We start from the raw sequence: 56,582 nt of genomic DNA on the forward strand, positions 1-56,582 counted from the left end.
GCGTTCGTTGCCGGATGAGCCCAGAAAGCTAGACGGGCCCAGTGTTCAAATACCCGACGCCGATAGCGGGGGTTTCGCGAACTGACTCATCTGATCACGCTGGCTCTGACGTGCCCGACTTCTAGTGCTGATTGTCGGCCAAGGCCTTTATTGCGGGAAATCGGGCACGTCGCGCGTGTGATTGAGCCTGGCAAAACCACGAGCAATCTCGACCACCGGCGGTGTGGCCAACCTGACATAAGCCCGTTCTCTCGGTGCGTGGGCTTGATGACGGATGTCTCAACACTGGTGCCACCGGATGTGCGGAGCGCATCGAGGCGTTTTACGCGGCGCTCTGGAACCGCAACGTGACGGTGGACTTCGCTCATCCCACCGGGGACCTCAGCAGCTATGACCTGGTGATCGCGCCCAGCCTTTACCTCGCCGGACAAGCCGCATCGAAGAACCTCACCGGGTACGTGCGAGACGGCGGCCACCTTGTGGTCTCCTACTTCTCCGGCATTGTCGACCTGAACGACACCGTTTATCCCGGCGCGGCGCCCGGCGCCCTCCGCGAGGTCCTCGGCCTCACCATCCCCGAGTTCCTGCCCTTGCACGAGAACGAGACCGTCACGCTCAGCGACTCCCGCACCGGTGCCGCGTGGACCGACGACATCGAGGTGACCACCGCCGAGGTTCTGGCCTGGTACGTCGACGGACCGGCGGCGGGCGGACCGGCCATCACCCGGAACGCGTTCGGTGCCGGGTCGGCATGGTATCTGTCCACCAAGCTCGTCGGCAGCGACCTGGGCTCACTCCTCATGGACGCGCTCAATGCGGCCGGCATCGACGCGGCCCACGGTATCGGCGGCGTCGAGGTGGTCACCCGCTCGACCGACACCGAGGACTTCCACATCAACCACACGGATGCGGACCACGCCGTGCCCGCAACCGGCACCGAGCTGCTCACCAACACTCCGGTCGACGGCACCCTGCTAGTGCCGGCCGGCCTCACCCGGGTGGTGCGCACCACTCGCTAGAGCCGACTCTGGGAAACTTCATCGACGGGAAGAGAGTCGGTGTGGGCGTTCCGAGTAACCAAAAGATGCTAGTAATGTGACGACGTTGCGCTGCTGAGTATCTCAGTTGGGCACCGAAGAGCGCCGGTTGCCCTGACGTCGAGAAGGGTAGCCCGTTCCCCCATAAGTATCCTCAGTTGCACGTGGCAGCGCTGCGTAAAGGAGCGGCCGTCGCCAGATCCGGAGGTTCCGATTTCACGTGGTGGCCCAGGCATTTTCGTGACGGGGCTACTGACCGGCAGGCCGGACTTATATGCAATACTCTGCGTATTAATGCAAACGCGAATGGTTGCACATTGGACCCCGATAGTGAATACGTCGAATTAGCCAGGGAGGTTTTCGCGATGTTCGTCGACGCCACGCGCATTCGGATTATCCTGGCTCTTCGCGATCAGGAACTCGCAGTCAACCAGCTCGCGGAAACGGTCAATAAGCCTCACCAGAACGATCTGGCTTCATGGGGCTCGATCCCGTGAAGTTTGGGGATTCCTGAATGCAGAATCCATTGCACTCCGGATCGGCGAGCACAACCCATGACTGCTCCTCTCGCACGGTATCCGTCCGTTTGGCCCCCCATGCCCAACAGGCGATCAATTTCTGCTTTTTGGTCGCTCGGGTGAAAGCCCAGGTGCAACCGACTCTTGCCGACCTTGACCTCAAGCATGGTCACGAACGTCAAGTCCGGCATTCGATCGGCAACGGGCCGGATCAAATATTTATCGCCACTTAGCAATCAACTCCACAGCATTCGGAGCGATGGGCACCTAGTCGCGTCTGCTGAACGTCCCTTTTACGGGATCAGGATCGGCCCGTGGAAGGACGTACACATGGCACGTGGAAGCGCTGGACATTTTGCGCCGACCAAGTCGGGGTTCCCTCGTGACACCCGCCATGGCAGGCCAGCATCGTTGAGTTCTGGATCCCTAGCCGCGGCGGTTCTGGTCTGCTGGTGACTCAGCGCTTGGGTTGCCGATGTGGTCCCTCAGCAGGCTTCTAGTAAGCGTCGGGTGCGACCGTCTTCGCGCCGACTTGCAGGGCCAGCGCCTCGAGTACGTGCGCGGGGGTCGTGGCGGCCTGGAGGGCGTCGCGGAAGGTGGGCTTTATCAGGGCGCGGGATAGCTGGGCGAGTACCTTCAGGTGCTCGGTTCCGGCCTTCGCCTCCGGGACGGCGATCATGAAGATCAGCGTGGCCTTGGAGCCGTCGGCTGAGTTCCAGTCGATGCCTTGCGTGCTGCGGGCGAAGGCGAGTAACGGGGCGGTTACACCGTCCGACTTGGCGTGGGGGATCGCGATGCCGTCGCCGATGCCCGTCGTGCCGTGCTTCTCACGGGCGAGGGCGGCCTGGGTCACCAGGGTCTCGTCGGTGACGCGGCCGGTCTTGCTCATCAGGCCGGCGAGGGTGCTGATCATCGCATCCCGGTCGGTCTCGTCGACGTCGAGCACGATCGTGCGTTCGTCGATATAGTCGAGCACCGTCTTCTTCGCCGGGGGCACAGGCGACGATTCGGACTCGGACGCGACCGAGCTGACCGTGCCGGCATCCGCGTCCGATGGGCCCGTGGGCGCGGGGACAGGACCGGAAGCCCCGGCGGCGGTGCCCGTGGCCGCACCCGTCGCTGCAGCGTGGCGGGTCGACTTGCGCGCGGAAATGCCGAGCAGCAGCACCGAAACGAGGGCGGTGACGACGGCGCCGGTGAGCAAGGCCGCGAAATACATCGGCACCCCGGAGACCGCACCGAAGACGGCGACGATTGGGCCGCCGTGCGGTACGGAGTTGGTGACCCCGAGCAGGGCGGCAATGCCTCCGGCCATGGCGCCACCGATCATGTTCGCCGGGATGACCTGCAACGGCTTGGCCGCGGCGAGCGGAATCGCGCCCTCGGTGATGCCGAAGAATCCCAGGAACAGTGCGGCGATGCCGGCTTCACGCTCTGGTTTGGAAAAGTAGCGGCCGCGGATCAGGGTGGCCAAGCCCATCCCGAGCGGCGGGACGGCGATCGCGGCGGCGACCATGCCCATCGGGGCTGAGTTCCCCTCCGCGATCAATGCTCCACCAAAGAGGAATGCGGTCTTGTTGATCGGGCCGCCCATGTCGAAGGCGACCATGGCGCCGAGGATCAGGCCAAGCACGATCGCGCTGCCACCCTGCAGGCCGGTGAGGAACGTGGTCATGGTGGAGAAGACCCAGCTGATCGGCTGGCCGAGGGCGAGCACGAAGGCGCCGCCGACGATCACGGTGGTGAGCACGGGGATCACGAGGATCGGCATGATCGGCTTGATAAAGCGGTGCACGGGGATTTTCTTGATGCCGAGGGCGACGAAGCCGACCAGGAAACCAGTGATGATGCCGCCAATAAAGCCGGCGCCTGATTCGGAATTGTAGAAGGCCCCGGTCGTGGCGATCCAGCCGCAGATCATGCCCGGTGCGAGCCCGGGCCGGTCGGCGATGGCGTAGGCGATGAAGCCAGAGAGGATCGGCACCATCAGGGTGAAACCGAGTCCGCCGATCTGGTTGAGCGTCAGCCAGAAACTGCCCTCCGGGATGACGAGCCCATTCGGGGTCGCCTCGCCGCCGAAGGAGAGCGAGATGGCGATCAGGAGCCCGCCGACCACAACGAACGGGATCATGTACGACACGCCGTTCATCAGTGCGCGGTACAGGGTGCTTCCGAAGTCGGCCTTACCGCTGCGCGAGGGCGTGGCGTCGCGGCTGGAACTGTCGCCGACGGTGGACGGCTCGGCGGCGAGGGCGTCCCGGATCAAGGCGGCGGGGCGGTGAATGCCGTCGGCGACCCCGACGGAGACGATCCGCTTGCCCGCGAAGCGCGAGCAATCGATCTTGGTGTCGGCCGCGATCACGATTGCGTCCGAACGGTCGATGTCGTCTTGGCTGAAGGTGCCTTCGACGCCGACCGAGCCGTGCGTCTCGACCTTCATCTCGTAGCCCAACTCAGCCGCTGCGCTCTCAAGCTTTTCGGCCGCCATGTAGGTGTGCGCGATGCCGGTGGGGCAGGCGGTGATCCCGAGGATCAGGAGTCTCGGTGGCACCGTGCTCGCTTCGAAGAGAGGTTGGGACATGGCTAAATAGTCCTTCCGGGGCGAGGCCGACCGGAACTTCCGCGGACACCACAGCCCAAGTTCATAAGTTTTGCGAAGTTTATCATTGCCCCGAAAGTGGGTGCGTGCCTTAGCCCTTTGACCTGATGGAGCCCCTGAGGGCGAGTGCGTCCGTCGCAATCCGGGTCGTCGACACGACGTCGCGCATCCATTGGCCATGACCCCGCTGGCAGGCTTCACGCCGGGGGCCAGGGTGGAGTAGTCAGGCGATTATCGATCGCGTGCGGGCGCCTCCAGCTCGGCCGGTTCCGGCGTTACCCTCAGGCCGCCCGGTGTGTTTGACAGGCGCACCAATTCTTCGACCCAAGCACGGTTTAGGAGGGGCTCCCTATTACCGAAGAAGTCGAATTGAAGCGGAATCGTTGGGTGGATCCAAATGGTGCTGTGACCGTGTCCTGATGCCGCCGAGTATTCCCACGAAAACGTGAAACTTTCCCCCCGGCGTACCTTGGACAGAATGACGACCTTGAGGTGCGCGAGCACCCGGTCGTCGAAATTGACGGTGATCGACGGAGTCCCGTAGATAAATTTACCCATGAGTGCTCCCAAGGCCATTGTCGATTTCGTTAGCGACAAAGTTAAAGTCTTTGGCTGTCCGACCAGCGTCGCCTGTGGTTTCGACGGTGCCGGTAATACCGATCATCGGCATTTCAGGTAACGGGAAACGCGTAGCTTCATCTTCCTCCGTAATCCCTTCGACGTCGACATCGACGACGTCGAACTGATTGGTTGGGCTGAGAATTAGCGTGTGTACGGATGTCTCGTCGTTCTCGTCGAGCGTGGTGACACCCACAGCCACACTGTTGTCGCTATCGGCCACAGAGGTGATGTAGTCGAGTAGCGCTGTCGTGATGCTGTTGCTCGTGACAATGGAACCGCCGTTGTACGTTATGCGCTTCATGCGGTGATGTTAGCTGATTGTTGTGGCTCGCGCACGGCGATGATCCACGTCGCGGGCCAGCGGGAGAAGGAGGGTCTCGCGAGAGGCTGCCCCGACGATGGCGGGTCGGTCGTCGAAAGGCAGCGGAGAGAACGGTTGCAGCCCTGCTCTAGTAACGTTTCCTCACTAGTTTCAACGCGAATAAGAGCCAACGAAACCAGGCGGCGATGCAAATGTCTCGCAACCTCAGGACGCGGCCAGCATTCGACTTCAGCGGCACTCCGAAGTGCGCTTCGATGCCGCCCGTATTCCCCGGGTGAGCTATTTCCTCGAGAGGCTTCGCCCCCTCAGACAGCGACTTCCCCGCAGGCTAAACATGTCGATACAACGTATGCGGATTGATTCCAAGTTCCTTGTGGAGGGTGCCCACCTTCATTTCTCTGCCCCGTCGCAGCCATGGCCGAGAGAATCTTGGTCCGGCGTCATCTTGAAATGGAGCCCACCGGTCCGGCCTCTCACCCTCGCCACTGCGAGCCCGGTAACGGTGCGCTCCGAAATGAGTGGCCGCTCCATTTCGGCAAGGCCGCGAAGATCCCGAATACGATCTTGCCGGGGTGACGTCCGTCTGATCTGACCGGTGTGTACCCGGCGCCCATGACTCGGTCAGGGGCAGTGATGGGGACGAAATTGTTGTTCTCACATGCGACGTTGACCTCGTCACTGGCGTGAATATGAGCCATCCGGGGACCGGGACTCATCCGAGAAGAGTGTTATCCGTTTCTCGGGCCAGGCACTCGGTCTGAGCGTGAAACTCGGCGTGGTGTTCCGCAGTCCTAATAATGATGGACCAAGGCGACCCGTCCAGCCCCGACAACATCGCCGCATTTTGCCAGACGTACAGCCACAGACCGAGCATGGCCTCGTCGACCGCTGCCGGGGTCTTCAGATGGTGATTGCAGATGTCAAAAGTCGTAACACTTAAGCGATCGTAGATCAGGCCGAACGCGGCCTGATTACCCGAAGCCATGCTGAGCATCAGCGTCTGCTGATCGGATGCCTCAGACAGCGGCGTCACCGCGCTGGTCCGCTTCGATAGCTGGCGTCCGTTGACATTCTTCTGCACATAGGATCTCCACTGCTGAAATGCCGAGGCTCATGCCAAGTGGTGAAAAATTTGCTGTGACCAGACAATCTACGTGCTTTGTACCGATTATGGGCATCGTGACAATAGCACTCGTTCCGGATTAGGGCGTGTCTCCTGACCGGTTGATGTGTGATTTGGGAGGATTTCGATGTGTCTCGAACCGATTCCTCAATCGATCCCGAGTGGACTTTGTTTGAGCCGTTACTGACGAGTGTGGTTACGTCCCTGTGAGTGGTGTGGTTTCCGGCTTCTGAGTGTTGCTTCGTCAACGTGAAGAGCCACCGTGGGATGGTCAGTGAGTACCGACTAAAGCAACTCACAAAGGACACCACACGATGGCTCTAGACCAGTTTGCCCTGCTTGACCTGCTGGGAGAACTCAAACTCACCGATGTCACCGACCGCATCCGCGTCGCGACCGAAACGTTGTATCAAGAACTGATCGATGCGGAAGCGACCGTATTCATCGGTGCCGCCCCGTTCGAACGCTCGGGCGACCGCACCACCCACCGCAACGGCACCCGGCCGCGGACGCTGAGCACCACGGCCGGGGACCTCGACCTGAAGATCCCGAAGCTGCGCGCCGGGTCGTTCTTCCCGGCGCTGCTGGAGCGGCGCCGCCGCGTTGATCAAGCCCTGTTCGCCGTCGTGATGGAGGCTTATGTCCACGGCGTCTCAACCCGCAAAGTCGACGACCTCGTCAAAGCTCTCGGCGCTGATACCGGGATCTCCAAGTCCGGAGTGTCCCGGATCTGCGCCGGCCTCGATGCGGAAGTGGCGGAGTTTCGGGATCGGACCCTCGCCGCACAAGACTTCCCCTACGTGTTCCTCGACGCGACCTACTGCAAAGCGCGCGTCGGGCACCGGATCGTGTCCCAGGCCATCGTCGTCGCGGTCGGCGTCGCGGCCGACGGACGCCGTGAAGTACTCGGTTTCGACGTTGGCGACAGCGAGAACGAGGGCTTCTGGACCAGCTTCCTGCGGTCGTTGAAGACTCGCGGTCTGGATGGGGTGAAGCTGGTCATGTCTGACGCTCACACCGGGCTGAAGAAAGCCATCGGGACCGTCTTTCAGGGCGCTGGCTGGCAGAGATGCCGGGTGCACTTCATGCGCAACGTCCTCGCGGTCGTGCCGAAGGGATCCCAGGAGATGGTCGCCTCGATCATCCGCACCATCTTCGCCCAACCGGACCGCGAACACATCGAGAAGCAGTTCCGTGAGGTCACCACCATGCTCGGCCGCTCGCACCCCAAAGTCGCTGCCATGCTCGTCGACGCGCAACCCGACCTCCTCGCGTTCGCCGGGTTTCCGCGGCGGCACTGGCGCCAGATCTGGTCCACCAACCCGCTAGAACGGGTCAACAAGGAGATCAAACGCCGCACCGACGTCGTCGGCGTTTTCCCCAACGCGGCGGCCCTGCTGCGCCTGGCCGGGTCAGTGTTGATCGAGCAACATGACGAGTGGGAGGCCGGCGAACGACGCTACTTCTCCGAAGCATCAATGCTCGAGCTGGCCACCATGAACAACCCCATCGAAGTCCTCGACGAGGCGGTGATCCTGCCCGAACTCGCTGCCGCCTAAACTAAACCAACTGACCCGCACGGTGACGAGGAATTACACCACCCAGCGGGACGTGACCCTTCTGGATCGACGAGGAGTGGTTGGACGATGCATTCGTCAAGCTGAACGAATCAATATCTGCGATGAATGACCGGCGACCACCGCTCAGCTTCAGCTGACCCGCACCTCGTGCGTCACGACTGCGCGTTCAGGGATCGCACAAGGAAGCCCATACCCAATCCCCTGCTCTGCTGCTTGCCGTCATCCATCTGCTGCTACTCGCAGTAGCCGGCCATGGGAACCAGGCACCGTTGGCTGGCAAACGCACCGCGGAACATGCCGTTACTGGTCACCGATTCCAGGCTCGCGTTGATGGGGGCCGGGCCACCCGGCTAATACAAGCCTGTTGCGGCTGGCGATGGCTTCGAAAGCGAGGCGCAGCGCTAGCTAGGGCTGTTGCGGTTCGCGGCAGCCGGCCAGTTTCGCTCGTCGGCGAGGATCGCGCGCACCGTGTCGAATCGTCGCGCCCAACTGAATAGATCGGCCAGCTGCATCAGGGTCTCTCCACGCTGGATTCGAATGAGCCGGTCATAGGTGAGGCCCGGCTGTAGCGAGGTCGCACTCTCGCTCAGAACGAACTGCTCGAGGGTCATCCCGCGGACGAGTACCCCTTCACGGACCGCGTTCGCAACTTGGTGCTGTAGCTGCGCGGCGAGAAATCGTGGGTCGTTCTCATCAACGCCCGGTGCGGGGTGAAGCGGCACAGATGACTTGCCGAACTGTTTGCGCACGCCCACTAAGGTCCGCGGTTCGAATTTGAAGCCTCCCGGAACAGCTTGTCTACGCATGCAATCAGGCTATCGAAGAACGCGAATTTGAACGATTTTGACGCTTATTTTGATAGGAAAGACACCAAAATAGCGTGTAATGTACTGTCTGGATGGTGACATTCCCTGTTGCGAAGCTACTTCTCATGAAAACTGAACGCACAGAGTAAGGGTGAATACACCTTCCAACCATTCCTCAGGCCGTCTCGCCCGCACGCGGGGGCCACAGCAAGAGGTGCAGCCCGATCTCGAGTTTTGCGAGCGTCACAATGTCCGGCCAGGACAGGCCATTGAGCACGGCAGCGATAGTGGCCCGGTCAACGCCGGTAACGCGGGCAACCTCTCTAATGCTTCGGTCACCGATGGCTTCCCGCAGGTTGAGCACCAACCGTCGCGCTATCTCGGCGACCGGGTCATCGCTCGGCATCGTCGGCCAGTCGACACACAACTCGTGTGGGGCGACACGAGCTGGGCGCGGACTCATATGCAGAGCCTATCCGCAGTCATCGGCGCGTTCTCGGATTCGCCCCTGTCGGAGGTAGCTGGTCTACTCTCTGGCTGTAGCTACAGCCAGATGAACGAGGGGGTGCGCGCAGTCATGACCAACTACAAACCACAGCGCAGCCACCCCGAATGGACGCGCATTGAAGCGTTCGTGAAGGACGCCTGTTTCCTCGCCGCTCCCAAGACCACGTACACCGCCTCGTTGCTCCTCACCGTCACCAGCGCGTTTGCGCTGTGGTGCGTGGCTGAGCAGGGCTGGCCGTTGCAGGCCGATGTCATTTTCAGCCGACAGGCCATCGACATGTACTGCAGCCAGGAGAACCCCGACCGTTCAGAGGGCACCCGCCGCAACTACCGTGCGATTCTGATGCGGGTCTCCAAGGTCGTCGCTCCCGAGGAACACCCCGAAACCATGACCCCGTTGTCCAAAAAGCGCATCGCCGCGCCTTATTCAAAGAAGGAAATGGAGGAGTTCTCGCTGTGGGCGGTCGGACAACCCAGTGCGGAGAAGCGACGGAGCGCAATGCTCATGCTTGTGTTCTGCGCGGGAGCTGGCCTCCGCTCCAGCGATGTCAGCACCATCTATCCCGACGACGTCCTCGTTGACGAGCTCGGCGTCACAATCACCGTCCGTGGCACCAACCCCCGACTTGTCCCCCTCGAGGGCCAGTGGGAGCCGTGGATGGTCGCGATACTGGCGCAGGTCCTTCGGGACATTCCCATCTGGGGCAAGCCGAACCGCACCCTCGATGGCAAACTCCTCTCCAGCTTCACTCAATACACAGTGGGCCAGAGGCCGCGGGGTGACCGACTACGGGCAACCTGGATTGTCGCCCATCTCCGCACCGGCACCCGAATCAAGGAGTTGATGCCTGGGCGTCGACAAGTTCGAAAATCTGCCCCGCTACCTGGAGTACGTCGATTTACTCGACGATGACAGCTACCGGGTACAGCTGCGCGGGGAGGTCACCCCGTGAGCACCATTTCCGACGCAGCGCTGCTCGAACAGCGGATGCAAGCAACATTTGGCATGACCCGCCATGAGTACAAGCGAGAGCGCGCCCGCGGCCCCGTATCGCGCGCCTACCTGACCAATGCCATCCGGATCGTCGACAACTCCGGAGTAGTCACGAAACTGCTCGAATGGCGAGCTATGCGACTGAAGTCGAATGCAGGAGTCAAGCCCACCATTCCGTTCCGGGCAGTTCTGGTCCTTTTTCTTCTTCACGTCCAACTCGGCTACGGCATCAACTACCATCGCATCGCTGAGACCCTTGACGTCCACTTCGGCGCCGAGGTATTCGTCCTCCTAGGCATCGAGGACCGGTCGGGCGACCACGACGACTGATATCAGCGCCTCTGGCGCTCAGCGAACCGCATGATGAACCTCATCGACCCGCATCCGGCCCCTCGGAACAAGCGACTTAAGCCCAAACCATTCGCCAAACTCCTCGCCAAGCAATCGACGCCGAAAGCCCTGCAGAAGTCCGAACGCAATCTGGCTCGCCTCGACTGGCTCTGTGAACAGCTCCTCCACACGAGCGTACGGATGCTCCCTGCAGATATCTGGGCCCGATACCACGGCAACATCGCCGCAGACGCCACCCTCATCCCAGGCACCGGGCGACCCAACCCAACAGATAAAGGAATGCGGCGAGGGAATGCCGACCCGCACTCGGGACGGTACCGCCGGGGCGGAAAACACGACGGGCAGGGCGCAAAAACCGACAAGGCGGGCTACGAGCTCGAAATCAGCGTCATGGTGTGGGACAAACCAGGCCAGAACACGGTCTTCCCTTCCCTGATCACCGCGGTTGGGTTCCATCGGCCGGGTGAAATCATCGGTTCTGGGGTCCGACTCCTGGACTCTCATCAGCGACTGGGGTTCACGAGCGGCCTCGTGATCGTGGACCGGGCCTACAACGGAGAGAAACCGCGCAACTTCCACATTCCCGTGCGACAGCGAGGCTGCGAACTCGTCATCGACTACAAGAAGCCAGACCTCGGACTACAAAACCAGTGGCGCGACCTCATCCTGGTCGACGGAAACTGGTACGTCACCTGGATGCCCCAGGATCTCATCGATGCCGCCAAGAACTACAACACCCGGGTGAGCGACCCCCTCAACCCCGAGAAGCCCAAGCGACAGCTCGACAAAATCACCTTCCAGGCCTACCTCGCCAGACGCGATGCCTACCGAATGAAGCCGAAAGGGCGCCCCGACAAAGACGGATTCCAGCGTTTCATGTATCCCACTCCCGGCACCTACATGGCAATCGACCGTGCCAACGGGAAGCGCGTCGCCAGACCCGTCACACCAGCGACCGTCACCATCCCGATGGATGCTGGAGCCCCAGCCGAACGGAATAAGAACCCCCGGTTGGCCGTGAAGCACCTCCAGAAGTTCGCCTTCAAATCCCCAGAGCACCGGAAATACTTCGGCATGCGCAGCCTCGTCGAGTCCGCCAACAAGACCCTGAAGTCAAAGAATTTCGAGGACCTCGCCAACGTCAGCAAACGGTCCGGTCGCGGGTTCGCCTTCAATTACCTCGCGGCAACCCTCGCCGCAGTCTCATCGAACCTGCGGAAGATATTCGACTTCTTCGTGAAGACCGCGGAACGTGACAGCGGCGAGAGTCTCTCCCGAGGACGCCGACGCAAAGAAGCCACCGGAACACCGCTGAATAAACACAGCGCACTTCCCGCCCTGGCACCGCCGCAGTAGCGGGAACCTCCGCCAATTCCGAACGTCACCCCGCGCACCGAACGCTTCAGCCTGCCTACCAGCAGGCTGGTTGGCGTTTAACCCGCAAAACCCCGAGCGGCGAGCATCGAAACCGCTCCTGACTTCGCTCGGACTCGTTAAATGCAGAAGGCCGGCTGAGCATTTCTGCTCAACCGGCCTGTTCGCTTGGATTTCCTGAAACACCCACTGTGCGCGAGGGGGGACTTGAACCCCCACGTCCTTTCGAACACTGGCACCTGAAGCCAGCGCGTCTGCCAATTCCGCCACTCGCGCGAACTTAGGCAGATTAGCACTTTCCGAGGGCACAACGCCATTCGAGGCAGGCAGGCCACGCGAACACAGGTCTGCGCGGCGTGGCGAACATCCTGAACACGCGCCCGATAGGGGCCCGACATGGCGACCCGGACTGGCTCCCGTAGGATGACAACCCTCACCGGGTATTGCCCGGCGGGTGAGTTAACACTTGGGACAAGTAACATGCTCATAGCCGAAAGGATCGGATCGGGAGACCTGTGGGCATTCTGGATAGTTTTGAAAAGGGTCTCGAACGCGCCGTCAACGGTGCGTTCGCCAAGACCTTCAGGTCGGGGCTGCAGCCGGTGGAAATCACCTCAGCGCTGCGTCGCGAACTCGACACAAAAGCAGCGGTCGTGTCCCGCGATCGCATTCTCGCGCCCAATCGCTTCACGGTGCGAATGAGCCATGCCGACTTCCAGCGCATGTCCGCCCTCGGCCAGACCCTCCTCGACGAGCTCACCGAACTCGTGCAGCTGCACGGCCGCGAGCAGCGTTACCAGTTCGCCGGCGGCGTCTCGATCACCCTGTCCGCGGATCGCGGCCTCAGTGAGGGCATGGTCCAAATCGACTCCAGCACGATCAAGGGCAGCGTCGCCTGGATCCCCGTGGTCGAGGTCAACGGCAAGCGCTACCCCCTGACGCAGTCGCACACCGTCATCGGCCGCGGCAGCGACGCCGACATCACCATCGACGACTCCGGCACCTCCCGCCGGCATGTCGAGATCCTCTGGGACGGCTCCCGTGCCCAGGTGCGCGACCTCGGCTCGACAAACGGCTCCCAGCTAAACGGTTCACCGGTCACGCAGGCCATCCTCGAGCCCGATTCCGTCGTCACCATCGGCCGCACCCGCATCGTCTTCCGGGTCATCGCGCAGGCATCCTCTTCCGAGCCGGTGACCGAGCGTCGCCGCGACGGCGGCCGCGAACGTCACGACATGGATGGATTCTGGGGACCCACCGCATGAGCGTCAGCGAGCTCACCCTGCTTGTGCTGCGCCTCGGCTTCCTGCTGGTGCTCTGGCTCTTCATCTTCGGCATCGTCTATGCCCTGCGCAGCGACCTGTTCGGCCAGCGCGCCCGCAAGATGCAGGCAGATGTCGCTGGCGCAGCCGGCGCGCCCGCCACGTTCCCGAGCGCCACGCCCGTGCCGAGCGCCACCCAGCCTCCCGCCACCGCGGCCTCTGCGCCGACGGAGCAGTTCACGGCTCGGCCGAGCCCGGCGTTCACCGCCGTGGACGACAAGGCCACCAGCCAGAACGCGACCCGCCTCGTGATCACCTCCGGCCCGAAGGCCGGCACCGAATTCCCGCTCACCGGCGACTCGATCACGATCGGGAGGTCGGGCGACTCGAGCCTCGTCATCCGTGACGACTACACGTCCACCCACCACGCGCGTCTGATGCTCTGGCACGACAAGTGGATGATCCAGGATCTCGATTCGACCAACGGCACCTTCCTGGACGGCAACCGCTTGGCCGTGCCGACTCCGGTCCCCCTGAACACCACCGTCAAGATCGGCGCAACCAGCTTCGAGCTTCGGCGGTAGCTGCATGGCGACAGTCAGTCACAGCGCGGCCACGTCCCACGTTGGAAAGATTCGGTCCAACAACCAGGACTCCGGATATTCCGGGCGCCATCTCTTCCTGGTTGCCGACGGCATGGGCGGGCACGCCGGCGGCGACGTCGCTTCGGCGATCGCCACCAAACGCATCATGGAAGCTGACCGGGACTTCCAGTCCCCGCAAGACGCCGAGTTCGCCCTGCAGGCGGCGTTGATCGCCGCGAATTCACAGCTCGCCGAGACCGTGTTCGAGCACGCCGAACTCACCGGCATGGGCACCACCGTCAGCGCGCTGATCGTGCTGGAAGACGAGGTGGCGATCGCGCACATCGGTGACTCGCGCATCTACCTGCTCCGCGAGGGCGAACTTTCCCAGATCACGATCGACCACACCTTCGTGCAGAGGCTCGTCGACAGCGGCCGCATCACCGAGGCGGAAGCCATGGTGCATCCGCGCCGCTCTGTGCTCATGCGCGTGCTGGGCGACGTCGAATCGGCGCCGGAGATCGACACCTCCATCCTTGCGACCTTCCCCGGTGACCGCTGGCTGATCTGCTCCGACGGGCTCAGCGGCGTGGTCTCTAATTCGGGCATCGCCGCGGCCCTGCTCACCCCTCTTGACGCCCAGGGCGTGGCCGATCGCCTGGTCAAGGAAAGCCTCGACGGCGGAGCCCCTGACAACGTCACCATCGTCGTCGTCGACATCGGCTCACCCGCCGAACGCATCGACATGCCCACCGTGGTCGGGTCGGCATCCGCTCCCCTCGCCTTCGGCGAGGAGCCCACCCGCGGCCGGGCGCTGCGCATGTCGAGCTTGCGCCTACACCCCGTGCGGGAGACGCACTTCGAGCCTGACTCCCAGGACTATCTCTCGGAGCTGATCGAGGAAGACAATCGCCGCGCCCGCCGCCGCAAGATCACCTGGCTGGTCGGCATCATCCTGCTGGTCCTGGCCATCGTCGGCGCCGGCTTCCTCGGCTACCGGTGGACCCAGTCCCGTTACTACGTGGGGGTGGAAGGCAGCACGGTCGCCATCTTCCAGGGCGTGCAGCAGGACCTCGGCCCTCTCTCCCTGTCCTCCGTCTTCGAGGACACCGACCTGGAGCTGTCCGAACTGCGGGTCTACGACCGGCAGCAGGTCGAAAAAACCATCAGCGCAACCTCCCTTGCGGATGCGTTGCTTATCGTCGAACGGCTCCAAGATGCCAGCGTCCAGTAACCGGTCCACGACGACGGATGCGCCCGCGCGCCCGCCCCGCACGGGTCGCGTGCGCCGACTGCACCTGCCCCAGAAGCTGCGCAACCTCGAGTTGGTCCTGCTGCTCATCGCCTGCGGCATCAACGCGGCCACCGTCGTGCTCGTGCAGCTCGGCGCGCTCGGCCGAATCGACACGACACTGGTGCTGCTCGGCGCCGGCCTGTCGGTGCTGGTTCTGGCCATGCACGTGGTGCTGCGCGTCGTGGCCCGGGAGGCCGACCCGTTCATCCTGCCCATCGCCACCCTGCTCAACGGCCTCGGCATCGCCATGATCTATCGCATCGACCTGGCCAACGACGAGTCCGGCTGGGCCAGCGCCTCCGTGCGCCAGACCGTGTGGAGCGCCCTGGCCATCGGCTGCGCGATCGCGGTCATCCTGATCATCCGCAACCACCGGGTGCTGTTCCGCTACACCTACATCGCCGGGTTCGTCGGTGTGGCACTGTTGCTGCTCCCACTCGTGCCCGGCCTCGGCCGCGAGGTCAGCGGGGCGCGCGTCTGGATCGGCGTCGGATCCTTCGCCACCTTCCAGCCGGGCGAGATTGCGAAGATCGCCCTGGCCGTCTTCTTCGCCGGCTACCTCGTGCGCAACCGCGACAGCCTCTCCATGGTGGGCAAGAAATTTCTTGGCATGCGTTTCCCGCGCCTGCGCGACCTCGGCCCGATCCTTGTCGTCTGGGCGCTGTCCATGTCCGTGATCATCTTCCAGCGCGACCTCGGAACCGCCCTGCTCTACTTCGGTCTATTCCTGGTCATGCTCTACCTGGCCACCGGGCGCCTCAGCTGGGTGCTGCTGGGCATGTCCCTCTTCCTCGGCGGTGCCCTCATCGCCAGCCAGACCTTGGACTACGTCAACGGCCGGTTCCAGAACTGGCTCGACGCCCTCAACCCGGATGTCTACGCGGCCGACGGCGGCAGCTACCAGCTGGTGCAGGGGCTCTTCGGTCTCGCCAAAGGCGGGCTCATCGGCACGGGCCTGGGCCAGGGCCGTCCAGAGATCACCCCCGTCCCCCAGAGCGACTACATCATCGCCAGCCTCGGTGAGGAACTCGGCTTGGCCGGCATCTTCGCGATCCTCGCGCTCTACCTGCTCCTCGTCGCGCGCGGCTTCCGCATCGGCTTCGCCGGCAATGACGACTTCGGCAAGCTGCTCGGCGTGGGTCTCTCCTTCGTCATCGCCCTGCAGTGCTTCATCGTGATCGGCGGCGTCACCCGCGTGATTCCCCTCACTGGTCTGACCACACCCTTCCTCGCCGCCGGCGGGTCCTCCCTCGTCGCCAACTGGATCATTGTGGCCCTGCTCCTGCGCCTGTCCGACACTGTGCGCAACCAACCCAGGCTGGTGGTCTGATGAATCGTGAACTCAAACGAGTGAGCATCGTGGTCCTGCTTATGTTCGTGGCCCTGCTCGTCTCCACGACGATCGTGCAGGTCTTCCAGGCAGACAGCCTGTCCGCGGATGCCCGCAACACCCGCACGCTCTACGACAGCTACTCCGTCGAACGCGGTCCGATCCTCGTCGCGGGCGAGCCGATCGCCCAGTCGATGCCCGCCGACGATGAATACAAGTTTCAGCGCACCTACAGCAATGGGCCGCTCTACGCCCCGATCACCGGGTTCATTCCGCTCAACGGTGCGCCCACCGGGCTGGAGCACTCCCTTAACGGCGAACTCAGCGGAACGTCGGACGCCCAGTTCTTCGACAAGATGAACGCCCTGATCACCGGCCAGAACCCCAAGGGGGCTTCTGTGGAGGTCACAATCGACCCGGTCGCGCAGCAGGCCGCCTGGGATGCCCTCGGCGACCTCACCGGCTCCGTCGTCGTCTCCGAGCCGGCGACCGGTCGCATCCTCGCCCTGGTCTCCAAGCCCAGCTACGATCCGAACCTGCTCACCGTGCACGACAACCAGCAGGTCACCGACAATTATCAGTCGCTGCTGAACGACGACGGTAACCCGCTGCTCAGCCGCGCCACCAAGACTCTCAACCCACCCGGCTCGGTGTTCAAGCTGGTCGTGATGACGGCCGCCCTGGAATCGGGCAAGTTCACCCCGGAGAGCACCTTCCCGAACCCGCCCACGTACCAGCTGCCCGGCTCGTCGGCGATCGTCATCAACTCCGGCGGCGGCACCTGCGGCGGAGGGGACACCGTCACCCTCGCCACCGCCCTGCGTCTCTCCTGCAACATTCCGCTGGCCGAACTGGGTCTGCAGCTGGGCAACAAGGCCATTCGCGACACGGCCGAGAAGTTCGGCTTCAACAGCGACTATCCGATCCCCCTCGACGTGTCTCAGAGCGTGTACCCCACGGTTCTCGACGACGCCCAGACCGCACTTTCGGCCTTCGGCCAGACGGATGTCCGTGCGACGGCCCTGCAGATGGCGATGGTTTCAGCTGCGATCGCCAACGGCGGCCAGCTGATGACGCCCAACCTCGTCGACAAGGTGACCGCCCCGGACCTGAGTCCGATTCAGGTCTTCGAGCCGGAAGCGATGAAACGGGTGATGAGCGCCGAAACGGCGGCAACACTGAACCAAATGATGGTCAACGGAGTCCAGGATGGCGCCGCCAGCAATGCAAGAATAGACGGGGTCAAGGTGGCAGGAAAAACGGGCACGGCGGAGAACGCCGAGGACGAGCCTTACACCCTGTGGTTCACCGGATTCGCTCCTGCAGAGGATCCGAAATATGCGATCACCGTTCTCGTTGAAAATGGCGGGGGACTTGGCCAGACAGGGTACGGCAATCTGCTTGCCGCACCTATTGCAAAGGAAGTACTAGAGGCGGTGCTGAACAAATGAGACCCACATCAGGGCTCACCTTCGGGGGACGATACGAGCTGCAGTCCCGGATCGCCATTGGCGGGATGGGCGAGGTTTGGAAGTCGATCGACCTCGTAATCGGTCGCACGGTCGCCATCAAGATTCTCAAGGACGAGTACCTCGGTGACCCTGGGTTCCTCGAGCGGTTCCGCGCCGAGGCCCGTCACGCCGCGCTCGTCAACCACGAAGGCATCGCCAACGTGTTCGACTACGGCGAAGAAGACGGTAGCGCCTTCCTTGTGATGGAACTCGTACCCGGGGAAGCACTGTCCACCATCCTCGAGCGCGAGCATGTCCTCCCAGCGGACAAGGTGCTGGACATCGTCTCCCAGACGGCCGCCGCGCTTCACGCCGCGCACGCCGCCGGACTCGTGCACCGCGACATCAAGCCGGGCAACCTGTTGATCACGCCCGAAGGCCGCGTCAAGATCACCGACTTCGGCATTGCCCGCATCGCCGACCAGGTGCCGCTCACCGCGACCGGCCAGGTCATGGGCACCGTGCAGTACCTCTCACCCGAGCAGGCGAGCGGCCGCTCCGCCTCGCCCACCACCGACATCTACTCGCTCGGCATCGTCGCTTACGAAAGCCTCGCCGGGCGCCGGCCGTTCACGGGCGAGTCCCAGGTCGCGATCGCAATGGCGCAGATCAATGAGACCGCCCCCGACCTGCCCGACACGGTGTCGGAGCCGGTGCGCAACCTGGTGATCTCCTGCCTGGCCAAGAACCCCGCGGACCGTCCGGCCTCGGCCGCGCACCTGTCCCGTGCCGCCGCAGCCCTCCGACGCGGCGACATCGCGGCCGCTGCGGCATCCGTGCCTGCCATCATGAACGGCGTCACGCCCACCTCCGCGACCATGTTGATGCCCGGCGCCGGCGGAATGCAGGCCACGACCGTGCTGCCCACCGGAGCGCCCGCGACGCGTGCCTCCGCGGCGGCGGAACCCGAAGAGAAGAAGCGCAGCCCGTGGACCTGGCCGCTGATCGGCCTGATCGCCCTGCTCGCGCTCGTACTCACCGGCACCCTGATCGCCCTGTTCACACAGGACAACACGACGCCGGTGGAGACGCCGACCACGTCGGCACCGGCATCGGTGACTCCGTCGCCGAGCAAAACGCCCACCCCTTCGGCGACCCCGGCGCCCACGCCGACCCCAACGAGCAACACCGTCGAGGTCAGTCTGGCCGACTACCAGGGACTGACCAGCACGGAGGCACGCGACAAGCTATCCGGGCTGGGCTTCGTAGCGGATGTCCAAACCGGCAACGCGGCCACCACCCCGGAGCAGATCGCCGACACCGTCTACGACGTGAACCCCACCGGCCCGGTGACGAAGGGTTCCACGATCACGGTCACGGTCTACGCCCCCGCCGTCACCCCCGACGACCCGACCGCGGCTCCCACCGTCGCCCCCGCCTCGGTCGCCGCCGGAGCAGAGGCCACGGTCACCTGGGCTGCACAGTCCTGCCCAAGCGGCCAGACCCTCTCCGGCTATGAGGTCGTGGCCGACGGCGACGCCGTCTCCCCCGGCCCGATCAGCCCGGACGCTACCTCTACGAAGATCACCGCGGGTCCCGACGCCGGCACCTTCACGGTCAAGTTCCGCTTCATCTGCGGCCAGGTCGCATCGGCCTACTCGGAGTCCAGTACACCCGTCACCGTCACCCCGGCGGCGTAGCGGAGGCTCAGGAAGGTACGGCTAAAATACGGTGTTCTGTGTGCGCGAGCTGGGAGTAATGCTTTGACTGATGAAGGCCGTCTGCTCGCTGGTCGTTACCGGGTGGGTGCGCTCCTCGGGCGAGGTGGAATGTCCGATGTGCACATCGGCACCGATTCCCGGCTCGGCCGCACGGTCGCGATCAAGCTGCTCAAGTCATCGCTTGCCGCCGACCCGGCATTCCGCACCCGCTTCCGCCAGGAGGCGCAGGCGGCCGCCCGTATGGCTCACCCCACCATCGTGCGCGTCTTCGACGCGGGCGAGGAGTCTGTCTCCGAGATCGGCGGCCACGAATCGCAGATCCCGTTCATCGTGATGGAGTACGTCGACGGTCGACTGCTCAAGGACATCATCCGCGAGGGCCCGGTTCAGTCCGACGAGGCCGTTCGCATCATCGTCGGCGTTCTGACAGCCCTCGAGTACTCTCATCGCGCGGGCGTCGTGCACCGCGATATCAAACCCGGCAACATCATGATCACCAAGACCGGTCAGGTCAAGGTGATGGACTTCGGCATTGCGCGGGCCATCTCCGACTCCTCGACGACCGTGGCGCAGACCACGGCCATCCTCGGCACGGCCTCCTATTTCTCCCCCGAGCAGGCCAAGGGTGAATCGGTGGATGCCCGCACCGACCTCTACTCCACGGGCGTGGTCCTGTTCGAGATGCTCGCCGGCCGCCCGCCATTCCGCGGAGACTCCGCCGTGGCTGTCGCCTACCAGCACGTCAGCGAGACCCCGGTCGAACCGAGCTCGATCAACTCCCGGGTGTCCCCCGCGCTCGACGCCGTCGTGCTGCATTCCCTGGCGAAGGACCGTTTCGCGCGCTACCAGAGTGCCGTGGAGTTCCGCACCGACGTCGAGCTGGCTGGGTCAGGGCAGATTCCGGAGTACCCCACGTCCGATGACTCCAGCGGCGGGCTGTTCGCTGCTGCCCCGCTGGCGGCTTCCGGCTCCGAGCTCGCGCTCAAGCAGCTCACCGAAGACGAATCCATGGTGCGTACGCAGCGCCGCCCACCCGTGATCTGGATCTGGGCCGGTATCCTCAGCGTCGTCGTCATCGTGCTCTCCGTCATGATCTGGGCCTTCAGCCTCACGCCAAGCGTTGATCTGCCCGACAACTCGCGCCGGGTGCCGTCGCTCACCGGATTCAGCTATGAGAACGCCCAGAATTCGCTTCTGGACCAGGACCTGGCCGCAATCCGGGCCGAGGAGGCCAGCGCCACGGTGCCCAAGGACCAGGTGATCCGCACAGACCCTCCGGCAGGCACGATTGCCCAGCCGACCGACCTGATCGAGGTTTATGTCTCCACCGGCGCCCAGCCGGTCGACGTTCCGGATGTCACCAACCTGCCCCTCGCCGACGCTCAGACCGCGGTAACGGACCTCGGCCTCACCGCGGGGTCGGTCACTCGCGAGAACTCTCCGACCATCGCCGCCGGTCTGGTGCTCCGAACCGACCCAGTCGCCGCGACGACGGAAAAAACCGGCGTCACGGTCGATTTCATCGTCTCCAGCGGCCTCGTAGCCCTCCCCGACCTCGAGGGTCAGCTCCTGAGCGCGGCGATCGATATGCTCGCCGCAGCCGACGTGCAGTTGTTCCCCATCCCCACACCCGATGAGACCTGTCCCCAGCAGGATGGCTCGCCGGTGACCCAGCAGTCCCTGGCTCCGGGCGACGTGCCCCAGAAGTCCGAGGTCACGCTGGTCTACTGCACCGGCCCGGCTGCCGACTGAGTCCCGGCCCGGCGGCTGACCGCCTCAGCTGAACTTCAGAAGGGGAGTGAGGCCCTGGGCCGTCGTCCGGGCGCCGGGCAGTCCGGCCAGAGCCAGCCAGTTCGCCACCATCAGGTAGCCGCCCTCGGTCAGCACCGACTCGGGGTGGAACTGCACACCCAGAATAGGGGCGCTCACGTGCCGGAGCCCCATGATCACGCCGCCCGCCGTGCGTGAGGTGACGATCAGGTCGCTCGGCACTGTGCCGTCGACGACGGCGAGCGAGTGATACCGCGTCGCCGTGAACGGCTGCGGCACCCCGGCGTAGAATTCGCTGCCGTCGTGCGTGATCAGGCTGGTCTTGCCGTGCATGAGTTCTTCGGCGTTGGTGACCGTGGCCCCGAAGGCCTCGGCAATCGCCTGGTGCCCCAGGCAGACGCCGAACAGGGGCTGGCCGGAATCGAGGGCGGCGCGCACGATCGGCACGGAGACGCCGGCGTCGGACGGCTTGCCGGGACCGGGTGAGATGAGCACGCCGTCAAATTCCGCGATGCGCGCCGCGGCCTCCTCCGGCGCGAAGGCATCGTTGCGCAGCACGACCGTTTCGGCTCCGAGCTCCATCAGGTAGCCGTTGAGCGTGTAGACGAAACTATCGTAGTTATCGATGACGAGGATGCGGGTCATGGGCTTCCCACCGTGACTTCCTGATTGTTGACAATGGAATCCACCCATGGGAACACCCAGGTGGCAAGGACGAATAACACGGCTGTGAGCAACACGAACACCAGCACGATCCGGAGCCAGACCGGTCCGGGCAGAACCCGCCAGAGAGCAGCGTACATTCGAGCCTCCTAGCCCTGGGCCTGGGCATTGATAACGGTCGCGACTTCGGCCGGCGGGCCGGCAGATGTCGGTTGCCACGCCTCGAAGACACCGTACGCGATGATGCGCTCGGCCGTGGAGAGCAGGGGATTGCAGCTCGTGAGAGTGATGAACCGATCGACGGGCGCCACATCCGGATTGTGCGGCACCGGCGCGATCACATCGACCGCGGTCGGGGCGACGTACTCGAGGTCGCGGAACCGGTAGGTGTAGTAGCCGTCGGCGGTCTGAACATAGATCGCATCGCCCAGCTGGAGTTCGTTGATCAGGTGCATGCCACCGCCGTTGGCACTGCGGTGCGCCGCCAGGGCGAAGTTGCCGACCTCACCGGGCATCTGGGTGTCGGGGTAGTGGCCGATCCCCGACCGGGAACTGTTGAGCACATTGTTGCCAATCCCCTCGGCGATGGACCGGTGATAGTTCGCCCCGAATCGCGGCACGTAAAGCACGGCGAAGGATTGGGCGCTGGGGGGAGCCTCACGGACGACCGGGTCGCCGAAGTCGGTCGGCGCCGACTCCCCCGGGGCGCTTGTCTGCGGGGAATCCGCGGCCTGATCGCGACTGGACCGCTCGTCGTCAATCCAGGTCTGGCTGATCTCGGCTGCCGCCTTCGACTGCTGACCGGCCATAATCATGTCATTCCACCAGAGTTGCCAGCCCAGGAATGCGAGCACCAGAATACCGGCCGTGGTGAGCAGCTCGCCGATGATTCCCACGGCACTGAGTCGCGGGCGACTCTTGTGGCGGGGGGCGTGGCGGGTCGCCTCTGCGGGAGGCTGATCTGCTCGCTCGGACATGGACTCAATTCTAATCGGGGAGGTGGGCCCTCTCTGCCGGGCGCCTGCCGGTCAATCCAGCCAAAGACGCTAGAATCGCAGGCATGTCACGCTCGAATCCCCGCAGCAAGCCCGCCCGCACCGAGGTCGCCCGCTCCGGCGAGGCCGGTCCGAACGCCGTGTGGTTCAAGCCGGTGATGTTCGGTTTCATGCTCATCGGGCTGGCCTGGATCATCGTCTTCTACGTGAGCCAGGGAACACTGCCCGTCGCTGGTTTCGGGTCGTGGAACATTCTGGTCGGTTTCGGGATCGCCTTCGTGGGCTTCCTGATGACCACCCGCTGGCGCTGATCCCGCCCTTATCCGGCCCGGTGGTCAAGCCTGTCGAGACCCCGTCCTGCACCCCCGCGGCGGGATAATGACAACGGTGTAATTATCCCCATGTGGACAAACCTGTGGATAACTTTCCCGGCAGTCAAAACCGCGGCCGCGCCGCCCGCTGAAACCCGGCGCTGTGACTCACATTGTGCACCTGCTAGGGTGCTGTGTGAAACCAAGCGGGGGCACCGGCCGAGACGCGGTCGAGACGTGTTTTCGCTGTGTGAGAAGAGGCGTAACTCATGAAAGCATCAGCAGAACTCGGCTCCAACCTGCAGTCCGTCCTCGTCGACCTGATCGAGTTGCACGTGCAGGGCAAGCAGGCGCACTGGAGCGTCGTGGGCAAGAACTTCCGGGACCTGCACCTCCAGCTCGACGAGATCATCGACGATGCCCGGCTATTCTCCGACCAGCTGGCCGAGCGGATGCGCGCGCTCGACGCCCTGCCGGACGGCCGAAGCGAGACGGTCACGGCGACCACCCACTTGCCCAAGTTCCCCGCCGGAGAGGTAGACACCTCGGAGACCGTCGGCCTGGTCACCGACCGCCTCGATGCGGCGGTCGACAACATCCGTGCCGTCCACGACGCGGTCGACGAGGAAGACCCGACGAGCGCCGACATCCTGCACGGCTTCATCGAGAAGCTGGAACAGTACGCCTGGATGGTCAGCGCCGAGAACCGCACCCCGCGCAAGGCGCCGGCCAAGGCCCCGACCAGGCCAGCCGGCAAGGCCTGAGTCGGAAGCTGCGGCTCCTGCTTCACGCACCTGCACACCGACCCTGGTGTGGTCGGTACCAAACCAGGAGGTCGGTTTGACGAGGATCGAAAGTCCGGGCCCGGCCTGGCTGACCGTGCCCGGGGAACGCACGGCGGAGTCCAGCCTGCGCGACGCCGCAACGGCTGCCTTCGCCGTGAACGGAGACGCGGGGCGGGCCCTGGAACTGGCCCGCGCGCTCGGCGGCTCCGTTCCCCGACCAGGTTCAGGGCAGACGCTACGCCTGCTTGAAACCCTGGCGTCCCTGGCCGCCGCGGACCTCACGGCCGCGCGGGTGGCCGAGGCGCATCTGGACGCCCTAGCCATCCTCGACCAGGCCGCCCTGGATCCGGCCGGGCTCGTCGCAGGGGGCAGCCCGGAGCCGAGCTGGGGCGTCTTCGCCGCCGAGGCCGCGGGGTCTCGTGTCGAGGCGAGACCGGTCGGCGGCGCACGGTGGCGTCTCGACGGCACGAAACCCTGGTGCTCGCTCGCCGGCTCGCTCAGCCACGCCCTGGTCACGGCGAATACCGCGGCCACCACCCGGCGGCTGTTCGTGGTCGACCTGGCCGACCCCGGAATCACCGTCCGCACGGACGCCTGGGTGAGCCGAGGGCTCCCCGCCGTGCCGAGCGGCCCGGTCGAGTTCCGATGCACTATGGCTCGGCCGGTCGGCGACGACGGCTGGTACCTCCGCAGACCGGGCTTCGCCTGGGGTGGGATCGGCGTCGCGGCCTGCTGGTGGGGTGGCGCCGTGGGTCTGGCCAGGCGGGTCTGGGAGTCCGTACTGGAGCGAGAGCCCGATCAGATCGCGCTCGCGTACCTGGGCGCCCTCGACCTCGCGCTGACCGCCGCCGGGACCACCCTGGCTGCCGCCGCGGCGGCGATCGACGCCGGGGACGCCGTCGGTGACCAGGGTGCACTCCTGGCAGCTCGGGTGCGCGGCCAGGTCGCGCGTACAGTCGACGAGGTGATCGCCCGCACGGGCCACGCGCTCGGCCCCGCGCCGCTCGCCTTCGACGCTCGGCACGCTGGGCGCATCGCCGATCTGCAGCTCTACGTTCGCCAGCACCACGCCGAACGGGACGACGCTGCGCTCGGCCGCCGACTACGGGACGCCGGGGTATCCCCGTGGTGAGCTTCAGTCACACGGATGCCGGCACGGCCGAAACCGTGTGGACGGCGGTACATGGTGATGCGGCCGGCGTGCAGGCACTGCGCATCGACGAATTGCGTCGACTCGTCGTGGTCGCGTCGCATCCCGACGACGAAACGCTCGGTGCCGGCGGGCTGATCGCCCGGGCCGGGCGGGCCGGAGTTCCGGTGACGGTTGTGGTGCTCACCAATGGTGAGGCCTCCCATCCCCGGTCGCGTACGCACGACCCCGGGCGGCTTGCGTCATTGCGCCGGGTTGAGGTGACGGCTGCCGTCACCGCCCTGGCGCCCACGGCCCTGGTGCGCCTGGTCGAGCTCCCCGATGGATCCCTCGCCGAGCGCCCGGAGGAGGTGTCCCGGGCGATTTCCGCCGAGCTCGGGGCTGGCGGGCCGGGAACCTGGTTGGTCGCCCCCTGGAGCCTGGACGGCCATCCTGACCATGCGGCGGCGGCCGAGGCCGCCCTCCGCGCGGCCCGCGGCCGAGGTGTCAGCCTCTTCGAATATCCGATTTGGGCCTGGCACTGGTCCACCCCGGGGGACCCGATCTGGTCGGATGGCGTGCTGCGGACCCTCGACCTGGCGCCCGAAGACCGTCGGCGCAAATCTACGGCAATGGCCTTGCACACCAGTCAGGTGCAGCCGTTGTCCGAGCTGCCCGGCGACGAAGCGATCATCCAGGCGGAATTCGGTGCGCACTTCGAACGCGCCTATGAGATTTTCGTCGAGATCGAAACTGAGAAGGAGTCGGGGAATAGAGCGAGTCTGGCCGGGAACTTCTTTGAGGAGTTCTACGCCGGGAACCGTGACCCGTGGGGTTTCGAAACTCGCTGGTACGAGGAGCGCAAGCGGTCACTGACCCTGTCGGCGCTGCCTCGGAAACGCTTCCGAGCGGCGCTGGAACTGGGCTGCTCGATCGGCATGCTGACGGCTGGTCTTGCCGACCGGTGCGACACTGTCGCCGCGGTCGACATCGCCGAGCAGCCGCTCCAGGTCGCCCGCGCCCGGCTGATGTCACGCTCCGGCGTCACTTTCGCACGGCGCACCCTGCCGACCGAGTGGCCGGAGGGCACCTTCGATCTCATTGTGTTCTCCGAGGTCGGGTACTACTTCTCGGCGGAGGAATTGCGAGCGGTTCTCGGGCGATGCCGCGACAGCCTTGCTGCCGGTGGTGTGCTCGTGGCCTGCCACTGGCGGCATCCGGTGCCGGAGTATCCACTGACCGGCGACCAGGTGCACGCAGAACTCGGCAGGCTGGCCGGGTTCGAGCGCACGGTGGAGCACCGAGAACGCGACTTCCTGCTCGAGGTGTTCGAAGCCGCGCCGGCGCGCTCGGTAGCACAACGCGAGGGTCTGGTTCCGTGAGCTGCCGCGGAGCGATCGACAGAATCATCGTCGTGGTACCGGCCCGCAATGAGGAGGAGCTCCTGCCGAGATGCCTGGCGGCGTTGGCCGTGGCCGTCGAAGAGGTCGGCGGGGTGGCCGGTCAGGCTCCGCCGGTCATCGACGTCGTGGTCGTGCTCGACCGGTGCAGTGATGGTACAGCCGACGTCGCCTCGGAGTGGCCGATATTCGCGAGCATCGAGACGAACGGTGGCGCTGTCGGCGTTGCCCGCCGCGCCGGGGTGCGGCACCTTGTGCCGACCTCTGACCAGTTCACCTCGGCCACGTGGATCGCGACGACGGATGCCGACTCCGCTGTGCCGCCGAACTGGCTGACCGTTCAGCTCGCATTCGCCCGCAACTCCATCGATCTCGTCCTGGGAACCGTGGTTCCCGACGACGGGTTGTCCGACGGAAGCAGGGAGAGGTGGGACGCCCAGCACCGCCTGGTCGAGGGCCACACCTATGTTCACGGTGCGAACCTCGGAGTGCGCGCCGACCGGTACCTGCACGCCGGAGAATTCGCGTGCGTCGACGGGCACGAGGACGTGCGGCTGGTCTCCGCCCTGCGCAGTCTCAGGGTGAGCGAGATTCGCACCGAACTGATCCCCGTGCTTACCTCCGGTCGCCTCGCCGGGCGCACTCCAGAAGGATTCGCCGGCTATCTGCGTGATCAGGCGGCCGAAGCCACGCCCTAGGGGTTTGAGTCCTCATCGTTTGGTTGTGTCGCTCCCGGAAGGACACGGGTTGACACCCGTTCCTCAGCCCAAACGGGCCGCTAGCGCAAAATCTCCGTCGACGCGTCGGCATCGGGAACACCCTCCTCGGCCACCCTCCGCGAACCCGCACTGCCCAGGGCAATCGGGGCTCACTCGGCGAGTTAGGTCATGAACATCGCACCGCTGAGCACCACCAGCAACGCCCCGAAAGCCGCTATCAGCACGGTCTGCAGCCGCTGCTGCTTGATGCGGCGGGTCTGCACGAAGATCAGCCCGACCACCGCCCCAGCGATCAGACCGCCCACGTGCGCCTGCCAGGCCACATTCAGCCCCGGTAGGAATCCGATCACCAGGTTGATGCCGACCAAGATCAAAAGCTGGGTCGCGTTGCCGCCCAGGCGCCGCTGGATGATCAGGAACGCGCCCATCAGGCCGAAGATGGCGCCGGAGGCGCCGACAACGGGAATCCGGGGGTCGGACAGGAACAGGACGCCCAGGGATCCGGCGAGGCCGCTCAGCACGTACAGGGCGAGGAAACGGCCACGACCGAGCATTCCCTCAAGGATCTGACCGAAGATCCAGAGCGTGTACATGTTCAGCAGTACGTGGAAGATGGAGCCGTGCACGAGCACGCTCGTCAATATGCGCCACGGCTCGAAGTTCCCGGGGGAGGAGTAGACGCCCGCGTACCAGAGAAGGCTGGTGAAACCATTACCCAGAATGAACTGCAGTAGGTACACCGCCAGTGTGACGCCGATGATCACTGTGGTCACCGGGTGCGAGGTGCTCTTCAGCCGGGTCAGGATGGCCGGCTTGGTGCGCGGGGCATTCCTGCGCTGCTCGTTCATGCACTCGGGGCAGATGACGCCGACGGCGCCCTGAGTTTGGCAGTCGGGGCAAATTGTGCGGCCGCAGCGCTGGCAAAGGATGTAACTCTGCCTGCCCGGATGCCGGTAGCAGAAGTTAGCGGCGGTTCCGGGCAGGCCTGTCATCGTAGGCGGAGCCTAGACCTGCTCGACGGTGACGCTCTCGATGACGACTTCGGTCTGCGGACGGTCGCGGCCGTCGGTGGGCACGGTCGCGAGCTTGGCGACGATTGCACGGGAGTCCTCGTCTTCGACGGCACCGAAGATGGTGTGCTTGCCCTGCAGCCAGGTCGTCGGAACGACGGTGATGAAGAACTGCGAGCCGTTGGTTCCGCGTCCGCCCTGGATACCGGCGTTCGCCATGGCGAGCACGTACGGCTGGGTGAAGTCGAGGTCCGGGTTGATTTCATCGTCGAACTGGTAGCCCGGTCCGCCGGTGCCCTGGCCGAGCGGGTCACCGGCCTGGATCATGAAGTCCTTGATGATGCGGTGGAAGACCGTACCGTCGTAGAGAGGTGCGTTGGAGGTTTGACCGGTGGCGGGGTGCTTCCACTCGATCTCGCCGGTTGCGAGACCGACGAAGTTCTTGACGGTCTTCGGCGCGTGATTGCCGAAGAGGTTGACCTTGATCGGTCCGAGGGTGGTATTGAGCGTTGCGACGGCAGTGTGCTTAGACATGAAGCCAATTCTTGCACAGCCGGATTGGTGGATTCCGATCGACACCGGCTCTACCCAGAGCCCTCCCAGACGATTGCGTGGCAAGATGGACAGTGTTCGCCACATGACATCGATGGAGGGTCCAGATGAGCCTGTCACGCAAGCGCCGCAAGGAACTTACTCGGCTGCGTAAGAGCGCAGACGAATTATGGAACAACCAGCAGGAAGTGCTCGAGCGTGCCAACGCCATTGCACGGGAGGCCAGCCGCCAGGCCGGCATCCTCACCCGTGAAGAAGTTGCTCCCCGCGTGCGTGAAAGCTACGAGCACCTTTTGCGCCCTGGAGTGCAGGCCACTCAGGATCTCGCTGAAGGCGTGCGCCATCAGGTCATCGACCGGGTGTTGCCCGGAATCGGCAGCGGAATCGGCACGGCCATCGGCTCGGTGATGAGCGTCGGAGACGTCGCCCGCGACGCCCGCGTTCGTGCGGCACTGAACCGCGTGCGGTTTCAGAAGCCTGTCGTGCTGGAGAACAAGGGTCCTGGCGCCGGCACCTACATCGCACTCGGGGTTGCCCTGGCCGCCGCCGCCGGCGTCGCCTACGCCGTCTGGCAGACCTTCCGCGCCGACGACGAGCTGTGGGTCGCAGAAGATGAGCCCGCCGTCGCCACGTCAGTCGAAGACTAGACCTCACCACTGCAACACCAAGGGAGGGCCCGCATCCAGTGGATGCGGGCCCTCCCCTTTTTCTTTCGGGTTACCGGGTCAGCCGATAAAAATCGTCGAGGCACCCTCGAGTTCTTCGAGCTGCGTCAAAAGCGACACGACGACACTCACGTCGATGACCACATTGAAGAGCGCGGCGACGATCGAGAGGATCAGCCCGATCTGCGCCAGCTCCCGGCGATTCGAGCGCCGCAGCGCGATAATGCCGAGCACAATCCCTACGCTGGCGAGCAATAGCCCGAGGACCGGGAGCCAGCAGGCGACGAAGGCCACAATGCCCATCCAGAGGGCCGTGATCGCGAGCCTGTCGGCCGTGGGCCGGGAGGGTAGCATTGCGGCCGCTAGTGCTGGGCGGTTGTTGGCTGACATGCGCCTCACCGTACCAAATCGCAGGCTGAAGCGGTGCGAAGGCGACTGAGGGTCAATAAATGAGGAACGCCCGGCCCCTCCAAAAAGGGGCCGAGCGTTCTTCTGTTGTGGAGCCACGGGGAATCGAACCCCGGACCTCCTGCTTGCAAAGCAGGCGCTCTACCAATTGAGCTATGGCCCCGCATGATCACGGGGATTGTATGCCGCAGTGTCGAAACTGTTCGTGCGTGGGGATACCGGGATTTGAACCTGGGACCTCTTCGTTATCAGCGAAGCGCTCTAACCAACTGAGCTATATCCCCCCAATGGGCAGGTTTGAGACTACCCGATGCAGCGGGATTCTCCCAATCGAGCCGCAAAGCGACCCGACCGGCAACATCCGACGACTAGTTGTTGGTGAATCCGACGAGCAAACCGCCGGTGATCTTCACGCTCAGGTTGTACAGAACCGCGTAGACGGCTCCCAGCGCGGTGATAACGACCGTGTTCAAGATGGCCACGACGAAGGCGAAGCCCATAACGTTCCCGATGGACAGAATGCTGGCCAGATCGGACGAAGCGCCGGCGATATCGGTGTACAGGTCGTCGACCTTGCCGAAGATGCCCGTTCCGTTCAAGATTGTGAAGATCAGGAACGTGGCCACGATCGTGACGATGCCCAGGCACAGAGCGATCAGGAAAGACAGTTTGACGGCCGACCAGAAATCCACGTAGACGAGCTTGAGCCGCACCTGCTTGGTCGCGGCCGGCTTGTGGCTGGATTTCTTGGCGAGCTTTTCAGCGACGCTACTCATTTACAGGTTCTTCCTCTCCCAAGGCGTTTTCCGGTTCGGCCGCAAGGATCTCGGCCACCAGATTGCGCTCGGTGTTTTTCGCTATGGCGATGATTCTGTCTTCATCCGCAAACTTAGCGAAAACAACGCCCATCGTGTCCCGTCCCTTGGCCGGGACTTCGGAGACGTCAGAGCGTACCACCTTGCCGCTGGCAAGTACCACGAGCACCTCGTCTTCCTCGTCGACGATCAGTGAACCCACCAGGTCGCCACGGTCGTCGTTGAGCTTGGCCACCTTGATGCCCAGGCCGCCTCGGTTTTGGAGGCGGTACTGGTCGGCCGCGGTGCGTTTGGCGTAGCCGCCCTCGGTCACGACGAACACATAGCCGTCGTCCGAGACCACGGATGCGTCCAGCAGGCTGTCCTCGCCGCGGAAGTGCATTCCGATGACGCCGGAGGTGCTGCGTCCCATCGGGCGCAACGCCTCATCCGACGCCGTGAACCGGATCGACATTCCCTTTTTGGAGACGAGCAGCAGGTCGGAGTCATTTTCGACCAGCAGGGCCGAGACGAGTTCGTCGCCCTCGCGCAGCTTGATCGCGATGATGCCGCCCGTGCGGTTCGTGTCGTATTCGCTCAGCTCGGTCTTCTTGATCAGGCCGTCGCGGGTCGCAAGCGTCAGGTACTGGGCCACGCCGTAGTCGCGAATGTCCAGGATCTGCGCGATCTCCTCACCCGGCTGCAGCGCGAGCAGGTTGGCGACGTGCTGGCCCTTCGCGTCCCGGCCGGATTCCTGCGCTTCGTAGGCCTTGGCCCGGTAGACGCGCCCGGTGTTCGTGAAGAACAGCAGCCAGTGGTGCGTGGTGGTGACGAAGAAGTGCTCGACCACGTCGTCCGCCCGCAGCTGGGCTCCCTTGACACCCTTGCCGCCGCGGTGCTGATTGCGGTAATTGTCACTGCGCGTGCGCTTGATATAGCCGCCGCGGGTAACCGTGACCACCATCTCCTCTTCGGGGATGAGGTCCTCGATCGACATATCACCGTCGAAGCCGAACATGATCTCGGTGCGCCGGTCGTCACCGAATTTGTCGGTGATCTCGGTGAGCTCATCGCTGATGATGGTGCGCTGACGCTCCGGGCTGGCCAAGATCGACTGGAACTCCACGATCTGCAGTTCCAATTCGGCAGCCTGATCGATGATCTTCTGTCGTTCCAGAGCAGCCAGGCGTCGCAGCTGCATGGTCAGGATCGCATCGGCCTGGAGCTTGTCCACGTCGAGCAGGTCCATCAGGCCGGTACGAGCGTCGTCGACGGTGGGGGAGCGACGGATGAGTGCGATCACCTCGTCGAGGGCGTCGAGGGCCTTGAGATAGCCGCGCAGGATGTGCGCATCCGCTTCGGCTTTCTTCAGGCGGAACTGGGTGCGCCGCACGATGACCTCGACCTGGTGCGCGACCCATGCGGAAATGAAGCCGTCGAGGGACAGGGTGCGCGGCACCCCGTCGACGATGGCCAACATGTTCGCGCCGAAGTTCTCCTGCAGCTGGGTGTGCTTGTAGAGGTTGTTCAGCACGACCTTCGCCACCGCGTCGCGCTTGAGAACGATCACAAGGCGCTGACCCGTGCGGCCACTGGTCTCGTCACGGATGTCGGCGATGCCGCCGATCTTGCCGTCCTTCACCAGATCGGCGATCTTGATCGCGAGGTTGTCCGGGTTGACCTGGTACGGCAGCTCGGTGATCACCAGACAGGTGCGACCCTGGAGCTCCTCGATGCTCACCACGGCACGCATGGTGATGGAACCACGGCCGGTGCGATAGGCATCCTGGATGCCCTTGATGCCAAGGATCTGAGCGCCGGTGGGGAAGTCGGGGCCCTTGATGCGCTGGATCAGCGCTTCGAGCAGTTCGTCGCGGGTCGCATCGGGGTTCTGCAGGTACCACAGGGCGCCGGCCGCCACCTCGCGCAGGTTGTGCGGCGGGATATTCGTGGCCATACCCACGGCGATGCCGACCGAGCCGTTGACCAGCAGGTTCGGGAAGCGGGAAGGCAGCACGGTGGGCTCGAGTGTGCGGCCGTCGTAGTTGTCCTGGAAGTCGACGGTGTCCTCGTCGATGTCGCGCACCATTTCGAGTGCGAGCGGGGCCATCTTCGTCTCGGTGTACCGTGGGGCTGCGGCGCCGTCGTTGCCGGGGGAGCCGAAGTTGCCCTGCCCGAGAGCCAGCGGATAACGAAGACTCCAAGGCTGCACGAGGCGCACGAGCGCGTCGTAGATCGAAGAGTCACCGTGGGGGTGAAACTGCCCCATCACGTCGCCCACCACGCGGGCGCACTTGGAGAACGCCTTGTCCGGACGGTAGCCGCCGTCGAACATGGCGTAGATGACGCGACGGTGCACGGGCTTCATGCCGTCGCGCACGTCGGGCAGCGCGCGTCCGACGATGACGCTCATCGCGTAGTCGAGGTAGGAGCGTTGCATTTCCAGCTGCAGGTCGACCTGATCGATCTTGCCGTGCTGCACGAGGTGCGCAGCCTTGGCCGCGGTGTCTGCCGCCAGGGACGCGGCGTCCGTGTCGGTCCCGTCGGGGCCCTCGCCCGAGATGCCGCCGGTGTTGGAGTGGTCAGATGTCAAGGAAACGCACGTCCTTCGCGTTTTTCTGGATGAAGTTACGGCGGGACTCGACGTCCTCGCCCATCAGGGTGGAGAAGATTTCGTCGGCGGCGGCAGCATCGTCGAGGGTGACCTGCAGCAGAGTGCGGGACTCGGGTGCCATCGTGGTTTCCCACAGCTCCTTGTAGTCCATCTCGCCCAGACCCTTGTAGCGCTGGATCCCGTTGTCCTTCGGAATGCGCTTGCCGGCCGCGGCGCCGTCTTCGAGGAGCGCGTCGCGCTCTCGGTCGGAGTAGACGTACTCGTGTGCCGAGTTCGCCCATTTGAGGCGGTACAACGGCGGCTGGGCCAGGTAGACATATCCGAGATCGATAAGGGGCCGCATATACCGGAAGAGCAATGTGAGCAGCAGGGTCGTGATGTGCTGGCCGTCAACGTCGGCGTCGGCCATCAAAACGATCTTGTGGTACCGCACCTTGTCGGGGTTGAATTCTTCGCCCATGCCGGCGCCGAAGGCCGTGATCATGGCCTGAACCTCGGCGTTGCCGAGGGCACGGTCGAGCCGGGCCTTCTCCACGTTCAGGATCTTGCCCCGCAGCGGAAGAATCGCCTGGAACTCGGGGTTGCGGCCCTGCACGGCGGATCCGCCGGCCGAGTCACCCTCCACGATGAAGATTTCAGAAAGCGATGGGTCCTTGCTCTGGCAATCCTTGAGCTTGCCGGGCATGCCGCCACCCTCGAGGAGGCCCTTGCGCCGGGCGGTCTCTCGCGCTTTACGGGCGGCCATCCGTGCGTTCGATGCTTGAAGCGCCTTGCGGATGATTTCCCGCGCCGGGTTGGGGTTGCGGTTGAACCAGTCGGACAGCTGGTCGTTGGCGACCTTCTGCACGAAGGACTTCGCCTCGGTGTTGCCCAGCTTGGTCTTCGTCTGTCCCTCGAACTGCGGTTCGGCGAGCTTGATCGAGACCACGGCGGTCAGGCCCTCGCGCACGTCGTCACCGGTGAGGTTGTCGTCTTTTTCCTTGAGGATGCCCTTTTCCCGGGCGTATTTGTTGACGAGGGTGGTGAGCGCGGCGCGGAAGCCCTCCTCGTGGGTACCGCCCTCGTGGGTGTTGATCGTGTTCGCGTAGGTGTGCACGCTCTCGGTGTACGCGGTCGTCCACTGCATGGCCACTTCAAGCGCCATCTTGCGTTCGTGATCTTCCCACTCGAACGAGATGATCTCGTCGTTGACCAGGTCGGCTTTCTTGGCCCGGTTAAGGTATTCGACGTAGTCGACAAGGCCGTTCTCGTACAGGAAGGTCTTGGTGACCGGCGTGCCCTCGTCGTCGAGGTTCTCCGGCCGCTCGTCGGTGAGCGTGAGGCTGAGTCCCTTATTCAGGAAGCCCATCTGCTGGAAGCGGGCCCGCAGGGTCTCAAAGTCGAAGACCGTGGTCTCAAAGGTCTCCGAACTCGGCCAGAACGTGATGGTGGTGCCGGTTGCCTCCGACGGCTCGTCCATGGTGAGGGGAGCGTTGGGCACGCCGTCGTGGAAGCTCTGGCGCCAGACGTGACCCTGGCGGCGTACCTCCACCTCGAGGCGGCTGGACAGCGCGTTGACAACCGAGCTGCCCACGCCGTGCAGACCGCCGGACACCGAGTACCCTCCGCCGCCGAACTTGCCTCCGGCGTGCAGAACGGTGAGCACGACCTCGACGGTCGATCGGCCCTCCGCCTTGTGAATGTCGACCGGGATTCCGCGGCCGTTGTCGGCGACGCGAACCGCGCCATCCGCCAGGATCTTAATGTCGATGGTGTCGCAATGACCAGCGAGGGCCTCGTCGACGGAGTTGTCCACGATCTCGTAGACGAGGTGGTGCAGGCCGCGAGGTCCAGTGGACCCGATATACATTCCGGGTCGTTTACGAACGGCTTCAAGCCCCTCGAGAACTTGGATATCGTCTGCGCCGTATCCGTGCTCCGGCTCGATCTGTGGGTCAACTGACATCTGTAATGGGGCTCCTGACCGTCGCGCGGGCGACCCTTTAGCCTACCAAACGTGCCAAGCACTGCGGGCCAAATCGGGCATCTGCGGCGTTTAATGCACCGGGTTGACCTGTTTTGGACAGCTACCCGTAGGTATCGCGTGGACCGCGCCCTGGAATTGATCTGGGACCCTTTTTCCAGGAGGGGGCGTTAGGCCCTTGAAAACGGATCGACTCGATGCCTGCGTCCGGATACTTCACGGCGATATGCGTCATAATCTCCACCCGCATCATGCGCAGCTGCGTCGCCCAGGCCGTCGACTCACACTGCACCGTCAGAACGCCCTCGTCGATTCCAACCGGGGTCGAGTGTTTCGACGTCTCCTCGCCGGCCAGCAGGGTCCAGGAGGCAAGCAGCTCCGATTGGGCCAGTGGTGAATTCCAGCCCAGCTGCAGAGTGAGCAAATTGATCGTATCGCTCAGTCCCCGAGGATCCCGGCCCGCGCCAAACGGAACGCTCGAGCCGATTTCGGTTCCAGGGCGCCGTCGGGCGCGGTTGCGCTTGGCGTTTGGGTCACCGAATACGTCCTTGAAGCGCAGGTAGACCCGGGAGGCCTCGCTCGGCTCAGCCATCGACGACCGCCCCGGCATGGATGTGGATGGTGTGCGCGGTGAGTTCTTCCGGCACGTCTTCGAGCACCGCCGCGGTGATCAGGACCTGTTCGAAACCGGTGACGGCGGCGGATAGACGTTTCCGGCGGCTCAGATCCAGTTCGGCGAAGACGTCGTCCAGGATCAGGACCGGGTCGCCCGTCGTGGAATCCCGGCGCAGCAGCTCCGCCGAGGCGAGTTTCAGGGAGAGGGCGAACGACCACGACTCACCATGGCTGGCATAGCCCTTGGCGGGCAGTGCATTGAGCACGAAGACCAGGTCGTCCCGATGCGGTCCGACCAGGGTCATACCCCGGTCGAGCTCCTTGCGACGAAGGGCGGCCAGTGCCGTGCGAAACGAGTCCCCGGTGGTCGATCCTGACGAAACCGAGGCTGACGAAACCGAACCGGGGGGAACCGAGCCCGTCGAGGCCATCGCTTCCATCGCTGCATCCTCGTCTGCACCCAGGATGCTGAGCGAGGGAACCAGCATCGGCCCATGGTCTTCCCCCGCGACCGCCCGGTACGCGGCGCCCAGAGGTGGCCCGAGCAGGCGAACGAGTTCGGCCCGCTCATCGATGATTTCGGAGCCGAGAGCAACGAGGCGATCGTCCCAGATTTCGAGTGTTCCAAGCTGGGTTGTGCGCACGCCCGAGGCCCGCGCCGACTTCAGCAGCGTATTCCGCTGGCGCAGCACCCGGTCGTAGTCGGCCAGAACCCCGCTGAGCCGGGGGGTGCGAAGCACGAGCAATTGGTCGAGGAATCGTCGGCGTCCGGACGGGTCACCCCGAACCAGTGCCAGATCTTCAGGGGCGAAGAGCACGCTGGAGAAAAAACGTGGGAGTTCTCGAGTCTTGATCACCGACCGGTTGACCTGGGCTCGGTTCAGGCCCGAGCGGTTGATCTGCACCTCGGTCAGGATCTCGCGGCCGTTGAACTCGAGCTTGGCCCGGATGATGCCCGCGTCGCGACCGGCCCTGATCATGGCGGAGGTGTTGGAGACCCGGTGCGAACTGAGGGTACTGAGAAATCCCAGGGCCTCGACGAGATTGGTCTTTCCCTGCCCATTCCGGCCCACGAGCAGATTGGGTCCCGGCGCGAACGGCACCTCGACCTGCGCATAGTTACGAAAGTCGGTCAGCGAAAGGTGTTGGACCCGCACTCGGGTCAGTCGGCCGTTTTGACGGCGTGGCCGCCGAACTGATTGCGCAGGGCCGCGACCGCCTTCATCGCGGGGGAGTCGTCCTGCCGGGACACGAACCGCGCGAAAATGGCCGCGCTGATCGTCGGTACGGGAACCGCGTTATTGATGGCCTCTTCGATGGTCCAGCGGCCCTCACCGGATTCCTCGACGAAACCCTCGATGTTCTGAAGTTCCGGGTCGTCGTCCAAAGCTCGCACGAGAAGTTCAAGCAGCCAGGACCGCACCACGGTGCCGCGCTGCCAGGCCTTGAACACGCCGGGAACGTCGGTGATCAGGTCGCTACGCTTCTCCAGCAGTTCATAGCCCTCGGCGTATGACTGCATGAGGGCATATTCGATTCCGTTGTGCACCATCTTCGCGTAATGCCCGGCGCCGACCGCGCCGGCATGCACGAAACTCTCGTCGCGTGGACCCTCGGGGCGCAGGGCGTCAAAGACGGGCATGGCGCGCTCCACCTGTTCGGCGGCGCCACCGACCATCAGCCCGAATCCGTTGGTCAGGCCCCACACGCCCCCGGACACTCCGGCGTCGACGTAATGCACGCCCGACGCCGCCAGTAGAGCGGCATGGGCGAAGTCATCGGTGAAGCGCGAGTTTCCGCCGTCGATGACGAGGTCGCCGGCACACAGCTCAGTGGCCAATTCGGCGATCACGGCATCCGTCGCGGCACCGGCCGGGACCATTACCCAAACAAGCCGCGGAGCCGGCAGACCGGCAATCAGCTCGGCGATGCCGGCAACGTCCGAGATCTCGGGGTTCCGGTCGAAACCAGTGACCTCGACGCCATTGGCCCGCAGACGGTCGCGCATATTCGCGCCCATTTTTCCCAGGCCGATGATGCCGATGTGCATGGCTGTTCCTTCCGAGATTGTTCTAGCGCAACAGTAGGTTGGGCTGGAGCAGATACTTGTAGCTGTCGGCGCCCGGCTGATCCCGAGAGGTCTGGCTGGTGATCAGAACCGGGCCCGGCTTGTTGGGATTCTCGGTCTTCGTGAAGGAGATTCGCACAAATTCAGAGTGCACCGCGCCCAGCCCGTCCAGCAAAAACTGGGGTTTCAACGAAACGACCGTGTCCGTTCCGGACAGGATCGCGTCGATCGTCTCCGATGCCTGAGCCTGCTCGGATCCAACCGCCTCGAGGGTGAGACCGTCGGCGGTGAAGGTGAACCGCAGTGCTGCCTCGCGCTCGAGGACGAGCTGCACTCGACGAGTCGCCTCGATCAGGTCCGCCGTATTCATCACCGCGTAGTTGTCCACGTTATCGGGGAACAGGCGCCGCACGGGTGGATAGTTTCCCTTGATCAAAAGGGAGGTGACGGTTTTCTTATCGGCGGTGAACGCGATGAGCTCTCGGTCGTCGGTGTGGGTGATCGCGATGGAAATCGTGCCGCTGTGACCGAACGTCTTGCCGACCTCCTGCAGGGTGCGGGCCGGAACGAGGGCCGTGACGGTGTCGGTGGTCGTGGTGCTGCCTTTATCCCAGTCGATCTCGCGCACGGCAACGCGGTACCGGTCCGTGGCCACGAGGCTGAGGCTGTTTTCCGTGATTTGCAGCTGTACACCGGTGATCACGGGGGTGACATCGTCACGGGAGGCGGCCACAGCCACCTGGGCGACAGCGGCCGAGAACTCTTCGGCGGGCACGAGGCCGGACTGCGCGCTGACCTGCGGAATGCTCGGGTATTCCTCAACCGGCATGGAGAGCAACGTGAAGCTCGCACTGCCACAACTGACCGTGATCCGGGATTCGTTGGTCGAGAACCGCACCGGTGCGTTGGGCATCCGGCTGGCGATGTCGGCGAGGAGTCGTCCGGAGACGAGAACTTTGCCGACTTCTTCGACGTCGGCGGCGATTTCGGTTTGCGCGGAGACCTCGTAGTCGAACGAGGAGAGGATCAGCCCGGTTGCCGTCGCCTCGATCAGCACACCGCTCAAAATCGGCAGCGTCGTGCGCTGGGGAAGGAGCTTGACAGCGAAAGAGACGGCTTCACTGAAGACGTCCCGGTTGGCCTGAAATCTCACGAAGTCACTCCTGTTCGGTTAGAGACCTGGATACGGCCTCAATGGTAGCCGTGTTTCACGGAGCAAATTTTTGCAACCGCCGAGCACTCAAGGTTGTTGGATGGAGAGAAAGAGAAGTTAATTGTTAATCTTCTTAACCGGTGTGGAAACTGTGGATAACTCGTGGGATGCCGCCTGCCGACTGGGAACTACAAACTTGTAACTTGTTGGCAGCCTGTGAGTGCCCAGCACACTTCGGTGTCGTGCCGGTTTGGCAAGGAGGGGAGTTTGCACAACCACGTGCTGAGTTTCTACAGGTTGTGCCCAGTTGTGTAAACAATTTCCACAGGGTTATCCACAGGTGTGAAAACTGAAGAAATACCGCTATTTGTAACGGTGGTTTTGCTTGATGCGGTTCGTAAGCTCGGTCACCTGGTTGTAGATCGACCGGCGTTCCTTCATCAGCTCGCTGATCTTCTTATTCGCGTACATCACCGTGGTGTGGTCGCGGTTGCCGAATAATTGGCCGATCTTGGGCAGGGAGAGGTTGGTCAGCTCACGGCAGAGGTACATTGCGATCTGGCGCGCCGTGGCGATCGCCTGCGACCGGGATGACCCGTAGAGGTCATCGACGGAGAGCTTGAAGTAGTCGGCGGTGTTGGTGATGATATCGACGGGCGCGATCACGTTGTCCTCATCGAGGGTAATCAGGTCCTTCAACACCGTCTGCACCAGGTCCATGTCGACCGGGGTGCGGTTGAGGCTCGCGAAGGCCGTTACCCGGATCAGGGTTCCCTCGAGTTCACGGATGTTCGAGGAGACCTTTGAGGCCATGAACTCGAGAATGTCGTGTGGGACCTGGAGTTTCTCGCTCTGTGCCTTCTTGCGTAGGATCGCGATGCGCGTTTCCAGGTCGGGGGCCTGGACATCCGTGATCAGGCCCCACTCGAAGCGTGACCGCATTCGGTCCTCAAAACCGGTGAGGTGCTTGGGCGGGAGGTCGCTCGTGATCACCACCTGCTTGTTGTGATCGTGCAGGGTGTTGAAGGTGTGGAAGAAGGCTTCCTGCGTTTCCGCCTTACCCTGCAGAAATTGGATGTCGTCGATCATCAGGATGTCGATGTTGCGGTAACGCGACTGGAACGCGGAACCACGGTTGTTGGCGATCGAGTTGATGAAGTCGTTGGTGAATTCCTCGGAGCTGACATAACGCACCCGGATGCCGGGGTACAGGCTCATCGCGTAGTGGCCGATGGCGTGCAGGAGGTGGGTTTTGCCGAGGCCGGACGACCCATAGACGAAAAGGGGGTTGTAGGCCTTCGCCGGCGCCTCCGCTACCGCTACCGCCGCGGCGTGTGCGAAGCGGTTGGACTGGCCGATCACGAAGTTGTCGAAGCTGTACTTCGAGTTCAACCGGGTGTCATGGGGCCGCTCGGGTGAACTGCTCTCGAATACCGATTGCGGTGCGGCTGGGGTTTCCACATCGGGGGGAGAACTTGATTCGTGCACCGGCCGGATGGATTCCTTTTCCAGCTCGGGATTGACGACCACATAAAAAGTGGACACCGCGGACGCCTCATCCAGGTGGCCCATCGCCGTCAGGAGCGGCACCCGCATGCGTTGATTGAGCATGCTGGCCGTGAACTCGTTGGGCACCTCGAGGTAGAACGTGCCGGCGGCGATACCCTTGGGTTCGACCAGGTTGAGAAAGCCGTACAGCATCGGCGTGATGCTGTCGTCGGATTCCAGGCTGGTCAGGACAGACCGCCAGGTCTCCGTGATGGGCTGTTCTTCGGTGGCCATGGTTTTCTCCGCTTTTCTCTCATTGTTGCCTTCTACAACGACGGAGATCGAGGACTGGGCTCGTCTCTGAACGCGTAATCCAGCCAAAGCATCCACAAGGTTATCCACCGCCTGTGGGCAAATAAGCCCCAATTCACAGGGTTTGTTGAAAACCTGTGGATAACTTGTCCTCACGGTAGTCAATCACCGCCAGTCCGGACAAATTCGTTCGCATTTCGTGCGCGTGTCGATGCTCGAAATGGGCGCAATTGTGTGTACAACCGATGATTTCGGGAGGTCGAGTTTGACCATCACCGGCCAAAGCCGTAGTTTTAATCAGTTGACCCCAGCCCGAGGGCTACCTCACTCTTTCCCGGCCGCTCAGTTTGGCCTACGGAGATTTAACACGTGGAGACAAGACAATGAGCAAGAGAACGTTTCAGCCGAACAATCGCCGTCGCGCCAAGGTGCACGGCTTCCGCCTTCGCATGAAGACCCGTGCCGGCCGTGCGATTCTGGGTGCTCGCCGTCGCAAGGGTCGCATCGAACTCTCCGCTTAAGCACTCTCGTGCTTGCGGGGGCCAATCGCATCACCGCCGGTGACGACTACAAGTCGGTCGTGCGCAGGGGTGTGCGCATCGTCGGCCCGCACCTGGTGACGTATCTGCGCCGGAATCCCGACGGGGCTCCGGCACGGTTTGGTTTCATTGTGGCGAAAAACGTGGGTGTCGCCGTGCGGCGCAATCAAGTCCGACGTCGTTTGAAGGCGGCGAGCTACGCGGTGCTGCTCTCTACGCGGCCCGGCACGGATGTTGTCATCCGCGCTCTGCCGTCGGCAGCGGATGCGCCGTGGTCGTCCCTGCACGCGGAACTATCCGTGGCCCTGGAGAAGTTTCAGCGCACCGCGGTCACATCCGTCGCCGGTAAGGCCCCGGCAGCGATCCGATCGGATCGCTGACTGATGAACAGGTTCTTGATCACGCTCGTACTCCTCCCACGCAACGCGGGGGTTCTCGTACTGCGTGCGTACAGAGCCGTGATTTCCCCGCTCTACGGCGATGTTTGCCGGTACTACCCCTCCTGTTCGGCGTATGCACTCGGCGCCGTTCAGGAATACGGACTCGTCATGGGATCAGCCCGAGCCGCACTGCGGCTGGGCCGATGCCATCCGTGGGCCGAAGGCGGGATCGATGACGTTCCCCTCAGGCGGAAGCGTCGCTTCATCGTGACGTCGTTTGGTTTTGTTATCGCAGCGAGCCACGGAAAGGGCTGACGCAAAGATGGACCTCCTAGGTACGATTCTCTGGCCGCTGAAATGGGTCGTCGAGGCTCTGCTCGTCGCATTCCACTCCCTCTTCTCCGTCATGGGGATGAACTACGACGACGGCCTCACATGGGTGCTCTCGATCGTTGGTCTCGTGATCGTTGTCAGGGCCGCCCTGATTCCCATCTTCGTGCGGCAGATCAAGAGCCAGCGCAAGATGCTGGAGGTCGCGCCGCAACTCAAGAAGATCCAGGACAAGTACAAGGGCAAGAAAGACCAATTTTCGCGCGAGGCCATGTCCCGTGAGACCATGGAGCTCTACAAGCGCACAGGCACCAACCCGCTGAGCTCCTGCCTGCCTCTGTTGCTGCAGATGCCGATCTTCTTCGCCCTGTTCTCAGTATTGAATGACGCGCAACGCAGTCAGGCTGGGGTCGGCCCGCTCAACGATGATCTCGCGAAGAGTTTTGGAAACGCCACCCTCTTCGGCGACGCGCCGCTGCATGACTCGTTCGCGTCTCAGTGGACGAAAATGGTAGCTGGTCAGGACTTCAATGCGGTCGTCATGTGGATCGCGGCCATCATGGTGGTCCTGATGACCGCCTCGCAGTTCATCACCCAGCTACAGATCGTCTCCAAGAATATGTCGCCGGAGACCAAGGCGAGCCCCATGTTCAAGCAGCAGCGCATCATGCTCTACCTGCTTCCCCTTGTCTTTGCCTTCTCCGGTGTCGCCTTCCCCCTCGGCGTCATGTTCTACTGGCTCACCTCGAACATCTGGACAATGATCCAGCAGTTCCTGGTCATCCGGAATATGCCCACGCCCGGCAGTGAGGCCGCCAAGGCGCGCGAAGAGCGACTGGCCCGAAAGGGTAAACTCATCGCCACGGATGGTGACGTCATTGTGGTCGAAGAACCCAAGAAGCCTCAGCGTCAGCAGCCGATCGCAAAGAATCGTGCCAAGAAGCAATCCGGCCCAAAAAAATAAGAAGAGACCCAACGTGACTGAGAACACTGACGTTATCGCCGCACCTGGACCGGCGGACGATTCCCCCACGCTCGGCCAGCTCGAGCAGGAGGGGGATATCGCCGCGGACTATATCGAGGAATTCCTCGATATCTGCGACCTCGACGGGGACATCGACATTGACGCGCGGAATGGGCGGGCATACCTGTCCGTCAATTCCGCGGATGTCGCGAACCTGCGTCTGCTCTCCAAGCCGGAAACCGTCAATGCCCTGCAGGAGTTGACGCGACTGGCCGTACAGAACAAGACCGGAGCTTTCTCGCGATTGATCCTGGATATCGGCGGCTCGCGCGATGCCCGGCAGGCCGAATTGGCTTCGCTGGTGTCCCACGCCGTGGAACGCATCCAGGCGGGTGCCGCCGAGGCATCACTGCCGCCGATGTCTTCCTACGAGCGCAAGCTCGTGCATGACCTGGTGTCGGAAGCGGGTTTCGTCTCTGAGTCCAAGGGCGAGGGCCGGGACCGCCATACGGTCATCTCCGCTGCGTAGTACATCGAAATATCGTGACTCACACTCTTGAGGCGGAGCCGGCCGTTGCCGCGGATCTCTTCGGTGACCAGATCGAGGTTGCCCGCGCCTTCGTGGCCCACCTGGCTGCGCAGGGCGAGGAACTCGGCCTGATCGGCCCGGTGGAAGTACCACGCCTGTGGAGTCGACATATCCTCAACTGTGCGATCGTGGCGCCGCTGCTTCGACCCGGTCTCGTCGGCGATGTCGGTTCGGGGGCCGGGTTACCCGGCTTGGTGCTGGCGATCGCCCGGCCGGATGTGACGTTCGTACTCATCGAGCCCATGGAGCGCCGGGTCGCGTGGTTGACCGGCCAAGTGACCGCGCTCGGCCTGACCAATGCGACCGTGCTCCGGGCTCGGGCGGAAGACGTTCGGCTGCCTGGGCGGCTTGACCAGGTGACCGCCCGTGCGGTCAGTGCCTTCCGCACCCTGATTCCTCTCACGGCCCCCCTTCTGAATCCCGGCGGCGAGTTGGTGCTGATGAAGGGCGCGGGCGCCGCGGCTGAGGTCGAAGCCGCGGCGAAAGCCATCCGTAAGTTCCGGCTCAGCAATGTCGAGGTGATCACTCTCGGCGAGGGCGTGCTGCAGGATGTGACCCGAGTCATAAGGGCTACAGTGGATTAGTCCTTGGTGTCTGCTCTTGTCAGGGCTGAGGCACAACCGGAGTCCCTGCGGGGGTGGCTCATCAATCGTCGAACGCGAAGGTTTCACGTGAAACAACCTGGCGAAGACCAGCAATCAAACAAAGCGGCCGCGGTGTTTGACGATACGACCCCGCTTGCGCGTGAGATTTCTGACCTGACGCGGCGCCGACAGCGGATTGCCTCTGAGAGACTGCCGAAGCCGGAGAAGACGCGCGTCATCACCATCTCGAACCAGAAGGGTGGCGTCGGCAAGACCACGACCGCGGTCAACTTGTCGGCGGCTCTGGCCCGTCAGGGCGCGCGCGTTCTGGTGATCGACTTGGACCCCCAGGGCAACGCGTCCACAGCCCTGGGCGTCGAACATCGCGCGGAGACCCCCAGCGTTTACGACGTCATCGTCAACGACGAGGACATGGCTGCGGTCGTTCAGACCAGCCCGGAGTTCGGCTCGCTGTTCTGTGTGCCGGCCACCATCCACCTCGCGGGTGCAGAAATAGAGCTCGTCTCCCTGGTCGCCCGTGAGCAGCGTCTCAACCGTGCTCTCGAATCGCACCTGAAAACAATGGATGACCCCTACGATTACGTTTTCATCGACTGCCCCCCGTCTCTGGGACTCTTGACGATCAACGCCTTCGTCGCGGCCCGCGAGGTGCTGATCCCGATTCAGTGTGAGTACTACGCGCTCGAAGGTCTCAGCCAGCTGCTCAAAAATATTGAATTGATCGAGAAGCACTTGAACCCGGACCTCGGGGTGTCCACGATTCTGCTCACGATGTACGACAGCCGCACCAACCTGGCGAACCACGTGGCCCAGGATGTGCGTGAACACTTCCCCAAGCAGGTTCTGAACACCCTTATACCGCGTTCCGTGCGTGTCTCTGAGGCGCCGAGCTACGGTCAGAGCGTTATCAGTTACGACCTCAACTCTGCCGGATCACTCTCATACCTCGAAGCAGCAGCAGAGATCGCCCATCGGGGCGCCCCCAAGACAGGAGTCGCACTCTAATGGCTAAACGGACTGGGCTTGGCCGGGGGATCGGTGCACTTATCCCCATTCAGGACGATCCGACGCAGGCGCGTCCAGTCGATGTGTTCTTCCCATACGCCAATGCGGTGCGCCCGAACGAGACCGAGGGGCTCCTCCCGGTTCCGGGTGCGCGGCTCGCTCACCTCAATCCCAGCGACATCGTGCCGAACCACGTCCAGCCGCGGAGCACCTTCGATGAGGCCGACCTGGCCGAGCTGGTACACAGCATCCAGGAAGTCGGCGTGCTTCAGCCCATCGTGGTTCGTTCCATTGTGGAGCAGCCCGGCAAATACGAATTGGTGATGGGGGAGCGTCGGCTTCGCGCGACGAAGGTGGCCGGGCTGACCACCATTCCGGCTATCATCCGTGAGACGGCGGATGTCGACATGCTGCGTGACGCGCTGCTGGAGAACCTGCATCGCGCACAGCTGAACCCGCTTGAGGAGGCCTCCGCCTACCAGCAACTGCTGGCCGATTTCGGCATCACCCAGGAAGAGCTGGCACAGAAGATCGGTCGGTCGCGGCCTCAGATCACCAACACCATCCGTTTGCTGAAGCTTCCCGAGGCCGTGCAGATGCGCGTTGCCGCCGGTGTTCTGTCTGCCGGGCACGCGCGAGCGATCCTCTCCGTCGGGGATCAGGCGGGCATGGTCAAGCTGGCCGACAAGATCGTTAACGAGGATCTTTCCGTGCGGGCAGCGGAGGCTGCGGCCGCGATGCAGCCACGTGTCGATTCTGTCAAGCCCATGGGCGGACGTCGTCAGGGACACCTCGACGAGATCGCGGAACGCCTCGGTGACCGACTCGACACCCGCGTTAAGATCCACTTGGGCGCACGAAAAGGCCAGATCACAGTTGATTTCGCCACGATCGGTGATCTCAATCGCATTCTCGACGTCCTCGGTGAACCCGGTTTCGGAGCCAGCTAGCCTCACCCCACAGTGACGAGCGCCCCGTTGTTTGACCGCTCGGTGGGCGACCAGCCGGTGGCTGACCATCCGGAGGTCAATTACCCCGTGTTCGAGTGAGGCGACACCCGCCCTGCCCATCTCGCTCCGAGCCGACCGTGTTTCACGTGAAACATGAGCATCGACCATCACCCGCGCGTCGAACCCGGCCGCGGTGTTCAAGCCAGTCCAGAGTCTGCCCCTTCACCCTTTCCGGTGGTGGGGCCTGTCGACACCCGACACCCGACACCTCGTCTGCACGTCCATCCAGATACGCTGGACCGTCCGCTCAGGCCGGCCTGCACATCGTCAGACCGACCCGCGGTCATCGCCAGCGGAGTCTCCGGGTCGATCAAATCGGTCATCAACTGCACATTAGACGTCACCAGGAAGCAACCTAAGCACGACCGAGACAAAACAAAAATCCGCATCACGGCCCCTATGGGGCCTAAATCCTGCGCTTCAGAAACCGTGCACTCAAGAAGCGGACCGACCAGCCCACCCTGGATGCACGGTTCGACTCATGGTGCTCACTTCGAGTGAGCAGCCGGCCTGCGCCGAAAAAGACTTGCCTGCAGAGAGTGCAGCGATCCAGTGCTCACAGGTTGTGACAGGCTTGGCCACCGTCCCGTCCCGGTGGTGCACCGTGCCCAAGATTGATTCGCGTCGATCCGTTTCGGTGGTCGACGTCGTCACGCGTCGGGCACCGCGGGTCCTTCCAGGTGACCGTGCATGACGCGGACCAACTCGGTGGATCATAAGTGTTTCGCGGGTAAGGTTCATCGGTGAAGCCACCCTTGGCTCCCCTCAACCGAGGACTTGTTCCCCACGGCTCGTGTGGTTGGCCCCGCCGTTTATGAAACACGAAGGAGAGGCGCCTGCACCGAGTGCTGCGCAAACTCACCAGGACCCGCGGAAGGCCGTATCGGCAGCGCGTTTTTGTCCCTGATCCAGAATGCCGGGAACCAACCGCGGCGAGCTCAAGAATCCCGACAGGAAGACCCACAGATATGACGTTCAGACCGGGTGGGCCTCCATGCGCACGGGATACAGCGCGCTGCGTAGGCGAGAAGTATCGTCTCCCCGTCCCGTCCCGTCCCGACACGGTCATGTTTCACGTGAAACACACTTCGAGTTCGGATCCGGGCCCAAAAAGCTCGACACTGGTGCAGCTTCGCAGCGTCGCCACCTCCGCGCACCTGTGCTGGTGCCCATTCCGGTCTCGACAGTCGACCAACGATTTGAGTGTGTTCGTGAGATCGGGGATTGTCAGCGGATGCAACCGCCCACGGCCTGGCTGGCGTCTGTCACAGTCGCATTTCGATCCGCCACTCGCGCCGACCTGATTAATGTCTCCGGTGTGTATCGCGAGTGATCCTGGGCACACGGTGCGGCGGAACGGTGAGAATGTCCTACCGCGCTTTGGCGCTGTGTGCCGACTCCGTGGAGGCACAATAGGTCGTCTGTGGTCGGGTCTCATTCCACCGGCTCGGGTCACGGCGGCCGAATTCGCGAAGGAGGAACGCTGCCACAGGGGTGGGTAGGGTAGGGGTCAGTCACACCGAGCCTGCTCGCCCCGTGGATGTCCTCGGGCCGGTTCGTACGTGGAGACTCGGTTGCTTGGTACCTGGTGCGGTCAGCGAGTGCAGGTGTCGTGGGCGTTTCACGTGAAACGTTGAATTCCGCAGAACAGGGTCTCGGTCAGCGGACGGTGGCGAGTGTGGCCGGGGCTGTCCCTCGCGGGCATTGTTGATCCATTAATGCTTCTCGACGCAGGAAGACTTCGGCGACGTCGTCGGCAGCACCTGGAAGTGAGGTCGCGGACTCTTTCACTACACTGGCGGAAGGGGTGACGCGCACACACACCCGGCGCCGGCGTCCGGGCATTCGTCGGGCAGACACAGGGATTGCAGGGCGTCCATGCCGGCAGGGCGGGCAGTGTGGGCGGTGTGGGCGGTGTGGGCGCCGGGGTGGGTGCTCGACAACCACCACCAGCGTGAGGGGGGGGGTGGCGCGCCCTCGAAGAGCTTGTCCACCGACGGGCATCAGTAGCGCCAGAACCATGTTTCACGTGAAACACGGTCCTTGGCGCGTACTACGAGCCGGCGATGGCGGCTCGGGCGAGGGCGTCGTAGACGGCCCCGAGAGACTGACCGGAAGCCTCGATGCACATGGGTACCAGGGACGTCTCGGTCAGACCCGGAAGCACGTTCGCTTCCAAGAACCAGGGAACGCCATCCGAGTCCACGATCAGGTCGATGCGGGAGATGTGGCGCAGGCCGAGCAGTTCATGGATGGCGACCGCGGTTTGGGCCACCAGTTCCGCAAGCTCCGCGTGGATTCGGGCCGGTGTGTAGAACAGCGTCTCTCCCGCGTTGTAGCGGGCTTCGAAGCTGTAGACGCCGTCAATGGGCACGATCTCCACGGCGGGCAGTGCAACGGGGCCGTCTCCGATGTCGATGACCGTGACCGCGAGTTCGGTACCCTCGACCTTCTCCTCCACTAGGGCGACCGTGGCATAGGTGTAGGCGTCCACCATGGCACGCGGCAGTCCGGCGGGGGAGTCGATGATGTTGACCCCCTGGGCCGAGCCGCCCTCGGCCGGTTTCACCACGAGCGGCGTGGACAGGGCCGTCAGAAGGTGCTCGAGGACGCTGGCGGCACCGAGATCGCGGAACGTCTCGGAGGACAGGGCGATTGCGTCGGGGGTGGCGTAGCCGGCCCGGCGCACGAGCTCCTTGGCGATCGGCTTCGACCAGGCCAGACGGGCCGGTCCACCCAGGGAGCCCACATGCGGTATCCCGGTGGTCTCCAGCAGGGCCAGGAGTGCCCCGTCCTCACCAGTGGCTCCGTGCACAACCGGCCAGATCACATCGGGTTTCCGCATGGTCAGATCGGCGAGCAGGCCGGCCTGCGGGTCCAGAACGGTGACGGTGTGGCCCAGGCTCGTCAGTGCATCCGCGACCCGGCGACCCGAACGCAGTGAGATGTCCCGCTCGTGCGAGATCCCGCCCGCGAGGACAACGATGTCAAGTGGCAAAAAATCGCTCATGGTCAGGGTTTTCCTTGCTTTGGCTGGTGTGGATACCGAGGAAGACGAACTACGAAATGTCGGGGGGCGGGGACTTGAAGCGGCCTTCTGCGCGCAGCGGGTTCAGGGAACCGGTGCCGGCGAAGGTCTCGAGCAGGTCGAGTTCATCACGGAGGACGGATGCGAGGCGACGGATTCCGACCCGGATGTGATCCGGCGTCGGGTAGCAGAACGAAAGGCGCATGTTGCGCCGCCCGTCGCCGTCGGCGAAGAACGCGGTGCCGGGCGTGTACGCCACGAGTTCCTTGACCGCCCGCGGCAGCATGGCCTTGGAGTCCAGTCCCTCTGGGAGAGTGACCCAGACGTAGAACCCTCCGTTCGGATTGGTCCAGGTGAGGCCGGGCAGGTACTCTTCCAGGGCGTCCAGCAGTGCGTTCTTGCGCTCGTGGTAGACCCCGCGGAAGGTGTTGATCTGGCCCTTCCAATCAGACGTCGCCAGGTACTCGGAAATCACCAGCTGGCTGAACGAGCTGGGGGAGAGCACCGCGGCCTCGTTGGCAAGCACCAACTTCTCCCGGATGGCGTGCGGGGCCAGCGCCCAACCGACCCGGAAGCCCGGGGCGAGGGTCTTGGAAAACGTGCCCAGGTAGACGACTCCGTCCTCCTCGAGCGAGCGCATCGCATCCGGTGCCGGCTGGTCGAAGTAGAGCAGGCCGTAGGGGTTGTCTTCCAACACCAGGATGTCGTTCGCCCGGGCGATCTCGAGGATCTCGAGGCGACGGGCCCAGCTGAGGGTCACTCCGGCCGGGTTGTGGAAATTCGGGATCGTATACAGGAACTTGATGGTCTTGCCGGCTGCCTTGAGGCGCTGGATGTGCTGGCGGAGCGCTTCGGGAATGAGGCCGTGCTCGTCCATAGGAACGTGCTCGACCTCGGCCTGATAGGACTTGAAGATGACCATGGCCGTGACGTAGCTGGGGCCCTCCGAGAGCACCACGTCGCCTGGGTCGAGAAAAAGCTTACTGACCAATTCGAGGGCATGCTGGGACCCTGTCGTCACGACGACATCGTCTGCGTGCGCACGGATGCCTTCAAGCCCCATCACCTCGAGTATCTGCTCCCTCAGAACGGGAACACCCTGACCAGAGCCGTATTGGAGAGCCACGGGGCCCTGCTGGCGCATGACCCGGTCCATGGCGTTGATGACCAGGTCGGGCGGTAGGGCGGCCACGAAGGGCATGCCGCCGGCCAGTGAGACGACCTCGGGGCGGGAGGCGACCGCGAAGAGAGCCCTGACCTCGGAGGCGCGCAACCCCGCGGCTCGCTCGGCGTAGTGGTGGTACCACGGGTCGAGGTTGTTGCCGGTCTGGGGGGAGCGCTTCGCTGTCACGTCACTTCCGATCTGGAGAGGTTTCAATCGTATGCGGTCGGTACCATCCGGCCCGAATCCCAAAAAACCCGCCCGACGTGAGCCGGACGGGTCGGGGCCTCGGAAGAGGCAGGGACGGTTAGGCCAGGTAGGCGGCCAAATCCTTCTCGAGGGCGACCTTCGGCTTGGCGCCGATGACGGTCTTGACGACCTCGCCCTTCTGGAACACCTTCATCGCCGGGATGGAGGTGATCTGGTACTTGGCGGCCAGCGCCGGGAAGTCGTCGACGTTCAGCTTGACGATGTCGAGCTTGTCAGCGTTCTCGCTGGCAATCTGATCGAGGATCGGGCTGACGGCGCGACACGGGCCACACCATTCCGCCCAGAAGTCCACCAGAACGGTCTTTTCGTTGTTGATGACTTCCTGGTCGAAGGTGACGTCGGTGACGGCGCGTGCAGACATGTGGTTACTCCTTAGTTGAGGGTTAGGTGACTTCGGTGAGGGGTTATGCGAGTGCGGGTTCGCCGGCGCTGGCCAGCAGGTCCTCGGGAAGCGAGGCCAGGTAGTGCTCCGCGTCGAGTGCGGCGACGGTTCCGGAGGCCGCTGCGGTTACCGCTTGGCGATAGGTCGGGTCGATCACGTCCCCGGCGGCGAAAACACCGGTCTGGCTGGTTTTCGAGCTGCGACCGGCGACGGCGATGGTGCCTTCGGGGGTCAAGTCGAGCTTGGTGTGCACGAGGTGCGTGCGCGGGTCGTTGCCGATGGCCACGAAGATTCCGCCGAGAGGGAGCATGGTTTCGTCACCCGAGACGGTGTTGCGCAGAACCAGGCCGTCGACGGCATCCGTGCCGGTGATGCCGACGACCTGGGAATTCCAGAGGAATTCAATCTTGGGATTGGCGAACGCACGGTCCTGCATGATTTTGGAGGCCCGCAGGGTGTCCTTGCGGTGCACGACGTAGACCTTGCTGGCGAAGCGGGTGAGGAAGGTGGCCTCTTCCATCGCGGAGTCGCCGCCTCCGATCACGGCGATCGTCTTCTCCTTGAAGAAGAAGCCGTCGCAGGTGGCGCACCAGGAAACGCCGCGGCCGGATAGGCGCTCTTCGTCGTCCAGGCCCAGCTTGCGGTAGGCGGAACCCGTGGCGAAAATCACGGCGAGGGCTTCGTGCTTCTCGCCGCTGCCCAGAGTGATGGTCTTGGTGTCGCCGGAAAGCTCGAGCTCGGTGACATCGTCATAGACGACCTCGGTGCCGAACCGCTCGGCCTGCTCCTGCATCTTGGACATCAGTTCCGGTCCCTGGATGCCGTCGGGGAAGCCCGGGTAGTTCTCCACCTCGGTTGTGTTCATCAGTTCGCCGCCGGCCTCGACCGAACTTGCGATCAAAAGCGGCTTCAGGTTCGCCCGGGCGGCATAGATCGCGGCCGTGAAACCGGCCGGTCCGGAGCCGATGATGATGATCTGACGCACGCGTAGACTCCTTCAGATTATGGGGGAAGCGATCTCGATTGCCTCGCTGCCGGATACAACACATCCTAATCGGATGCTATTCCACGCCGGCTGGGGACCGGTCAGCGACGACGGATGCGGTCGATCAGCGGGTCGATGAAGCCGCGCAGCTCAGCGGTGCGCATGAGGAGCAGCAGGCCGAAGTAGACGCCTGACATGGCGAGGCCGATGACGATCATGGTGAGAACGGCCTGGAACTTCCCGGACAGGGCGAATCCGGCCTCCTGGGTGCCGCCAAGCACGAGCAGGAGGAGAACGCCGGCCGTGATCGCGGGCACAGCCGCGACGAAGTACTTCACGAGGCTGCGCAGGATGCGCCGGCCGTCGATGCCGCCGAGGCGCACACGGAGCAGCCCTGCCGCCAGCAGGGCCTGCGCGATGCCGGACACGGTGACCGTGAGTGCGACGCCCGCTGCGATCCAGGCGCTGGGCAGGAGCGAGCAGGCAAGGACGCCGATGATGACCAGCGTCACCTGGAACAGGGTGAAGTAGAACGGCGTACGGGTGTCGCCGAGCGCGTAGAAGGTGCGTTGTACGACGAACAGGACGCAGAACGCGACGAGGCCGAGCACGTAGGCGACGATGACGTTGCCGATGCTCTGTACCTGGTCGTAGGGGGCGACGAAGACCCGGGCGAACGGGTAGGCGCAGACCGCGATGACGGCGGAGGCGAGCACGATGATCAGGGTGGTGCCGCGGATGGCGGAGGAGGCATCCGTTCTGACCAGGGCCAGCTTGCCCACCGAGGCGTGCTCGCTCATCCGGGTGAAGTAGGCGGTGGCGACCGAGACGGTGATCACCGAATGCGGGAGCATGAAGATGAGCCAGGCCGTGTTGAGTGCGGCGACCGAGGCGTCGGAGTCGCCGGCGAGGGTGACCACCCGGGTCTCGACGACGCCGGCCAGGGTGGTCAGCAGGAGCATCCCAAAGGTCCAGCTCGCCATCCGGCCGGCCACGCCGAGACCGACGCCGCGGAAGCGGAAGTCGGGGCGGAAGCGCAGACCGATGCGGTGCCAGAAATAGAACAGGACGACCGCCTGCAGCACGACGCCGAGCGTGGCGCTCCCGGCGAGGACGGCGATCATCGCGGGCGTGAACTCGGTGGCCAGCCGGGTCCCGTTCGGGTCGGCTCCGTAGAGCGCCGAAAAGGTGAGCAGGCCCGCGATTGCCACGACGTTGTTGAGTACGGGAACCCAGGTGAACGGGCCGAAGGACTTGCGGGCGTTCAAGACCTCTCCGAGGACCGTATACAGGCCGTAGAAAAAGATTTGTGGCAGGCACCAGAAGGCGAACGCCGTGGCGAGGGCCAGCGAATCCGGCTTCATGTTGGACCCGTAGAGCAGGGTCAACAGTGGAGCAAGCGCGGTGGCTGCGATGGTGGTCGCGGCGAGGATGACCAGGGCCAGCGTGAGGAGTTTGTTGATGTACGCCGTGCCACCGTCGGCGTGCAGGCTGGCGCGCACGATCTGCGGCACCAGGACGGCCGTCAGCACCCCACCGGCCACGATGACGTAGACCGTGTTCGGAAGCTGATTCGCCACGGCGAAGGCGTTGGTGCTCTGACCGACCTGGCCGATCACCCCCGCCAGCACGATCAGCTTCACGAAGCCGAGGATGCGAGAAACAATGGTTCCGGAGGCGAGGAACGCGCTCGCCCGGCCGATGCTGTCGGTCTTAGGCACGGGGCTCCGTTGGGGCATCGGCCGTGCTGTCGGGGGTCAGCGGGCCGGGCGCAGCGTCGGCGGCCCCGGATTCGGGCTCTTCTCCTGGGTGTGCACCGGTGTCAGGGACTGTGGCCGGTTCTGCCTCTGGCTCAGGGGCGTCCGCAGTCTCAGTTTCGGCACGTTCCCGTCGGCGGCGCAGAATGTTGCGCCACACCCCGAACCCGAAGAACAGCACCACGAACGCGGCGAACAGGAGGGATCCGAGGCCTTCCCAGTCCGCGCGCACGTTGATCGGGATGAGTGCGGGTTGCGAGATGACCGTTCCCGCCGGAGTGAGCAGGGTCACGCGCAGGGTGACGGCGCCGTTTCCCACTGCGGCCGTCACCGGGATGGTCACGGTGCGGGCGGATTGGGCTTCGATGGTGGACTCCACCGCCTCGCCGACCAGGAGGCGCCCGTTGGAGGGAACGACCTGAACCATCACCGTCACGGCCTGGCTCAGGGCATTGTCCAGGGTCACCGGTATGTCGACCTGGCTGCCGACCACGTTGATGGGGCCCTTGGTCGCGACCGTGATCGAGCCCACGAGCGCCGCGGAGTTCGCGAGGCTGGTGCCGACGGCATCCGCCCAACTGGCCTCCTGGGATGCCCAGGAATTGGACAGCAGGGCCATCAGGTCCAGGCGCTGCGTGCCTGTGACGATCGCCGGGTCGGACAGTACGGAGGAAAAGTCGGCGACCGTCTTATCGGCCTCGAAGAGCTCGGCGGCCAGGGCCACGCGATCCTCCGGCTCGGCCTGGCTGTCAAACTCGACCTCTTCGGCTGGGACGGATGCCCGCACCTCCGGCAGGGTGGACGGCGCGTACCACCGCAAGCCGGCCAGCGCGTCGATGGTCTCGGTGAGTCGGTCCGCGCTGGGCGGCCACCCGCGGTCGAAAGTGGCCAGAAGGGTGCGCGCGGTTCCGGGGCGCTCGGCCGAGACGACCGCCAGCTGCGAGCTGACCTGGGACATGGCTTCGCGCCACGCGACATCCGTCGTCGCCGCCGCGGCAGTGCGCAGGGCGGCGGCCAGCGGGTCGTCGACGACCAGACCCGAACCGTGGCCGGTGCCGAGATCAAGGGTTGCATTCGGGGTGAAGTCGCCGGCGGCCCCGGATGCGTTCGATCCGCCCAAAATAGTTGTGTTGAGGCCACTGGCCGCGAAAACGTCCAGGTCTGCACTCGCAACGTCACCCTCGGCCGGCCAGCCGATGTCAGTGGCGCTATATTCCCAAGCAAGCAACTCTTTCGTGGTGGGTGGTGTGCCATCGCTGGGGGGTGCGGGCTGGTCCGTTGTCGGCGCCGGTGTCTCGGTGCCTGGCGGGAGGGCAGGGTCGGAGTTCGGCGGCACGGGCTGGTCGGTCGCGGCGAACAAGGCAGGGTCGATCGCCTGGTCGAACGTGGTGGGCGTCAGCAGCGGCCCGGTGCCGGCTTGAGCCTGCAGGGCAAGGTCGGCATCTGCATAGCTGAGCGGGAATATATCGTTCGGAGCCTCGTCCAGCCGGTTCAGCCACGCGATTGCGCCGGGCGGTGCCGCCGAACCGAGGATTCGGATGGAAACAAGGATCAGCGGGTCAATGGCAATGGTGACCGGGCGTCCGACCACGCCGTCGAGCTGGCGGCTCAGAACACCGGTCGGCGCCGTGAAGGTTTCCAGTGCTTTTGACGTAATCAGGCCCGTCGATTGCGCGGGGACGGTGATCGGCATGATCACCGACATGTTGACGGGGGTGACCTCTTCGTCGGAATACCAGACGAAGGTGCCTCGGCCCTCGGCCCGCACCCTGTCGTCTGTGCTCAGGGTGGCGGCAATGCCGCGGGCACCCCAGGCGTTGCCGCTGGTGAGGCCCACGGAGCCGGCCGGCACGGTCAAGGTGAAGATCTCGGTGCTGTCCGGCTGAATGGACGCCGTCGTGGGCTCGCTCAGCATGAGATCGCCGGGTTTGCTGTTCTTCTCCGGATCCAGCCAGCTGTTGAGGGCGTTGCGGCTGATCAGGGCCCGTTCCGCGAGGAAGAGGTTGATGGTGCCCGGAGAGATGGTGTCAGGGGTCGCGTTCTCGACGGTGACGGTGACGGTGAGGTCCTGGCCGGCCTGGAGGGGCGCCAGTGTGGCGGGTGCCACGCTCAGGTTCACCGCATTGGCCCTTACGGCGGCGGGGGTCTTCGCCGTCGGGGCAGATGCCGATGTGGTTTCAGACGTGGTCGCGGATGCGGGCAGACCGGCGGAGGCGACCGGCAGAACTCCGGCCAGCAGGCCGATCAGAACGGCGCCGATCGGCCTCTTCGTGCGTGACCAGAGGCCGCGCATCGCTCCAGGGAGCGCGGGCCGACGCTTGAGAACAGACTCGGCCACCATGTACGGGATTCTACGGCTTCGACGCGGGGGTAACGCCGCACGGGGGCAGCCGGCGTAGCTTCACCAACTAACATGGGGGTCATGCAGAGCGTTGCGACAGCCCTCAAGCGGCTGGGCGACCTGGCTGCCACCCCGACCGTTTCCCGATTGGCGACCGCGTTCCAGACGGCTGGACACGAATTGGCCCTCGTCGGCGGACCGGTCCGCGACGCCTTCCTCGACCGGCCGTTCAACGACCTCGATTTCACGACGGATGCCACGCCGGACCAGATCCTGCACCTCGTGAAGCCGATCTCGGATGCCCACTGGGATATCGGCCGCGCCTTCGGAACGATCGGCGCCCAAAT

54 protein-coding genes, 3 tRNA genes and 1 pseudogene (1 of these 58 running past the window's edge) are annotated in these 56,582 nt (G+C 64.0%); 28 read left to right on the forward strand and 30 right to left on the reverse strand.

Annotation, left to right across the window (positions count from 1 at the left end):
• Positions 1-254: 254 nt before the first annotated feature.
• Together E3O22_RS02300 and E3O22_RS16070 are read left to right on the forward strand one after the other, a co-directional pair.
• Positions 255-1,019: a beta-galactosidase trimerization domain-containing protein gene (locus E3O22_RS02300; protein WP_134394329.1), complete on the forward strand. Its 765-nt coding sequence runs from the start codon at positions 255-257 to the stop codon at positions 1,017-1,019.
• Positions 1,020-1,309: 290 nt separating this feature from the next.
• Positions 1,310-1,492, forward strand: a pseudogene (locus E3O22_RS16070) (transcriptional regulator); the annotation flags it as partial.
• A gap of 559 nt (positions 1,493-2,051) precedes the next feature.
• On the opposite strand, the gene E3O22_RS02310 reads toward E3O22_RS16070, so the two are convergent.
• The 4 genes from E3O22_RS02310 to E3O22_RS02325 all read right to left on the reverse strand — a co-directional run bounded on the left by E3O22_RS02310 (position 2,052) and on the right by E3O22_RS02325 (position 6,178).
• On the reverse strand, positions 2,052-4,136 hold the full coding sequence (locus E3O22_RS02310) for a fructose-specific PTS transporter subunit EIIC (RefSeq protein ID WP_134394330.1): 2,085 nt from the start codon (positions 4,134-4,136) through the stop codon (positions 2,052-2,054).
• Positions 4,137-4,385: 249 nt separating this feature from the next.
• Entirely contained in the window at positions 4,386-4,712 is a 327-nt protein-coding gene (locus E3O22_RS02315) for an ATP-dependent DNA ligase (RefSeq protein WP_134394331.1), read from the reverse strand.
• Positions 4,705-5,076 (reverse strand): hypothetical protein, encoded by a 372-nt coding sequence (locus E3O22_RS02320; RefSeq protein WP_134394332.1) that lies wholly within the window; start codon positions 5,074-5,076, stop codon positions 4,705-4,707. Before E3O22_RS02320 ends, E3O22_RS02315 begins: the two co-directional genes overlap by 8 nt.
• 733 nt (positions 5,077-5,809) lie before the next feature.
• Positions 5,810-6,178, reverse strand: a complete 369-nt coding sequence (locus E3O22_RS02325; protein ID WP_134394333.1) for a hypothetical protein — start codon at positions 6,176-6,178, stop codon at positions 5,810-5,812.
• A gap of 356 nt (positions 6,179-6,534) precedes the next feature.
• On the opposite strand from E3O22_RS02325, the gene E3O22_RS02330 reads away from it, so the two are divergent.
• The gene (locus tag E3O22_RS02330; RefSeq protein WP_134394334.1) at positions 6,535-7,779 is read left to right on the forward strand and encodes an IS256 family transposase; all 1,245 of its coding nucleotides are present in this window, start codon (positions 6,535-6,537) and stop codon (positions 7,777-7,779) included.
• Positions 7,780-8,033: 254 nt separating this feature from the next.
• On the opposite strand, the gene E3O22_RS16535 is transcribed toward E3O22_RS02330, so the two are convergent.
• The 3 genes from E3O22_RS16535 to E3O22_RS02345 form a co-directional block, all read right to left on the reverse strand.
• A complete protein-coding gene (locus E3O22_RS16535; protein ID WP_134394385.1) occupies positions 8,034-8,132 on the reverse strand; it encodes an SOS response-associated peptidase family protein in 99 nt (32 codons plus the stop codon).
• Between the two features lie 69 nt (positions 8,133-8,201).
• Positions 8,202-8,549 (reverse strand): hypothetical protein, encoded by a 348-nt coding sequence (locus E3O22_RS15785; protein ID WP_166784534.1) that lies wholly within the window; start codon positions 8,547-8,549, stop codon positions 8,202-8,204.
• Positions 8,550-8,781: 232 nt separating this feature from the next.
• Positions 8,782-9,069: a helix-turn-helix transcriptional regulator gene (locus E3O22_RS02345; protein WP_134394336.1), complete on the reverse strand. Its 288-nt coding sequence runs from the start codon at positions 9,067-9,069 to the stop codon at positions 8,782-8,784.
• Positions 9,070-9,183: 114 nt separating this feature from the next.
• On the opposite strand from E3O22_RS02345, the gene E3O22_RS02350 reads away from it, so the two are divergent.
• Genes E3O22_RS02350 through E3O22_RS02360 form a run of 3 tightly spaced genes read left to right on the forward strand, consistent with a single transcriptional unit; the run spans position 9,184 to position 11,814 of the window.
• Positions 9,184-10,026 (forward strand): hypothetical protein, encoded by an 843-nt coding sequence (locus E3O22_RS02350; RefSeq protein ID WP_134394337.1) that lies wholly within the window; start codon positions 9,184-9,186, stop codon positions 10,024-10,026.
• Between the two features lie 36 nt (positions 10,027-10,062).
• Positions 10,063-10,437, forward strand: coding sequence for a hypothetical protein (locus tag E3O22_RS02355; protein ID WP_134394338.1), 375 nt, complete (start codon positions 10,063-10,065; stop codon positions 10,435-10,437).
• 30 nt (positions 10,438-10,467) lie between these two features.
• Complete coding sequence (locus E3O22_RS02360; protein ID WP_134394339.1) at positions 10,468-11,814, forward strand: hypothetical protein; 1,347 nt, start codon at positions 10,468-10,470, stop codon at positions 11,812-11,814.
• Positions 11,815-12,024: 210 nt separating this feature from the next.
• Here E3O22_RS02360 and E3O22_RS02365 read toward each other — a convergent pair.
• Positions 12,025-12,108, reverse strand: a tRNA-Leu gene (locus E3O22_RS02365).
• Positions 12,109-12,347: 239 nt separating this feature from the next.
• Here E3O22_RS02365 and E3O22_RS02370 point away from each other — a divergent pair.
• From E3O22_RS02370 to pknB, 7 genes are all read left to right on the forward strand, one after another.
• Positions 12,348-13,097 carry a DUF3662 and FHA domain-containing protein gene (locus tag E3O22_RS02370; protein WP_134394340.1) on the forward strand — a complete coding sequence of 250 codons (750 nt, stop codon included), beginning with the start codon at positions 12,348-12,350 and terminating at the stop codon, positions 13,095-13,097.
• The gene (locus E3O22_RS02375) at positions 13,094-13,678 is read left to right on the forward strand and encodes an FHA domain-containing protein (protein ID WP_134394341.1); all 585 of its coding nucleotides are present in this window, start codon (positions 13,094-13,096) and stop codon (positions 13,676-13,678) included. The genes E3O22_RS02370 and E3O22_RS02375 overlap by 4 nt, the downstream gene beginning before the upstream one ends.
• Positions 13,679-13,682: 4 nt before the next feature.
• Complete coding sequence (locus E3O22_RS02380) at positions 13,683-14,912, forward strand: PP2C family serine/threonine-protein phosphatase (RefSeq protein ID WP_134394342.1); 1,230 nt, start codon at positions 13,683-13,685, stop codon at positions 14,910-14,912.
• Positions 14,896-16,302, forward strand: coding sequence for an FtsW/RodA/SpoVE family cell cycle protein (locus tag E3O22_RS02385; RefSeq protein ID WP_134394343.1), 1,407 nt, complete (start codon positions 14,896-14,898; stop codon positions 16,300-16,302). Before E3O22_RS02380 ends, E3O22_RS02385 begins: the two co-directional genes overlap by 17 nt.
• Positions 16,302-17,753, forward strand: coding sequence for a penicillin-binding protein 2 (locus E3O22_RS02390; RefSeq protein ID WP_134394344.1), 1,452 nt, complete (start codon positions 16,302-16,304; stop codon positions 17,751-17,753). The genes E3O22_RS02385 and E3O22_RS02390 overlap by 1 nt, the downstream gene beginning before the upstream one ends.
• Positions 17,750-19,453: a serine/threonine-protein kinase gene (locus tag E3O22_RS02395; protein ID WP_134394345.1), complete on the forward strand. Its 1,704-nt coding sequence runs from the start codon at positions 17,750-17,752 to the stop codon at positions 19,451-19,453. Before E3O22_RS02390 ends, E3O22_RS02395 begins: the two co-directional genes overlap by 4 nt.
• Positions 19,454-19,582: 129 nt before the next feature.
• A complete protein-coding gene (gene pknB, locus E3O22_RS02400) occupies positions 19,583-21,226 on the forward strand; it encodes a Stk1 family PASTA domain-containing Ser/Thr kinase (protein ID WP_241976485.1) in 1,644 nt (547 codons plus the stop codon).
• A gap of 24 nt (positions 21,227-21,250) precedes the next feature.
• On the opposite strand, the gene E3O22_RS02405 is transcribed toward pknB, so the two are convergent.
• From E3O22_RS02405 to E3O22_RS02410, 3 genes are read right to left on the reverse strand one after another with little or no spacing between them, the layout of a single operon-like run.
• On the reverse strand, positions 21,251-21,889 hold the full coding sequence (locus tag E3O22_RS02405; protein WP_134394347.1) for an aminodeoxychorismate/anthranilate synthase component II: 639 nt from the start codon (positions 21,887-21,889) through the stop codon (positions 21,251-21,253).
• The gene (locus E3O22_RS15790; protein ID WP_166784535.1) at positions 21,886-22,047 is read right to left on the reverse strand and encodes a hypothetical protein; all 162 of its coding nucleotides are present in this window, start codon (positions 22,045-22,047) and stop codon (positions 21,886-21,888) included. The genes E3O22_RS02405 and E3O22_RS15790 overlap by 4 nt, the downstream gene beginning before the upstream one ends.
• 9 nt (positions 22,048-22,056) lie before the next feature.
• On the reverse strand, positions 22,057-22,884 hold the full coding sequence (locus E3O22_RS02410; protein WP_134394348.1) for a class E sortase: 828 nt from the start codon (positions 22,882-22,884) through the stop codon (positions 22,057-22,059).
• An 83-nt stretch (positions 22,885-22,967) separates the two neighbouring features.
• On the opposite strand from E3O22_RS02410, the gene E3O22_RS02415 reads away from it, so the two are divergent.
• The 5 genes from E3O22_RS02415 to E3O22_RS02435 all read left to right on the forward strand — a co-directional run bounded on the left by E3O22_RS02415 (position 22,968) and on the right by E3O22_RS02435 (position 27,225).
• Positions 22,968-23,213, forward strand: a complete 246-nt coding sequence (locus E3O22_RS02415; protein ID WP_104100630.1) for a cell division protein CrgA — start codon at positions 22,968-22,970, stop codon at positions 23,211-23,213.
• 269 nt (positions 23,214-23,482) lie between these two features.
• Positions 23,483-23,977, forward strand: coding sequence for a Dps family protein (locus E3O22_RS02420; RefSeq protein WP_134394349.1), 495 nt, complete (start codon positions 23,483-23,485; stop codon positions 23,975-23,977).
• A gap of 76 nt (positions 23,978-24,053) precedes the next feature.
• The gene (locus tag E3O22_RS02425; RefSeq protein ID WP_134394350.1) at positions 24,054-25,130 is read left to right on the forward strand and encodes an acyl-CoA dehydrogenase; all 1,077 of its coding nucleotides are present in this window, start codon (positions 24,054-24,056) and stop codon (positions 25,128-25,130) included.
• A complete protein-coding gene (locus E3O22_RS02430; protein ID WP_134394351.1) occupies positions 25,124-26,509 on the forward strand; it encodes a bifunctional PIG-L family deacetylase/class I SAM-dependent methyltransferase in 1,386 nt (461 codons plus the stop codon). Before E3O22_RS02425 ends, E3O22_RS02430 begins: the two co-directional genes overlap by 7 nt.
• Positions 26,506-27,225, forward strand: a complete 720-nt coding sequence (locus E3O22_RS02435) for a glycosyltransferase family A protein (RefSeq protein ID WP_134394352.1) — start codon at positions 26,506-26,508, stop codon at positions 27,223-27,225. The genes E3O22_RS02430 and E3O22_RS02435 overlap by 4 nt, the downstream gene beginning before the upstream one ends.
• Positions 27,226-27,407: 182 nt before the next feature.
• Here E3O22_RS02435 and E3O22_RS02440 read toward each other — a convergent pair whose 3' ends face one another.
• Positions 27,408-28,094, reverse strand: a complete 687-nt coding sequence (locus E3O22_RS02440) for a rhomboid family intramembrane serine protease (RefSeq protein WP_241976486.1) — start codon at positions 28,092-28,094, stop codon at positions 27,408-27,410.
• Between the two features lie 156 nt (positions 28,095-28,250).
• The gene (locus E3O22_RS02445; RefSeq protein ID WP_134364746.1) at positions 28,251-28,790 is read right to left on the reverse strand and encodes a peptidylprolyl isomerase; all 540 of its coding nucleotides are present in this window, start codon (positions 28,788-28,790) and stop codon (positions 28,251-28,253) included.
• Positions 28,791-28,915: 125 nt separating this feature from the next.
• Between E3O22_RS02445 and E3O22_RS02450 the strand changes: the two genes are divergently transcribed.
• A complete protein-coding gene (locus E3O22_RS02450; protein ID WP_134394354.1) occupies positions 28,916-29,455 on the forward strand; it encodes a hypothetical protein in 540 nt (179 codons plus the stop codon).
• A 78-nt stretch (positions 29,456-29,533) separates the two neighbouring features.
• Here E3O22_RS02450 and E3O22_RS02455 read toward each other — a convergent pair whose 3' ends face one another.
• The 11 genes from E3O22_RS02455 to dnaA form a co-directional block, all read right to left on the reverse strand.
• Positions 29,534-29,863: a hypothetical protein gene (locus tag E3O22_RS02455; RefSeq protein ID WP_134394355.1), complete on the reverse strand. Its 330-nt coding sequence runs from the start codon at positions 29,861-29,863 to the stop codon at positions 29,534-29,536.
• 108 nt (positions 29,864-29,971) lie between these two features.
• A tRNA-Ala gene (locus tag E3O22_RS02460) sits at positions 29,972-30,044 on the reverse strand.
• Between the two features lie 47 nt (positions 30,045-30,091).
• Positions 30,092-30,165 (reverse strand) — tRNA-Ile (locus tag E3O22_RS02465).
• Between the two features lie 84 nt (positions 30,166-30,249).
• Positions 30,250-30,657: a DUF3566 domain-containing protein gene (locus tag E3O22_RS02470; RefSeq protein ID WP_134394356.1), complete on the reverse strand. Its 408-nt coding sequence runs from the start codon at positions 30,655-30,657 to the stop codon at positions 30,250-30,252.
• Positions 30,650-33,193 carry a DNA gyrase subunit A gene (gene gyrA / locus E3O22_RS02475; RefSeq protein ID WP_241973445.1) on the reverse strand — a complete coding sequence of 848 codons (2,544 nt, stop codon included), beginning with the start codon at positions 33,191-33,193 and terminating at the stop codon, positions 30,650-30,652. The genes E3O22_RS02470 and gyrA overlap by 8 nt, the downstream gene beginning before the upstream one ends.
• A 64-nt stretch (positions 33,194-33,257) precedes the next feature.
• Positions 33,258-35,234 (reverse strand): DNA topoisomerase (ATP-hydrolyzing) subunit B, encoded by a 1,977-nt coding sequence (gyrB, locus tag E3O22_RS02480; protein ID WP_134394358.1) that lies wholly within the window; start codon positions 35,232-35,234, stop codon positions 33,258-33,260.
• A gap of 121 nt (positions 35,235-35,355) precedes the next feature.
• The gene (locus E3O22_RS02485; protein WP_241976487.1) at positions 35,356-35,844 is read right to left on the reverse strand and encodes a DUF721 domain-containing protein; all 489 of its coding nucleotides are present in this window, start codon (positions 35,842-35,844) and stop codon (positions 35,356-35,358) included.
• Complete coding sequence (recF, locus tag E3O22_RS02490) at positions 35,837-37,024, reverse strand: DNA replication/repair protein RecF (RefSeq protein ID WP_134394360.1); 1,188 nt, start codon at positions 37,022-37,024, stop codon at positions 35,837-35,839. Before recF ends, E3O22_RS02485 begins: the two co-directional genes overlap by 8 nt.
• 5 nt (positions 37,025-37,029) lie before the next feature.
• A complete protein-coding gene (gene gnd / locus E3O22_RS02495; RefSeq protein WP_134394361.1) occupies positions 37,030-37,917 on the reverse strand; it encodes a phosphogluconate dehydrogenase (NAD(+)-dependent, decarboxylating) in 888 nt (295 codons plus the stop codon).
• Between the two features lie 22 nt (positions 37,918-37,939).
• Entirely contained in the window at positions 37,940-39,088 is a 1,149-nt protein-coding gene (gene dnaN / locus E3O22_RS02500) for a DNA polymerase III subunit beta (protein WP_134394362.1), read from the reverse strand.
• Between the two features lie 363 nt (positions 39,089-39,451).
• The gene (gene dnaA, locus E3O22_RS02505) at positions 39,452-40,870 is read right to left on the reverse strand and encodes a chromosomal replication initiator protein DnaA (RefSeq protein WP_104100645.1); all 1,419 of its coding nucleotides are present in this window, start codon (positions 40,868-40,870) and stop codon (positions 39,452-39,454) included.
• Between the two features lie 401 nt (positions 40,871-41,271).
• Here dnaA and rpmH point away from each other — a divergent pair, with 401 nt between their 5' ends.
• From rpmH to E3O22_RS02545, 8 genes are all read left to right on the forward strand, one after another.
• Positions 41,272-41,409 carry a 50S ribosomal protein L34 gene (gene rpmH / locus E3O22_RS02510; protein ID WP_104100646.1) on the forward strand — a complete coding sequence of 46 codons (138 nt, stop codon included), beginning with the start codon at positions 41,272-41,274 and terminating at the stop codon, positions 41,407-41,409.
• Between the two features lie 8 nt (positions 41,410-41,417).
• Positions 41,418-41,807 carry a ribonuclease P protein component gene (gene rnpA / locus E3O22_RS02515; RefSeq protein WP_134394363.1) on the forward strand — a complete coding sequence of 130 codons (390 nt, stop codon included), beginning with the start codon at positions 41,418-41,420 and terminating at the stop codon, positions 41,805-41,807.
• Between the two features lie 3 nt (positions 41,808-41,810).
• Positions 41,811-42,122: a membrane protein insertion efficiency factor YidD gene (gene yidD, locus E3O22_RS02520; RefSeq protein WP_134394364.1), complete on the forward strand. Its 312-nt coding sequence runs from the start codon at positions 41,811-41,813 to the stop codon at positions 42,120-42,122.
• A gap of 7 nt (positions 42,123-42,129) precedes the next feature.
• A complete protein-coding gene (gene yidC, locus E3O22_RS02525) occupies positions 42,130-43,101 on the forward strand; it encodes a membrane protein insertase YidC (protein ID WP_134394365.1) in 972 nt (323 codons plus the stop codon).
• A gap of 13 nt (positions 43,102-43,114) precedes the next feature.
• Complete coding sequence (locus E3O22_RS02530) at positions 43,115-43,630, forward strand: protein jag (RefSeq protein ID WP_370448404.1); 516 nt, start codon at positions 43,115-43,117, stop codon at positions 43,628-43,630.
• Between the two features lie 11 nt (positions 43,631-43,641).
• Positions 43,642-44,274, forward strand: coding sequence for a 16S rRNA (guanine(527)-N(7))-methyltransferase RsmG (rsmG, locus tag E3O22_RS02535; protein ID WP_134394367.1), 633 nt, complete (start codon positions 43,642-43,644; stop codon positions 44,272-44,274).
• A 132-nt stretch (positions 44,275-44,406) separates the two neighbouring features.
• Positions 44,407-45,300 carry a ParA family protein gene (locus E3O22_RS02540; RefSeq protein ID WP_134394368.1) on the forward strand — a complete coding sequence of 298 codons (894 nt, stop codon included), beginning with the start codon at positions 44,407-44,409 and terminating at the stop codon, positions 45,298-45,300.
• On the forward strand, positions 45,300-46,250 hold the full coding sequence (locus E3O22_RS02545; RefSeq protein WP_134394369.1) for a ParB/RepB/Spo0J family partition protein: 951 nt from the start codon (positions 45,300-45,302) through the stop codon (positions 46,248-46,250). The genes E3O22_RS02540 and E3O22_RS02545 overlap by 1 nt, the downstream gene beginning before the upstream one ends.
• Positions 46,251-48,363: 2,113 nt before the next feature.
• Here E3O22_RS02545 and E3O22_RS02550 read toward each other — a convergent pair.
• The 6 genes from E3O22_RS02550 to E3O22_RS02575 form a co-directional block, all read right to left on the reverse strand.
• Entirely contained in the window at positions 48,364-49,320 is a 957-nt protein-coding gene (locus E3O22_RS02550) for an ATP-grasp domain-containing protein (RefSeq protein WP_134394370.1), read from the reverse strand.
• 49 nt (positions 49,321-49,369) lie between these two features.
• Positions 49,370-50,689, reverse strand: coding sequence for a PLP-dependent aminotransferase family protein (locus E3O22_RS02555; RefSeq protein ID WP_134394371.1), 1,320 nt, complete (start codon positions 50,687-50,689; stop codon positions 49,370-49,372).
• A gap of 118 nt (positions 50,690-50,807) precedes the next feature.
• On the reverse strand, positions 50,808-51,131 hold the full coding sequence (trxA, locus tag E3O22_RS02560) for a thioredoxin (protein ID WP_104100656.1): 324 nt from the start codon (positions 51,129-51,131) through the stop codon (positions 50,808-50,810).
• Positions 51,132-51,174: 43 nt separating this feature from the next.
• A complete protein-coding gene (gene trxB, locus E3O22_RS02565; RefSeq protein WP_134394372.1) occupies positions 51,175-52,137 on the reverse strand; it encodes a thioredoxin-disulfide reductase in 963 nt (320 codons plus the stop codon).
• Positions 52,138-52,238: 101 nt separating this feature from the next.
• On the reverse strand, positions 52,239-53,858 hold the full coding sequence (gene murJ / locus E3O22_RS02570) for a lipid II flippase MurJ (RefSeq protein ID WP_347232333.1): 1,620 nt from the start codon (positions 53,856-53,858) through the stop codon (positions 52,239-52,241).
• On the reverse strand, positions 53,851-56,235 hold the full coding sequence (locus E3O22_RS02575; RefSeq protein WP_134394374.1) for a DUF6049 family protein: 2,385 nt from the start codon (positions 56,233-56,235) through the stop codon (positions 53,851-53,853). Before E3O22_RS02575 ends, murJ begins: the two co-directional genes overlap by 8 nt.
• Positions 56,236-56,316: 81 nt before the next feature.
• Between E3O22_RS02575 and E3O22_RS02580 the strand changes: the two genes are divergently transcribed.
• Positions 56,317-56,582: the start of a CCA tRNA nucleotidyltransferase gene (locus tag E3O22_RS02580; RefSeq protein ID WP_134394375.1), read on the forward strand. Its footprint extends 1,165 nt past the window's final position; 266 of the gene's 1,431 nt are visible here — the first part of the coding sequence; its start codon is at positions 56,317-56,319; its stop codon lies off the right edge, out of view.

The organism is Cryobacterium sp. TMT2-18-2 (genome assembly GCF_004402245.1).
In the GTDB taxonomy this organism is placed as follows: Bacteria; Actinomycetota; Actinomycetes; order Actinomycetales; family Microbacteriaceae; genus Cryobacterium; species Cryobacterium sandaracinum.

What these genes read in the sequence shown, in the direction of transcription:
- E3O22_RS02310 (WP_134394330.1), bottom strand. Translation starts at nt 4,136, where the DNA reads ATGTCCCAACCTCTCTTCGAAGCGAGCACGGTGCCACCGAGACTCCTG.
- E3O22_RS02315 (WP_134394331.1), bottom strand. Translation starts at nt 4,712, where the DNA reads ATGGGTAAATTTATCTACGGGACTCCGTCGATCACCGTCAATTTCGAC.
- E3O22_RS02320 (WP_134394332.1), bottom strand. Translation starts at nt 5,076, where the DNA reads ATGAAGCGCATAACGTACAACGGCGGTTCCATTGTCACGAGCAACAGC.
- E3O22_RS02330 (WP_134394334.1), top strand. Translation starts at nt 6,535, where the DNA reads ATGGCTCTAGACCAGTTTGCCCTGCTTGACCTGCTGGGAGAACTCAAA.
- E3O22_RS02345 (WP_134394336.1), bottom strand. Translation starts at nt 9,069, where the DNA reads ATGAGTCCGCGCCCAGCTCGTGTCGCCCCACACGAGTTGTGTGTCGAC.
- E3O22_RS02350 (WP_134394337.1), top strand. Translation starts at nt 9,184, where the DNA reads ATGACCAACTACAAACCACAGCGCAGCCACCCCGAATGGACGCGCATT.
- E3O22_RS02360 (WP_134394339.1), top strand. Translation starts at nt 10,468, where the DNA reads ATGATGAACCTCATCGACCCGCATCCGGCCCCTCGGAACAAGCGACTT.
- E3O22_RS02375 (WP_134394341.1), top strand. Translation starts at nt 13,094, where the DNA reads ATGAGCGTCAGCGAGCTCACCCTGCTTGTGCTGCGCCTCGGCTTCCTG.
- E3O22_RS02380 (WP_134394342.1), top strand. Translation starts at nt 13,683, where the DNA reads ATGGCGACAGTCAGTCACAGCGCGGCCACGTCCCACGTTGGAAAGATT.
- E3O22_RS02385 (WP_134394343.1), top strand. Translation starts at nt 14,896, where the DNA reads ATGCCAGCGTCCAGTAACCGGTCCACGACGACGGATGCGCCCGCGCGC.
- E3O22_RS02390 (WP_134394344.1), top strand. Translation starts at nt 16,302, where the DNA reads ATGAATCGTGAACTCAAACGAGTGAGCATCGTGGTCCTGCTTATGTTC.
- E3O22_RS02395 (WP_134394345.1), top strand. Translation starts at nt 17,750, where the DNA reads ATGAGACCCACATCAGGGCTCACCTTCGGGGGACGATACGAGCTGCAG.
- pknB (WP_241976485.1), top strand. Translation starts at nt 19,583, where the DNA reads ATGTCCGATGTGCACATCGGCACCGATTCCCGGCTCGGCCGCACGGTC.
- E3O22_RS02405 (WP_134394347.1), bottom strand. Translation starts at nt 21,889, where the DNA reads ATGACCCGCATCCTCGTCATCGATAACTACGATAGTTTCGTCTACACG.
- E3O22_RS15790 (WP_166784535.1), bottom strand. Translation starts at nt 22,047, where the DNA reads ATGTACGCTGCTCTCTGGCGGGTTCTGCCCGGACCGGTCTGGCTCCGG.
- E3O22_RS02410 (WP_134394348.1), bottom strand. Translation starts at nt 22,884, where the DNA reads ATGTCCGAGCGAGCAGATCAGCCTCCCGCAGAGGCGACCCGCCACGCC.
- E3O22_RS02415 (WP_104100630.1), top strand. Translation starts at nt 22,968, where the DNA reads ATGTCACGCTCGAATCCCCGCAGCAAGCCCGCCCGCACCGAGGTCGCC.
- E3O22_RS02420 (WP_134394349.1), top strand. Translation starts at nt 23,483, where the DNA reads ATGAAAGCATCAGCAGAACTCGGCTCCAACCTGCAGTCCGTCCTCGTC.
- E3O22_RS02440 (WP_241976486.1), bottom strand. Translation starts at nt 28,094, where the DNA reads ATGAACGAGCAGCGCAGGAATGCCCCGCGCACCAAGCCGGCCATCCTG.
- E3O22_RS02445 (WP_134364746.1), bottom strand. Translation starts at nt 28,790, where the DNA reads ATGTCTAAGCACACTGCCGTCGCAACGCTCAATACCACCCTCGGACCG.
- E3O22_RS02450 (WP_134394354.1), top strand. Translation starts at nt 28,916, where the DNA reads ATGAGCCTGTCACGCAAGCGCCGCAAGGAACTTACTCGGCTGCGTAAG.
- E3O22_RS02455 (WP_134394355.1), bottom strand. Translation starts at nt 29,863, where the DNA reads ATGTCAGCCAACAACCGCCCAGCACTAGCGGCCGCAATGCTACCCTCC.
- E3O22_RS02470 (WP_134394356.1), bottom strand. Translation starts at nt 30,657, where the DNA reads ATGAGTAGCGTCGCTGAAAAGCTCGCCAAGAAATCCAGCCACAAGCCG.
- gyrB (WP_134394358.1), bottom strand. Translation starts at nt 35,234, where the DNA reads ATGTCAGTTGACCCACAGATCGAGCCGGAGCACGGATACGGCGCAGAC.
- E3O22_RS02485 (WP_241976487.1), bottom strand. Translation starts at nt 35,844, where the DNA reads ATGGCTGAGCCGAGCGAGGCCTCCCGGGTCTACCTGCGCTTCAAGGAC.
- gnd (WP_134394361.1), bottom strand. Translation starts at nt 37,917, where the DNA reads ATGCACATCGGCATCATCGGCCTGGGAAAAATGGGCGCGAATATGCGC.
- dnaA (WP_104100645.1), bottom strand. Translation starts at nt 40,870, where the DNA reads ATGGCCACCGAAGAACAGCCCATCACGGAGACCTGGCGGTCTGTCCTG.
- rpmH (WP_104100646.1), top strand. Translation starts at nt 41,272, where the DNA reads ATGAGCAAGAGAACGTTTCAGCCGAACAATCGCCGTCGCGCCAAGGTG.
- yidD (WP_134394364.1), top strand. Translation starts at nt 41,811, where the DNA reads ATGAACAGGTTCTTGATCACGCTCGTACTCCTCCCACGCAACGCGGGG.
- yidC (WP_134394365.1), top strand. Translation starts at nt 42,130, where the DNA reads ATGGACCTCCTAGGTACGATTCTCTGGCCGCTGAAATGGGTCGTCGAG.
- E3O22_RS02545 (WP_134394369.1), top strand. Translation starts at nt 45,300, where the DNA reads ATGGCTAAACGGACTGGGCTTGGCCGGGGGATCGGTGCACTTATCCCC.
- E3O22_RS02550 (WP_134394370.1), bottom strand. Translation starts at nt 49,320, where the DNA reads ATGAGCGATTTTTTGCCACTTGACATCGTTGTCCTCGCGGGCGGGATC.
- trxA (WP_104100656.1), bottom strand. Translation starts at nt 51,131, where the DNA reads ATGTCTGCACGCGCCGTCACCGACGTCACCTTCGACCAGGAAGTCATC.
- E3O22_RS02575 (WP_134394374.1), bottom strand. Translation starts at nt 56,235, where the DNA reads ATGGTGGCCGAGTCTGTTCTCAAGCGTCGGCCCGCGCTCCCTGGAGCG.